This is a genomic window from Pseudarthrobacter sp. 902506025, from assembly GCF_040702325.1.
Lineage (GTDB): Bacteria > Actinomycetota > Actinomycetes > Actinomycetales > Micrococcaceae > Arthrobacter.
Map to the genome: position 1 here is coordinate 467,626 of NZ_JBFBKW010000003.1, position 55,499 is coordinate 523,124.

Genomic DNA, 55,499 nt, shown 5'->3' on the forward strand with positions numbered 1-55,499 from the left:
AGGCATACTCCCCCAGCACGACGGTCCGGGCAGCCAGCTGGGACAGGTTCACCACGAATTCGGCGTCCGTTCCGTCCAGCCGGGCCAGCGCGTTGGCCCCGCCCAGGGCTGCGATGCTGAAACCGTGCCGCCCCTGGTCCAGGGCATGCGGATAGGCGTGGCGGGACGCGCTTCCGTACAGGGCATCAGCATGCGCGGGACGCAGCCACTGCTCCTCCACGGCCTGAAAGCCGTCGACGGCGGTGCGCGCCAGCAGGGCCCGTACGTCACCGGCGGCGCGGGAATTGGCTTCGTCCACCGCGCCGGCCGGCAGCGGCCGGAGCAGCGCCTCCGCCTTCGCGGCCGAGCGCACCTGCTGGGTCAGGCCGACGCCGGCCGTCACCAGGTCCTCGAGGACCCGTACCACCCGGCCATCCTCCGCCCTGGCAACATACCTCGCCACTGCGGCCCCCTGCTCCGCCAGCCGGTTCCACTTCCGCGGGCCGGAGGCCGTTCCCACCTTGGTGGCGCCTCCCGCGAACGTGGCCACGTAGAGCCAGTGTTCCTGCATCAGGTAGTCCCGCAGGCCGGGGGTCACCCTGCCGCCACGGTGGAAGTCGTGCATCAGGCGGGACTCGTCAAGTACGAAGCACCGCTCGCACTGCTTGCCCCGAAGGGCCGGGGCGGCGGAGCCGCACAGGATGTGGCGGCGGGAGCCCGCTGACTGGACCTGGACGTGGCCCAGGCAGAACCGGCCGGGTTCCACCACCTTGAAGCCGAGCCGGCTGCCCGCCCTGAGGCTGAGCTCCCGGAAGTCCCCCTCGGGTGACTGGAGGCGCAGGACCGGGCCGCCGGCGTCGTCCGCTGGGGTTGAGGCAGGCGGGCCATCCCAAAAGACCCCGTGGACCAGATAGCGGGTATCGGTCACGGGGTCTCCTGAAGTGATGGGTGGCGCTACAGCGCGGGCTGCACCCCAAAGGCTACCGCGAGCTTCATGATCTTTTCGGCGCGGCCCAGGCGGGGCAGGTCGGAGCCGTCACGGATGACGCGCCCGTTGGCTTCGAAGTCGTTCATGAAGTCGGTGGCCCAGGCGACGTCCGACGGCGTGGGGCTGATGACCTCGTTGATCACCGGGGTCTGGTCGATGGCCAGGCAAAGCTTGCCGGTCATGCCCATCATCACGGTGATGCCGGTCTGCTCGCGCAGGATGGGGTGGTTGGTGCCGACGGTGGGGCCGTCGATGGGGCCCGGCAGGTTGCCGACGCGGCTGGCGACGACGAGCTTGGCGCGCGGGTAGGCCATGGCCTCCGGGGTGGCAGCCATGCCCGTGTCGCGGCGGAAGTCACCGGAGCCGAAGGCCAGGCGGAACGCGCCCTGGGCCTTGGCGATGTGGTTGGCTTCCTCGATGCCGAGCGCGGATTCCACCAGCGGGATCACGGGCGTCTTGCCGTCCATGCGGTGGTAGCTCTCGGTCACCTGGTCAGCGGATTCGGTCTTGGCGAGCATGACGCCCAGCAGGCCGGGCGTGCCGCGCAGGCCGGCCAAGTCATCGGCCCAGAACGGGCTGGTGGCGTCATTGATCCGGACCCAGGCCTTACCACCGGCGGTCAGCCAGTCGATGACGTTGTTGCGGGCCTGGTCCTTCTGCGACGGGTCCACCGCGTCTTCAATATCCAGGATGATCGAATCGGCCCGGGATACGGCCGACTGGTCGAAGAGCTCCGGCTTCATGGCATTGACCAGCAACCAGGAACGGGCGATCTCTGCAGGGATATTGCGTTCCGGCCTAACGGTTTCGGCGGCGATGGTAGACGTCATGCTTTCTACAGTATCCGGCCTGCAAGCGGCACGGCGAAGAAAACGGCCGGCTTGTGAGGATCAATACGAACTAAACGGGTTATGACCGGGCCCTAACGGGAAGCAGGTAGCAGTAAGTGTCGTTATGAGGTTCCATAACGACACTTACTGCTACCCAGTTGGGCGGCGTCAGGGGATATTGCTGCCCCGCGCGGTGACCCACAGCTTGTACCAGTCGGCACGGCTCAGCGCCCCGGCCACGCGGGCGGCGTCCGCGCAGGCCCGGATCCGGCCCGGATTGACCGTGCCAACGACCGGTGCGATCCCGGCCGGATGCTTCATCAGCCATCCCAGGAGGACGGCCTCGCCCGAGGTGCCGTATTGGTCCGCAAGCTGCGCCACGAGTTCTGCCGTGGCGGCCCCGGCTGACGTGGGGCTCCCGGGTTCGGCACCGGTGTAGGCGCCGCGGGCCAGCGAGCCGTACGCCTGCAGGGTGATGTTGTTGCGGGTGCAGTATTCCAGCGTGCCGTGCGGAAAACTGTAGTCCAGGTGTTCCGGGTGGTTGACCAGGACCTGGCTTTCCAGCCACGCCCGCTTGAGCAGGCTCATCTCCAGCTGGTTGGCCACCACAGGGGTCTCCAGCCGGTCCTGCAGCACGTCGATCTGGGCAGCGGACATGTTGGACACGCCCAGTTGCCGGACCTTGCCTTCGGCCATGAGCTGCCCGACGGCGGCTGCCACCTCCGCCGGGTCCGCCAGGGGGTCCGGGCGGTGCAGCAGGAGGATGTCCACGTAGTCGGTCCGCAGCCGGCCGAGGCTGCCGTTGACCCGTTCCAGGATGGCCTCCCGGCTCAGGTCGTAGTGGGTCTGCAGGCCACGCTCGTTCAGCCGGATGCCGCACTTGGTCTGCAGCCGGATGCGCTCCCGCAGGCCCAGGGCCGCGGCCAGCACCTCACCGAAAACGGCCTCGGACTTTCCGCTGCGGTAGATGTCGGCGTGGTCGAACAAGGTGATGCCCGCGTCCAGGGCGGCCTGGACGGCAGCAGCGGCCTGGTCCACATGGTCAGCCCCATGCGGCTCGTCAGACCAGCTGCCGCCCAGTCCCATGCATCCGTAGATGACTTCCTGCATCAGCCCCGGTCCCCCGTCCGGACTCCCTGCTTTGGCAGTCCCCGGGTGCCCGCGGGCTCCGGGATCAGCGCAGCCATGCGGTGGTGTTGGCCGGCAGCTTGCCGTCCTCCAGCGGGGCACTGCTGACCAGGACCGCACCGGCGGGAAGGTCGACGGCGGTGTTCCCGAAGTTGGTCACGGACTGCCACCCGTTGGGGCGCTTGAAGTGCAGGACGTCCGGGTTGCCGTTCTCCACCCATTCAAGGTCCTCGTCGGTCAGCAGTTCGCGGCGCAGTTTGAGTGCCTTGCGGTAAAGCTCCAGCGTGGAGCCCTCGGTCCCGTCCTGGGCCTCGACGGCATACTTGCTGAACCAGTCCGGCTGCGGCAGGTGGGAACCGCCATCGCCGAAGCCGAAGGATGTGCCTTCCTCCTTCCACGGCAGCGGCACGCGGCAGCCGTCACGGCCGATTTCCACGCCCTTGTTGCGGAAGAAGGACGGGTCCTGGCGTTCCGATTCGGGAATCTCGGCCACTTCCTGCAGGCCAAGTTCCTCACCCTGGTACAGGTAGGCGGATCCGGGGACAGCCAGCATCAGCAAGGTGGCGGCGCGGGCGCGGCGCTCACCCAGTTCAACGTCCAGCTGGTCCTTGGGGCCGCCGGCGAGCAGCCAGTCCTTGCCGTCCTGGCCCTTGGCACCGGCCTTCGCCTTGGCCACCTGCGGCAGGCCGTAGCGGGTTGCGTGGCGCACCACGTCGTGGTTGGAGAACACCCAGGTGGAGGAGGCACCGGTGGCCGCCGCCTCGGCAAGGTTCCGGGTGATGATTTCCTTGTACTCGGCGGCGTCGAAGTCGGCCTGCAGGAGGTCGAAGTTGAACGCCTGGCCCAGGCCCTGCGGGCTGGCGTAGCGGGCCCGGCGGGTGGCGTGGACCCAAGCTTCAGCTACGGCGGTGCGCGGCGGGTTGTACTCGTTGAACACCTCGCGCCATTCGGCGTAGATCTCGTGGACTTCGTCGCGGTCCCAGAACGGATGCGTTCCGTCGTCGAATCCGTCCACGCCGGTGTTGGCGGCGCTCAGTTCAAGCTTGGACAGCAGCGGCTCGGTGAGGTCCTTGGTGAGGGCGTGCGCCACGTCAACGCGGAAGCCGTCCACGCCACGGTCCGACCAGAAGCGCAGCGTCTTGAGGAAGTCATCCCGGATTTCCCGGTTGGACCAGTTCAGGTCCGGCTGCTCCTTGGCGAAGATGTGCATGTACCACTGGCCGGGGGTGCCGTCGGGTTCGGTGATGCGCTCCCAGGCCGGTCCACCGAACACAGAGTCCCAGTCCGACGGCGGAAACTCGCCGTTGGGGCCCTTGCCGTCCCGGAAGATGTAGCGGTCGCGGGCCGGGGAGCCCTTCGGGGACGCCAGCGCTTCCTGGAACCACTTGTGACGGTCGGAGGAATGGTTGGGGACGATGTCCGCGATCAGCTTGATCCCGGCGTCGTGCAGTGCCTTGGCCATCTCGTCGAAGTCAGCCAGCGTGCCCAATTTGGGGTCGACGTCGCGGTAATCATCGACGTCGTACCCGCCGTCGGCGAGCGCGGACGGATAGAACGGGCTGAGCCACACGGCGTCAATACCCAGCGTCTTCAGGTAGGGGACCTTGGCGGTGATGCCCTTCAGGTCGCCGATGCCGTCGCCGTTGGAGTCGGCGAAACTGCGGGGATAGATCTGGTAGACGGAGGCCTGGCGCCACCAGTTGGGGTCGGCCAGACGGTCAGAGTCGGACAGGGTTGCCAGAGTGGCGGTGGTGGACAAGGACTGACCCTTTTCTTCAGTGCGGCTATATTTATATTGAGTCTAAATTTACTTACTCAAGTATTATCTGGTGCTTTGGACAGGAAGGTCAACAGCATGCCTGAACCGGTTCCGGCTACTCCCCAACTGCTGCGGCGGGTCAGTGCCGGCGCGGTCCTGGAGTTCATGCGCGCCTCAGGGGCTGTCACCGTCACCGACGTCATGGCGGCGACGGGCCTGACCCGCGCCACCACCATCGCCGTCTGCGAGGACCTGGTCCGGCGGGGCTGGCTCCTGGAACTGGAAAACCAGCGCGAGTTCGGCGGGTACCGGAAGGGCCGCCCGGCCCGGCGCTTCGAGCTCAACGAGCGGGCCGGCGTGGTGCTGGGCATGGACATTGGATACTCAAAGGTCACCGTGGTGGTCTCCGATCTCCGGGGTACGACCATGGCCCGGTCCAGCCGCCCCTTCCAGGCCGGCGAGGTCGGCTCCCGGGAGCGGATCGCCTTCATTGACGGCGTCGCCATGGCCGCACTGCGCTCGGCCGGGACGGATCCCGGGCAGGTGCTGGCCGTGTGTGCCGGTGTGGCAGCACCAGTGGACCGGCACGGGGAGGTGGTGGCCACGCAGGAGTTCTGGGGACTGTTCGACCTGGGACTGGGGCCGGCACTCAAAGCCGCCCGTGGATGGACCGTCCTGCTGGAAAACGACGCCAACCTTGCTGCCCTGGGTGACCGGTGGCAGGGGGCCGCCGCCGGCATCGACGACGTCGTGGTGATTTTGGCCAGTGAACGGCTGGGCTCCGGCATCGTGGAAGGCGGCCGGCTGGTCCATGGAACCCGAGGCAGCGCCGGGGAGCTCGCCTACCTGAACCTGGTGGAAGGCGTAGGCGATACATACGGCATCGCCCATCAGGCCCGCACGTGGGCCGCCGAAGCGCTGGCCACCGCCGCACCGACTGCCCTACGGGCCTTCCTGCCCGGGCGCGTGGAGGCCGAACAGGTCTTCGCCGCCGCAGCCCAAGGCGATGCGGTGGCGTTGGGGATCCTGGACCGGCTGGCGGACAGGATGGCGCGCGTTATTGGCACCGTGGCCACCATGCTCAACCCGGAACTGGTGGTGATCGGCGGCGGTGTGGCGGATTCCGCGCACGTGCTCCTGGCCCCGATCAGCGAGCGCTTGGCCGGGTACACAGCCACCCCCGCCCGCGTGGCAGTATCCCCGCTGGGCGATTCCATCGTGACCGTAGGAGCGGTGCGCCGCGCCCTGGACTACGTGGAGGGGAATTCCCTGGACCTGGTGCTGGCTGCGGCCGCTACTCCGGCATGACCATGGTGCGCAGGTCCAGCTGACGGAGCACCCGGTCCGCCACCTCGGGGTCCATGTCCGGCTCGTTCCGCGCCGCCACCACTTCCTGCCGCGCCGCGTCCAGCGCGATGGTCTGGACGGCGATGGCCAGTTCGCGTCCCCGCTGGCGCTTTTCGGCCAGCGGTTCGTTCCGCAGGCTGCCGTCCGTCAGTTCCGCATGCAGGCGGCGCATCCGGTCCTTGACCAGAGTTACCTTTTCCGGCGGCAGGTCCGTCATCAGGTCGTGCTGCTTCAAGGCGGCGACGGCCGCGGCCTGGGCGCGTGCGGCCAGCAGCCGGACAGCGTCGCGTTCCGCCGTTCCATCCTCGGAGGCCTTGAGGACACGCATCAGCCACGGCAGGGTCAGGCCCGGGAGGACCAGCGTGGCCAGCAGCACCGCGCAGGCAATGACCAGCAGATAGTCCCGCCCCGGGAACGGCGTGCCATCCGCCAAGGTCAGAGGAAGCGCCAAGGCCAATGCCAGGGTGGCCAGGCCGCGCATGCCGCACCAGGTCAGGATGAGGACTTCCTTCAGGGACGTGGGCTGCAGGACGTTCTTCCGTTTCCGGGCACCCAGTGCCAGGACGGCCAGCCACAGGAACCGGACAGCGAACACCAGGACGCAGACCACCGCGGCCACCCCGATCATGCCGAAGATCTCCGCCCCCTCATCGCGGATGACATGCCTGATTTCCAGCCCCACCAGGCCGAATGCCAGCCCGGTAACCAGCAACTCCACCACATCCCAGAAGGCGTTCCGGGTGACACGCTCCGCCGCGTCCTGCGGGCGGGCATGGCGCTGCATTTCAAGGGCCGTGACCACCACGGCGATAACGCCGGAGGCGTGCACCTCCTCGGCGAGGATGTAGGCGGCAAAAGGCACCACCAGGGTCACCGCACTCCGGGCCACCATGGACGTGACCAGCCGGGTGACCAGCGCGATCAGCCAGCCCATGGCAATGCCCACCAGCACCGCGAGCGCCGCGCCCATCAGGAACTGCAGGACGACGTCGGGCCCAACCTTGGTGCCGCCCACGGCTGCTGCCACGGCTGCCTGGAAGATGACGATGGCCGCGGCGTCGTTGAACAACCCCTCGCTCTGGAGGACGGTGATGAGGCGGCGCGGCATGTGCACCCGGCCTGCAACGGATTCCACCGCCACAGGGTCCGGCGGCGCCACCATGGCACCAAGGGCGATGGCCGCGGGGACCCCGATGCCCGGAATCATCAGCCATGCCGCGCCGGCCACCACCGCCGTGCTGATCACCACCAGGGCCACGGCCAGCATGATCAGCGTCCGCCACCGGACACGGAACACCGCCCACGAACTCCGCTGGGCGGTGGCGAACAGGAGCGGCGGAAGGAAGATGGGCAGGATCAGGTCCGGTTCAATCTCCAGGTCCGGGAAGCCGGGAATGAACGTCAGCGCCGCCGCCAGGAGGAGCATCAGGACCGGGTATGGCAGCCGGAGCCTGTCCCCCAGGCCCACGGCCACCACCGTGGCCAGCAGCAGTCCAATGATGAGTGCGAGCTGGTCCATAAGCCTCTTCGCCGCCGGCTATGCGCGGGGTTCCAGGGCTGCCGCCACGGGAAGGGTGCCGTCGCGGAATTCGATGGTCCGGCCTGCAGTCTGGGGAAGGTCCAGCACGGCCGCTGCCACGATGGCCGTATTGGCACGGGAGGTGTCCCGGTCCCCTTCCGGTGAGGGGTCGACGTCGATCAGACCGGTTCCGGGCTTGTCCGTCAGCGCGCCGGGCCCAAGGATGGTCCACGCCAGGCCGGTGCCGCGCAGGTACTCGTCCGCTGCAGCCTTGGCTTCCGCGTAGGCAAAGAAGCTGTTGTCCTCCGGCACCCCGTGATCCTTGCCGGCACCGAAGTAGGAGACCATGATGTACCGGTCCACGCCGGCCTGGGCCGCGGCATCCATGGAGCGGATAGCGGCGTCCCGGTCCACCGCGTAGGTGCGTTCGGGATTGCCGCCGCCGGCCCCGGCCGACCAGACCACGGCGTCATGCCCGGCAAGGGCATCGGCGAGGGCGGCCGTCGTCGAATTTTCCACGTCCAGGACCAACGGCGTGGCCCCGGTGCCGGCGACGTCGTCTGTGTGCTCGGGATTCCGGATGAACGAGGTGACGGAATGGCCCTCGCCGGTGAGAAGGGCGGACAGGAGGAGGGCCACTTTGCCGTGGCCGCCGATGATGGCGATGCGTGTCATGCACCCATTCTGCCTGCACGCCGCCTTCATGCAGAGCCATTTGGCGCTGAACAGGGCCTTTATGCACTGTTGGGAATTTCCGCCTTTTCCTGTTTCGACTACTTCCCCAGGCAAGTGCGCTGTCTGGATAGCTGAAGCGTTCGTTCTGGTTGATGTGTTCACCCTCTTCGCGGTGCAGCCACGGGCCGGGACGGCAGCGGTTCAGCGGGCACGGTAACGCAGGTACACCACCCCGTTGCCGAACCGATGGTCCTCCAGTAACTCCAGCCGTGCCTGCAGCCCGTCCGGCAGGAAGCGCAGGCCGCCGCCGACGGCCACCGGATTAATGAACAGCCGGCATTCGTCCACCAGCCCGGCTTTGAGGGCGTGTGCCGCGAGGGTGGGGCCGCCGATGCTGATGTCCTGGCCGCTGTCCTTTTTGAGGTCCCGCACGGTTTCCGGGAGGAACTGCCGCTCGAGGCGGGTTTTCGAGGTACTGGGCGTGTCCAGCGTGGTCGAGTAGACCACCTTGTCCGCCCCCTGCCAGATGCGGGCGTAGTCCTGGATGACCGGCGGCTCATCCCGGGTGTCCATGGTTTCCCAGACCGACATCACCTCATACATCCGGCGGCCCAGGAGGTACGTGCCGACGTCCCGTTCCATGTCATTGATGAAGGCGTGGACTTCCTCATCCGGAGCGGACCAGTTGAAGTTGCCGTCCCTGTCTGCCGTGTAGCCGTCGATGGACATGATTGCGGAGTAGATCAGCTGCGCCATGGGCCCATTCTGCCGGTCCAACCCTTCGCGGAACAGCCATGCCGGGAGGTTTGCGGCCGGCAGGCGCCCTGGCCGGGTCAGAGCAGGTTCGCTGCCAGGGTCCTGGCGATGAACGTGCCGTAGCGGTCGGCGGACCATCCCCGCTTGATCACCAGGGTCTCGTAAAGTTCGGCGGCGGTGGAGGTGAACATGACGTCGGCAGCTTCGGCCGTGGTAAGTCCGGGCTTGAGGAGCCCCCTGCCCACCAGCTGCCGCGCATTGTGCAGCATCCGGCGGTAACGGGCCTCGTCCACATCCCGCAGCAGTGCGGCCATGGAAGCGTCCCCGCTGGCCGCCGCGTCCCTGATGAGGAGGTAGACCGGGGCGCCGATGGGACTGATCTCCGTGGTGAACCGGCCGAACCGCTCCATCAGCCGTGCCGGATCCGTTTCCGTCGCCTGGGCCAGATCAGACCTCTGCTCCGCCGGCGGACCGCCCGCACCGAGGAGGCTTTCCTCGTAGATGGCGCGGACCAGCCCCGCCTTGCTGCCGAAGTTCTTGTAGACCGACTCGGCGGATACGCCGGCAGCGCGCGCAATCTCCGCAATGGTGGTCGCACCAAATCCTTGCGCAAGGAACAGTTCCCGGGCGTGCGCACGGACGCTGTGCAGCGACTCCGCGGCCAGCTGCCGGCGCCGCCGGGCGTCATAACTCCGCTTGGCGGGGCGTTTGCCGGAGGCATTGACTGGGCTCTGCATGCGGTCTTAAACTCCAATCAATACAGTTCACTGTATTGAAATTAATCTAACAGGTCACAGCCTCGCCCCGCGAGGCACCAAGGAGCATTTCCATGGACACGCCAAACGGCGTGGACCGCCTCCCCGACGGCCCTGTTCGCCGAATGTTTTCCGCGACACAGCGGCGCGACCTCGATGCCATGGTGGCCGAGTTCGCCGACGACTACGTCAACATCACCCCCAACCACCCCGCCCGCAGCTTCACCGGAAGCTCACAGGTGCGGAAGAACTGGTCCGCACTGTTCGCGGGGATCCCGGACATGACCGTCACAGTGCTGGACTCGGCAACCGGTACCGGCGGAAACGTATGGGTCGAATGGGGGTCACATGGCAGCCGCCTGGACGGCACCGCCGTCGAGCAGGCCGGCGTCGCCATCTTCAGCCTCCGCAACGACCGGATAGCGGCCGTGAGGTTCTACCTGGAGCCTGTCGAAGGGGACACGGCGGACGTGAATGCCGCCGTCCAGGCCGTCACCGGAGCAGGAACGGAAGGAGCAAGGCCATGATCCTCCTGGTCGGAGCCACGGGTGACCTGGGCGGCCGGGTGGCACGGCTGCTGCGTGAATCAGGGCAGGATGTCCGCTGCCTGGTCCGGCGCACCACCGACGATTCGCCACTCCGGGCGATCGGCGCGGAAGTTGCGCGCGGAGACCTCACCGAGCCTGCCACGCTGCCGCCCGCGTGCGAGGGCGTCCAAACCGTGGTTGCCACGGCGACGGCGATAAGCCGCCGGCTCGCGGGGACCAGTTCCGCCACCATTCGGGACGTCGACGAGGTGGGCATGGGCCACCTCATCGGCGCTGCGGAGGCCGCCGGCGTGCAGCGCTTTGTCTACCTGTCCTTCCCCATCGGCAGCGCCAGCCTCCGGACCCCACTGGAACAGGCCAAGCTCGCCATTGAACGGCGGCTGGCGGGCTCCCCCATGCGGGCCGTGGTGGTCCGCTCCGACGGCTTGCAGGAAGTCCAGCTCAGCCGCGCCGCCCGGTTCGACCTCGCGGCGGGAAAGGCAGCCGTCATCGGCAAGGGCGACAACCGCCGCCGGCTGGTGTCCACCGGGGATATTGCCGCCCTCCTCGCCGCCGTGGCGCTGGAGCCCGATCCGCCGTTACAGATTGACGTGGGCGGACCTGAGCCGCTGAGCAAGAAAGAGATTATTGCACTGGCAGGGGAACTGGCCCACCACCCGATGAAGGTGCAGCGCATGCCACGCCCCGTGGCGCGGGTGGCCACGCTCATGCTGCGGCGCAGGAACGACGCCATGGCTTCCGCACTGGGCGCCGGGTTGTCCTCGGACATCGAGGTGGCCACCTGGGATGACACGCCCCTCCGCCGGCGCGGGATCGACCCGAAGTCCGTCAGCGACTTCCTCAAGGAGCAGGCGCAGGCGTTGTCCGGCCGCTGACGGCGCGCTCAGGGCCGGCGCGACACCAGGGATTGCTGGCCCAGGGTCCACAGGTTGGAGACCGTCCAGTAGACCAGGACGCCGATGGGGAAAAAGATCCCGCCCACGCCGAAGATCAAGGGCAGGACATACAGGAGGATCCGCTGCTGGCGCATCAGCGGGCTGTCAGGGTCCTGCCCGGCCATGGTCCGTGCCGTCACCAGCTTCTGGGTGAGGAACTGGCAGGCAATCATCACCAGGATCATGGCGACGGCGAGCACCGCAACGGCGGTGGGGTCACCGCCGCCGTGCAGCAGCGAGGCGGACAGCGGAGCTCCAAGAATGCTGGAGGAATCGAACTGGACCACCTGGTCCCTGCCCAGCGCGCCAATGCCCTGGTCCTGCCGCGCGGCACTGGTGATCCCGGACAGCACCTGGAAGAGGGCCAGGAAGAATGGCGCCTGGATCAGCAGCGGCAGGCATGCCGAGAACGGGTTGGTGCCATGCTTCCTGTACAGGGCCATCTGTTCCTGGGCCAGGGCCTGCCGCGAGGCCTGGTCCGTCCGGCCCTTGTACTTGTCCTGGAGCTCCTTCAGGTCCGGTTGCAGGAGCCGCATCCGGCGCTGGGCCCGGACCTGGGCCAGGAATACCGGAACCAGCGCGGCGCGGATCACCAGCACCAGCCCGACGATGGACAGCGTCCAGGTCCACCCGTCCCCCGGCGGCATTCCCGCCGCGCCGAGGCCGTCGTGGAAAGCCACCATGATGACGGACACCAGCCACCGGAACGGCTCCATCACCGCCGCCAGAAAGTCCACCGATTCCCCCGTCCGCAGTTGCTGCCAAGCTACTGCGGATCCCGGGTACAGGAAAGCCCCCGGGATCATTCGATCCAGGGGGCTTAGCCTGTAGCGGTGGGGAGGCTCGATCTCCCGACCTCACGATTATGAGTCGTGCGCTCTAACCAACTGAGCTACACCGCCACGAATGAGAAAAACCTGCGTCAAGCCGGTCAAACCGCCTTGACGCAGGCCCTCATTCAGAGCCCCCCACCGGAATCGATCCGGTGACCTCGTTCTTACCAAGAACGCGCTCTACCACTGAGCTAGGGGGGCAACGAGTAAATACTCTACCGGAAGATTTACGCACCAACAAATCGGCGTCCGGCCCCTCCCTGGACGGGGGATTGCACCTGTTGCCGGCACCGCCAAAGCGGCATTTTCCGCGTAATTCCGGGGCCGGAGGGGCATGGACAGCGGAGCGGCCGACGCCGGGAAGGGCCTTCCAGAGGCCCGTTGAGTACATTCCGCGGCGGGAATGTGTCCAGCCCCACATTCGGCTTCGGCTTAAATGCCGATGGGCCGGCTCGAAAGCCGGCCCATCGCCATCGTCAATCCCTCAACGCGCGGAAGTGTTTACCACTTGCCCTTGCGGTTGAACTCGCGGTGGCCGCTGTCGCCGCCGCTGCGGGGCTTGCGGGAGCCGTCGCCGTGGCCGGCGAAGCGGGAATCACCGCGGTCGCTGAAGGACCGCTCTGAACGCTCGCTGTACGAACGGCCGCCGCGGTCAGCGGAGGTCCGCTCGCCGTCGTTCTTGCGGAATTCCTTCTTGAACCCGCCGTTGCCCTTGAAGTTGCCGCCGCGGTTGCCCTGGTAGGCGCCACGGTCGCCGGAGGGCTTGCGGCCGTTGTCCAGTTCGAGGTGGATCAGCTCGCCGCCGATCCGGGTGCGGGACAGGGCGCGCAGCTGCTCGGGGCTCAAGTCCGCGGGCAGCTCCACCAGGGAGTGGTCCGAACGGATGTCGATGCCGCCGATCTGAGCGGAGGAGATGCCGCCCTCGTTGGCGATGGCGCCCACAATCGAGCCGGGCATGACCCGCTGGCGGCGGCCCACCGCGATGCGGTAGGTGGCGTTGCCCTCGGTCAGTGCACGGGTCGGCCCGCGCGAACCGAACCCGTCCTTGGAGCGTTCGCGCTTCTGGAACTCGGGTGCGGCGGGCAGTTCCTTGACCAGCAGCGGCTGCCCGCCCTGGGCCATGACGGCCAGTGCCGCAGCGATTTCTGCTGCCGGCACCTTGTGCTCCTCCTCGTAGGAGGCGATCAGGTCGCGGAACATCGAGACGTCCTCGGATTCGAGGGTCTCGGTGATGCGCTCGGCGAACTTGCCAAGGCGCAGCGTGTTCACGGTCTCGGCGGTCGGCAGGTGCATCTGCTCCACCGGCTGGCGGGTGGCCTTTTCGATGGCGCGCAGCAGGTACTTCTCCCGCGGCGTCATGAACAGGATCGCGTCACCGTTGCGGCCCGCGCGGCCGGTACGGCCGATCCGGTGCACGTAGGACTCGGTGTCGTGCGGGATGTCGTAGTTGACCACGTGGCTGATGCGCTCCACGTCCAGGCCGCGGGCAGCAACGTCGGTGGCCACCAGGATGTCGATGCGGCCTTCCTTCAGCGCGTCAACAGTGCGTTCACGCTGCTGCTGCGGGATGTCGCCGTTGATGGCGGCAGCCTGGAAGCCGCGGGACTTCAGCTTGTCAGCCAGGTCCTCGGTGGCCATCTTGGTGCGCACGAAGGCGATGACGCCGTCGAACTCCTCCACCTCAAGGATGCGGGTCAGCGCGTCCAGCTTGTGCGGGCCCATGACCTGCAGGTAGCGCTGGCGGATGTTGGTGCCCGTGGAGGTCTTGGTCTTGACCGAGATCTCGGCGGGATCGTTCAGGTACTGCTTGGACATCCGGCGGATCTGGCTGGGCATGGTGGCCGAGAACAGGGCAACCTGGCGGTCCTCGGGGGTCTGCTGGAAGATCTGCTCCACGTCTTCGGCGAAGCCCATGCGCAGCATCTCGTCGGCCTCGTCCAGCACCAGGTACTGCAGTTCGGACAGGTCCAGGGAACCCTTGGAGATGTGGTCGATCACGCGGCCGGGGGTACCCACGACCACCTGGGCGCCGCGGCGCAGGCCGGCCAGCTGGGGACCGTAGGCGGAGCCGCCGTAGACGGGCAGCACGGTGAAGTCATCGATGTGCTTGGCGTAGGAGGTGAAGGCCTCGGCAACCTGGAGGGCCAGCTCGCGGGTGGGGGCCAGGACCAGGGCCTGGGTCTTGCGGGAAGGGCCGTTGAGGTCGTGGAGCTCTGCCAGGCGGGACAGTGCCGGCACTGCGAATGCTGCAGTCTTGCCGGTACCGGTCTGCGCCAGGCCCACCACGTCGCGGCCTTCAAGCAGCAGCGGGATGGTGGCTGCCTGGATGGGGGACGGCTTTTCGTACCCGACATCCTGCAGGGCGGCCAGGACGCGGCCATCGATGCCGAGGTCGGCGAACTTGACGGTGTTTTCGTCAGCGTCGGCGGCGGGGACGGGGGCGTCCGTTGCGGGAGCCTCGGCGGCGGGAGCGGTTACGGGAGCCTCAGCGGCAGCCACGGGGGCGTCCTCGACAACAGCGGTGGTTTCGTTCTGATTTTCGGGCATAGAGAGATATTCCTCATCCATAGGGGGCCAGGCGGCACTACCCGAGGTGAGCGGAGCCGCAGTACACGTGCCGATGATGCCGGGCAAACGTTGACCGGCCGGTCACAGAAGTCCGGCGCTTTCGCAATCCCGTGGCAGGACTTCGCGCTGCATCTCTTGGCTGCTATCCCAGCAGTCTGTACAGCGTTTTCTTTAGCCGGCTCTCCCTATGAAAATGCCCGCATCGCTTGCGCGGGCCCCAACACTTGCCAGTCCTGCCTCAAGAATTGGGCAGGAAAAAGGGATTTCCGGAGTGGGGGATGTTTCAAGTGTAGGGCACGGACGCCGCGGACCGGAAATTGAACGGCCGACGACGGCGGGTGAGCTTGCGCACACAGCCCGCCGCATGGCCGTGGGGCCGGGGGCGCTACCGTCCCAGCCGCCGCAGGAGTACCTCGAACTTGGTGTGGTACTCGTCCTGGAGCCGGATCTCGCCGTCGGCCTCTGCTCCGCGGAGGGCTGCAATGATGCCCGCGTCCGGCTCACTGAACCACTGGCCAATGGTGACGCCGTGGCGCGGGACGAACGTGCGCTCGATGGTGTCGCCAGCCTGGATGCTGCCGGTGCGGAGGACGCGCAGGTACGTCCCCACCCGTCCTTCGTCGGTGAAGCGCTTCACCCACTGTGGTTCCTTCATGCGCCGCTGGAACGTGGCGCAGGGCGTGCGCGGGGAGGTGACTTCCAGTTCGACGCCGGAGCCCACCATCCAGCGCTCCCCGATGACCGCGTGGGTGGCCTCGATGCCGGACACCCGCAAATTCTCGCCGAAGAAGCCCGGGGGTACCTCCCGCCCCAGGGCCTCGGCCCAGTAGTCGGCGTCGGCCTGGGAATAGGCGTAGACGGCCTGGTCCTCCCCGCCGTGGTGGGCCCTGTTGGCCTGGATATCCCCGCGCAGGCCCAGCTTGTGCACCCTGACCGGACCATTCGCCGGGCGCTTGTCGATGGCCGTGACGCCCACGCTGCCCGCATCCCCCAGGAGTTGGTGGACGCGGCAGACGGCAAGGACAGAACCTGATTCCATGGCATCAGTCTAGGGTTTCCGCGGGACGCGCCTGCAGGTCCGAACCATGGGCACTTCTCCCCCGTTGCCGCAGTGCGTTCCTGCTCGCAGGCGGCACCGGCAGGGACTACGCTGATTCGAGACTTGCATTGGGGGTGCAGTGCTGTGCCCACATTGCGTGACGAATTTGAGGGGGACGCCGTGGACTCGAACCAGAAAGACCCAAAAGAGGAGCCGGAGACCGGGCCTGCACCTGACGGAAGCACGGGCGCCGGCAGCACCGCCAAGCCACCGCCCTGGCAGGTCCCCAAGCCGGACCTGCGTCCCGAACTGCTCAATGAGCCCGTCGCCCCTGTGGATCCGTTTGCACGCGAGCGGGAGAAGCAGCTCAACCAGGCCGCTGCCCGCAAGAAGCGCTCACAGCGGCGCACCGTGGTGGTGGGCCTCGGCGTGACCGCGCTCCTGGCCGGCACTATCACGGCGGTGGTGGCCAGCAATGAGGATGACCCCGAGTACGCACAGGTCTGTTTCAACGACGAAACCGGCGAGCGCGTGGCGGACACCAACTGCGACAGTTCCGCCGGCCGCGGTGGCGGCATCTACGCCTGGTACTTCTACTCCCGCGGGGCGAGCGTTCCGCCCATCGGCCAGAACAGGTCCACCGCACCCAACTTCACGCGCAGCATCCCCACTGGCGCCAAGGCATCCACGGGTTACAGCAGCAAGGGCGGCACGGTCAGCCGTGGCGGGTTCGGTTCAAGCGCCAAGAGCGGTTCAAGCGGCGGCGGCGGCAAGGTCTCGGGAGGCTGAGGGATGAAACGGTTGTTGTCTGAGCCCCGGCCGGGCTGGAAGCAGAAGATCGAAGAGCAGGGCCTGGTCTTTTCCACCACCACCATGGATGACGGGCGCAGGATCGAGTACTGGAACGAATCGGCGTACTACGAGTTCACCATGGACGAGGTGGAAACCCTCGAGCTCGCCGCCGAGGACATGCACCGGATGTGCCTGGAGGCGGCGAAGTTCCTGGCCACCGGCGCCATGGGCAGCATCGGCATCGGACCCCAGGCCCTGGAGCTGGCAGCGGAATCCCTGCAGGCCGGCGACGTGGACGTGTACGGCCGGTTCGACTTCATCTACGACGGCCAGGGCGGTCCCGCCAAGATGCTCGAATACAACGCGGACACCCCCACCGGGCTCATCGAGGCCGCTGTGGCCCAATGGTTCTGGCTGCAGGACGTCCACCCGGAAAAGGACCAGTGGAACGGCATCCACGAGGCCCTGATCCGGCAGTGGAGGAAGTTCCAGTACCGCACGGGAATGAGCACGCTGCACGTGGCCCATTCGGAGGTTGAGGAATCCGGGGAGGACTGGATGACCGCCGCCTACATGCGCGACGTCGCCAGCCAGGCCGGATGGACCACCATCGGCATCAACATGTCCGATATCGGGTGGGACCCCAACCTGAACCGCTTCGTGGACCTGGACAACTTCATGATCAGCACCATCTTCAAGCTCTACCCCTGGGAGCTGATGATGAAGGAGGAGTTCGGCCCCCGCCTCCTGGAACGGTCCCACAACCCCCGCTGGGTTGAACCGGCCTGGAAAATGCTGCTCTCCAACAAGGCCCTGCTCGCCGCACTGTGGCACCTCTACCCCAACCATCCCAACCTGCTGCCGGCGTACCTCACGGACCCGGGGCCGTTGAAGGAATGGGTGGCCAAGCCCCTGCATGGCCGTGAGGGCGACAACATCCGCATCCACGCGGACGGCCTCAAGCTGGAGCAGCCCGGCGGGTACGGCCGGGAGGGCTGGTGCTACCAGCAGTACCACCCGCTCCCGGACTTCGACGGCAACCGTCCGGTCCTGGGCCTGTGGGTGGTGGACGGCGAGTCCGTGGGCTGCGGCATCCGCGAATCGGACGGGCCGGTCACGGACTACTTCTGCCGCTTTGTGCCCAACACCATTGACGCGCCGGCGCCGCTTTCGGCGGTGGCCGACTCCACCAAGGCAGGAATCACCTTATGAGCACGGACATTTCGACGGCGGGAAGCCAGGGCGGCGGGGCCGGCACCCCGGTGCCGGCCAAGGGTCTGCGGGCCGGGATCCTGGACCTGGGCGACTCCGTGATGCTGGGGCTGGCCTCTACCGCCCCGGTGTACTCGCTCGCTGCCACCCTGGGCCTGATTGTTGCCGTCAACGGCAACTACACTCCCCTGATCCTGCTGCTGGGCTTCATCCCCGTCCTCTTCATCGCCTACGCCTTCCGCGAGCTCAACAGCGCCATTCCTGACTGCGGCACCACGTTCACCTGGTCCCGGCAGGCCTTCGGCCCCTGGGCCGGCTGGCTGGGCGGCTGGGGGGTGGCGCTGGCCGGGATCGTGGTCCTGGCCAACCTGGCGCAGGTGGCGGGCCAGTACCTGTGGCTGCTGATGGGCGACGGGTCACTGGCACAGAACAAGCTGCTGGTCACCGGAACCGGCCTGCTGTTCATCGTGCTGATGACCCTGGTGAACTACCGCGGGATCAGGCTGGGCGAGCACGTCCAGCGCGTCCTCACGTATGTCCAGTACATTGCGCTGGGCATCTTTGCGCTGGCCATCGTCATGCGGATCGTCGGCGGGGCGCCCGAGGGCCAGGCCTTCGACTTCGAATGGTTCAATCCGGTGGGCGCTTTTGCCGACCCCGGCGCCGTGGTGCACGGCGCCCTCCTTGCCCTGTTCATCTACTGGGGCTGGGACACCTGCCTGGCGGTCAATGAGGAAACCGAGGACCCGTCCAAGACGCCGGGCCGGGGCGCGGTCATCTCCGCTTTCGTGCTGGTGGCCATCTACGTTTCGGTGGCGCTGCTGGTGATGATGTACGCCACCGTGGGGTCCGAGGGCATCGGCCTGGGCAATGAGGCCAACCAGGACGACGTGTTCCTGGCCATGAAGGATGTGGTCCTGGGGCCGTGGGGCTGGCTGATCGTCGTCGCGGTCCTCGCCTCCGTCCTGTCCTCCACGCAGACCACCATCCTGCCGACCGCCCGCGGCACCCTGTCCATGGGCGTGCACGGCGCCCTGCCGGCGAAGTTCGGCGAGGTGCACCCGCGCAACCAGACCCCTGGTTTTTCCACCAAGGTGATGGGTGCCGCCGCGGCCGCCTACTACGTGGCCATGAGCTTCCTCAGTGAAAATCTGCTGGCGGACTCCATCAGCGCCATCAGCCTTTTTATCGCGTTCTACTACGCCCTGACCGGCTTCGCCTGCTTCTGGTACTTTCGCGGAACGCTCAGGGACTCGGCCCGCAACCTCTGGTTCCGCGGCATCCTCCCGCTCGCGGGCGCGCTGCTGCTGACCGCCGCGTTCTTCATCTCGGCCGTCCAGATGTGGGACGCGGCGTACGGCGATACCCGGATCTTCGGCGTCGGCGGTGCCTTCGTGAGCGGTGTGGTGCTCCTGGCCCTCGGTGTGGTGCTCGCCGCCGTCTGCCGGTTCCTGCCCGCCACCCGCGGCTACTTCCTGGTGAAGAAATGACGGGTAAAAATGACTGCTGAAGAGATGCCCCGTGAAGAGATGCGCGGTGAAGCCGTGACCGCGGGCCCGTCCGACATCCTGGACCTCGACTCCCTGCTGTCAGCGGAGGAACTGGAGCTCCGGCAGAAAGTCCGCGACTTCACCCACCAGCGGATCAAGCCGGAGATCGCCCGCTGGTACGAGGACGCCGTCTTCCCCCTGGAGCTGGCGGCGGAACTGGGTGAGCTGGGCGTCCTGGGGATGCACCTGGAGGGCTACGGCTGCCCGGGCCGGTCCGCCGTCGAGTACGGCCTGGCAGCCATGGAACTGGAAGCCGGGGACTCCGGCATCCGCACGTTCGTGTCCGTCCAGGGTTCGCTGGCCATGACCGCCATCCACACCTGGGGCTCCGAGGAGCAGAAGCAGGAGTGGCTGCCCCGGATGGCCGCCGGCGAGGTCATCGGGTGCTTCGCTTTGACCGAGCCCACGGCAGGCTCGGACCCCGCCTCCATGGCCACCTCCGCGGTCCGGGACGGCAGCGGGGAAGACGCCGGCTGGGTGCTCAACGGCACCAAGCGCTGGATCGGGCTGGCCTCCGTGGCCGGCGTCATGGTGGTGTGGGCCATGACGGACGACGGCGTGCACGGCTTCCTGGTGCCGGCCGGAACCCCCGGCGTGACGGCCACGCCCATCCGGCAGAAGCTGTCCATGCGCGCCTCCATCCAGTGCGACGTGGTGTTCGACGACGTCCGGCTGGGTCCCGAAGCAATGCTCCCGGCTGCGCGCGGGCTCCGCGGCCCGTTCACCTGCCTCAACGAGGCCCGGTACGGGATCGCATGGGGTGCCATGGGCGCCGCCCGTGATTCTTATGAGGCAGCGCTGGAATACTCGCTGGGGCGGCTGCAGTTCGGCAAGCCGCTGGCGGGCTACCAGCTCACGCAGCAGAAGCTGGTGGACATGCTGGTGGAGATCCAGAAGGGCACCCTGCTGGCGCTGCACCTGGGCCGGCTCAAGGACGCGGGGACTATCCGGCCCGAGCAGATCTCGCTGGGCAAGCTGAACAACGTCCGCGAGGCCATCAGGATCGCCCGCGAGGCCCGCTCCATCCTGGGCGGCAACGGCATCACCACCGACTACTCACCGCTGCGGCACGCCGCGAACCTGGAATCAGTGCGGACCTACGAGGGTACCGACGAGGTGCACACCCTGGTCCTGGGCCGGCACGTCACGGGCCTCGACGCCTTCCACTGACCCCTCCCCCAACTGGGTAGCGCGAAGTGCCGTTTTGACTCCTCAAAACGGCACTTCGCGCTACCCAGCTGGGGTGGTCAGGCGGAGAAGCCTCCGTCGGACTTGATCAGCTGCCCGGAGACCCAGCGTCCGGCTGGTGAGAGCAGGAAGGCCACGGTCCCGGCAACGTCCGCCGGGGTGCCCAGGCGGCCGCCCGGCTGCTGCGCCGTGAGCTCTTCACGCACCTCCGGGGTCATCCAGCCGGTGTCCACGGGACCGGGGTTCAGGACGTTCGCGGAGATGCCCTGTGGTCCCAGCTCGCGGGCTGCGGCAATCACGATCCTGTCCAGGGCGCCCTTGGAGGCGCCGTAGGGAAGGTTGAACGCTGTGTGGTCGCTGGTCAGCGCAACGATCGCGCCGCCGTCGTCCGTTGCCTGCCGCGCGAAGGCGGCTATCAGCTGCCAGCTGGCGCGGGTGTTGACGGCAAAGTGCCGGTCGAAGGATTCAATGGTGGTGTCCAACACTCCGGAGTCAACGGATTCCGCATGGCTGAGCACCAGGCCCTGCAGCGGACCGGCCAGCTGGGCGGCCTCCGCCACGAGCCGGTCCGGGACCCCGGGGTCCTGCAGGTCGGCCGACAGGACGTGGACCTGGGCGCCGATGGCTTCCAGCTCCGCGGTCAGGCGGACCACGTCTTCGGGTTCGCTCCCCCACGGCATGCGGGCGTCGTAGTCGGCCCAGTAGGACAGGACCAGGTCCCAGCCGTCCGCCGCGAGCTGGCGGGTAATTCCCGCGCCGATGCCGGCCAGCCGGCCCACACCGGTGACCAGAGCAACAGGGCGGGCTGGGGCGGCTGCGAGGGGTTCCATCCGACCAGCCTAGCGGCGCCGCGTTTCAGGCCGCTGCGGGCCCCGCTTCCCGCGCGGTGTGGTGCCGGCGGATGGTGGCGCTGATGACGGCGGCGATGGTGCACATCGCGGCCGCACCGAACCAGGCGTAGGTGTAGTGCCCGGTGGCGTCCCGGAGGGCCCCGGCGGCGATGGCGGCTGCTGCGGCGCCCAACTGGTGCGCTGCAAAGACCCATCCGAAGACCACGCTGCCGTCAGCTCCGAACGTTTCGCGGCAGATGGCTGCCGTGGGTGGAACGGTGGCCACCCAGTCCAGGCCGTAGATCACTACGAACACGATCATGCTCGGCTGGACCTCGGCGTTCAGCAGCAGCGGAAGCACCAGCAGGCCGATCCCGCGGAACTGGTAGTAGACGGCCAGCAGGACGCGGGGGTTGAACCGGTCCGTCAGCCAGCCCGAGGCGATGGTCCCGATGATGTCAAAGATCCCGACGACGGCCAGCAGGCCCGCGGCAGTGGTTTCAGGCATTCCGTGGTCGTGCGCGGAGGGGATGAAGTGGGTGCCGATCAGGCCGTTGGTGGTGGCGCCGCAGATGGCGAACCCCGCCGCGAGGGCCCAGAAGGTCCTGACCTTGCTGGCGCGCCGCAGCACCTGGAGGGCGCGGACGGCAGCGTTGGTGCGGGGTCCGCTGTCCTGGACCGGTGCAGCCTCTTGAGCCTCGCCGTCGACCGGCACAGCACCATATGGCAGCACCCCGACGTCGGCAGGCGAGTTCTTGAGGAACTTCAGCACCAGCGGGACCACGGCCAAGGCGCCGGCAGCGATGAGCAGCGAGGCCTGCCGCCAGCCGGGGTCCTGCGCGAGCATGGCGATGAAGGGCAGGAAGACCAGCTGGCCGGCCGCGCTGCCGGCAGTGAGGATGCCAATCACCAGTCCGCGGCTCTTGGTGAACCACGTGTTGGCGATAGTGGCGGCGAAGACGAGGGCCATGGAGCCGGTGCCAAGGCCGATGAGCAGGCCCCATGTCAGCAGGATCTGCCAGGACTGGTTCACCAGCACCGTCAGCGCGCTGCCCATGCCGATCAGGACCAGGGCCGTTGCCGTCACGGCCCGGATGCCGAACCGTTCCATCAGGGCTGCGGCGAACGGGGCGGTCAGGCCGAAGAGGACGAGGTTGATGCTGACTGCCGCCGACAGGACCGTGGTGGACCAGCCGAACTCCTGCTGGAGCGGGACCATCAGGACGCCGGGGGCAGCCCGGAAACCGGCGGCCCCCACCAGGGCAAGGAAGGCGACGGCGGCGACAATCCAGGCGGGGTGGAAGCGGCGGCGCGGTCCGCGCGGGGTCTGCAGCGTTGACGTGTCCGCCGTTTCCCCGGGCAGGGCGCTCACGCGGCCGTTCCTTTCCCGGAGGCGGTGGACAGCCGGATGGGCTGTTCGGACCGGGCGCGGCTGTGCCAGCTGGTGTTCGCCGCGGTGAGCCGTTCCCCGCATTCGGTGCAGGTGTCCGCCGAACTGGTGGCTTTTCCGCAGCCGGAATGGATGACGTAGAGATGCGCCTGGTCCGAGGGCGCCGGCAAGTGCTTCTCGGCCCAGATGGTCACCGCGTTCAGGACCGGGAGGGCGTCTTCACCTTTGGGCGTGAGGACGTACTCCTGGCGGGTGCGGCCGCCGTCGTCGTACGCCCTTTTCTCCAGCAGCCCGGACTCAACCAGGCCTGCCAGCCGCTTGGTGAGGACCGAGTCCGCCACTTCCAGCCGGCTCCTCATGGCGTCGAAGCGCCCGTTGCCGAAGAAGACCTCGCGCAGGACCAGGATGGACCAGGGGTCACCCAGGATGTCCAGGCCGCGGGCCATGCTGCAGGTGCGTTGGGACCAGTCGGATCGAAGAGGCATACCGGAACACTAGTTGACTTTCTTCAAGAAAGCCAGAGATTCGGCTGCCGTTACGGGATGTGGGAGAACGCCTGGTCGAGGTCTGCGATCAGGTCTTCCTTGTCCTCGATGCCGCAGGAGAGGCGCAGCAGGTTCACCGGGACGGCCAGCTCGGTGCCCTTGACGGACGCGTGGGTCATCTCGGACGGGTAGTTCATCAGTGACTCGATCCCGCCAAGCGACTCCGCCAGGGTGAACACGGAGGTGGACTCGGCCACCTTGCGGGCAGCGGCTTCACCGCCCTTGAACTGGACGGAGACCATGCCGCCGAACTTGCGCATCTGCTTTTTGGCGAGCTCGTGGCCCGGGTGGTCCGGCAGGCCCGGGTACAGGACGGCCTCAACCTCGGGGCGCTCCAGCAGCCACTCGGCCACGGCCTGGCCGTTCTCGCTGTGCCGGTCCATCCGGACGCCGAGCGTCTTCAGGCCGCGGGTGGTCAGGAAGGCGTCCATGGGGCCGGACACGGCCCCCACCGCGAACTGGACGAAGCCGATCTTCTCCGCCAGTTCCTCGTCCTTGACCACGACGGCGCCACCCACCACGTCGGAGTGGCCGCCAATGTACTTGGTGGTGGAATGGACCACCACGTCGGCACCCAGGGCGAGCGGGTTCTGCAGGTAGGGCGAGGCGAAGGTGTTGTCGACCACCAGGAGAGCCCCGGCGTCGTGCGCAATGTCGGCGAGCGCCACGATGTCGGTGATCTTCATCAGCGGGTTGGACGGCGTCTCCACCCAAACGAACCGGGTCTTGTGCGCAGCCACCGCGCGGCGGACCCTGTCCAGATTGGCCATGTCCACCGGGGTGTTGCCGATCCCCCAGTCACCCAGGACACGGCTGATGAGCCGGTAGGTGCCGCCGTAGGCGTCGTTGCCCAGCACGATGTGGTCCCCGGGGCGGGTCAGTGCGCGGATCAGGGCGTCCTCCGCGGCGAGCCCGGAGCTGAAGCTGTAGGCGTGCGTGCCAAGTTCCAGCGCCGCGAGCTGTTCCTGGAGCGCGTCCCGGGTCGGGTTGCCGCCGCGCCCGTACTCATAGCCGCTGCGCAGGCCGCCGATGCCGTCCTGCGCGTAGGTGGAGCTGAAGTGCAGCGGCGGGACCACGGCGCCCGTGCGGGGCTCGAAGGCCTGGCCGGCGTGGACGGCGCGGGTGTTGAAACCCTGGTTTTCAGAGGCAGTCATGATGCTCCTTTTGGGTGACGCAGATCAGTTGCTGAGGTAGGCCAGCAGGTCGTGCCGGGTGAGGATGCCCACCGGCGCGCCTACGAACGTGACCATCAGGGTGTCCGTGTCAGAGAGCAGTTCCCTGGCAGCGGAGATGGTTTCCAGTGAGCCGATCACGGGCAGCTTGGGGCCCATGTGTTCGGAGATCTTGTCCGTCAGCTTCGCTTCGCCGCGGAACAGTTTGGCGGTCAGGGTGCGTTCGTCCACGGCGCCGAGGACCTCGCCCATGACCACCGGCGGTTCCTGCGAGAGGACCGGGATGTGGCTGACGCCGAACTCGTTCATGATGTTGATGACGTCGCGGACCGATTCGTTGGGGTGGATGTGCACCAGGTCCGGCAGCTCGCCGTTCTTGGATTTGATGACTTCCCCCACGGAGGTTTCCTCGCCGCCGGAGAGGAACCCATAGGAGCGCATCCACTGGTCGTTGAAGATTTTGGCCAGGTAGCCGCGGCCGGAGTCGGGCAGGATGACCACGACGACGGCGCTCTCCGGCAGGTCCTTGGCCGCCTGGAGCGCGGCTACTACGGCCATGCCGGAGGAACCGCCCACCAGCAGGCCCTCCTCCCGCGCCAGGCGCCGGGTCATGGCAAACGAGTCAGCATCGGAGACGGCGATGACGTCGTCCGGGATGGTCTTGTCGTAATTCGCCGGCCACATGTCCTCCCCGACGCCCTCCACGAAGTACGGGCGCCCGGTGCCGCCTGAGTAGACCGAGCCTTCGGGGTCCGCGCCGATGATCCGGACCACGCCGCCGTCGGACTCGGGCCTGTCAGCCGAAACCTCCTTGAGGTACCGGCCTGTGCCGGTGATGGTGCCGCCCGTGCCGGCGCCGATGACGCAGTGGGTGACCTTGCCGTCGGTGTCCCGCCAGATCTCCGGACCGGTGGTCTTGTAGTGGCTGCCGGGCGCGGCAGGGTTGGAGAACTGGTCCGGCTTGAAGGCGCCCGGGGTCTCGCGGGTAATCCGGTCCGAGACGCCGTAGTAGCTCTGCGGGCTGTCCGGCGGCACGGAGGTGGGCGTGACCACCACTTCCGCGCCGTAGGCCTGGAGCACGGCACGCTTGTCCTCGCCCACCTTGTCCGGGACCACGAAGACGCACTTGTAGCCCTTCTGCTGCGCCACCAGGGCAAGGCCCACCCCGGTGTTGCCTGAGGTCGGCTCCACGATGGTGCCGCCGGGCTTCAGTTTGCCCTCGCGTTCGGCGTCCTCGATCATCTGCGCCGCGATGCGGTCCTTGATGGACCCGCCGGGGTTCAGGTACTCCAGTTTGACCAGGACGGTGGCCTTGATGCCCTCAGTCACGTGGTTGAGTTTGATGAGCGGGGTGTTGCCGATGAGGTCCAGGATGGACTGGGCGTACTTCATAGGTACAAAGCTACCGCTTCCTGCGCGCCGATCCCTGCGGCGGGTGCGAGGATAGGCCGGTGAAGCAGTTCGCATGGCTGAGAGCCACCCGCAGCTACCTGCTGCCCGGCGCAACCCTGGCAGCGGGCGTGGCCACCCTGGCATCCGGGGTGCTGCCCTTTCCCGCCTTCGGGGACCTGGCGTCCCGGACCATTCCCATCCTGGCCTTCGTGCTGGCCATGTCCCTGGTCACCGAACTGGTGGACGAGGCAGGGCTGTTCCGGGTGGTGACGGACCGCCTGGCCGCCCTGGGCCGGGGCCGCGTCTTCCTGCTGTGGCTCCTGGTGCTGGCTGTGGCTACGGTGTCCACGGTGTTCCTGTCCCTGGATACGACGGCGGTGCTGGTCACACCCGTGGTGGTCCTGCTTGCCGTCCACGCCCGGATCCCGCCGCTGCCGTTCGCGTTGACCAGCATCTGGCTGGCCAATACCGCGTCCCTGCTGCTGCCGGTGTCCAACCTGACCAACCTCCTGGCGCAGGACCGGCTGGGCCTGAGCCCCTTGCGCTTCGCCGGGCTGGTGTGGGCTCCGGCCCTGGTTGGCCTACTGGTCCCCCTTGCCCTGCTGTGGCTGGCGTTCCGGCGGGACCTGCGCGGAACGTACAGACCGCAACCTGCGCATCCTGTCCGCGACCGGACCCTGCTGAAAGCCGCGGGGATCACGCTGGTGGTCCTGCTGCCCGCGCTGGTATCCGGACTGCCGGTCCAGTACCCGGCACTGGCCGCCGCCGCCGTCCTGGTGGCGGTCTTCCTCCGGCGCCGGCCCTCTGCTCTGCGGTGGTCCATGGTGCCCTGGCGGCCGCTGATGCTGACGGTGGGGCTGTTCATGCTGATGGAGGCCCTGCACGCGCACGGCCTCACCACCCTGCTGGCGGGTGTGGCCGGGACCGGGGACAGCCTGCCTGCCCTCCTGCAGCTGGCCGGCCTCGGCGCCGGCGCGGCCAATGCTGCCAACAACCTCCCCGCCTACCTGGCGCTGGAGCCGGTGGCCGGTTCCCCGGCACGGCTCGCAGCACTCCTCATCGGGGTGAACCTCGGCCCGCTGGTGACCCCGTGGGCCTCGCTGGCCACGCTGCTGTGGCACGAACGGCTCCGGGTGCTGAACGTGCCCATCAGGTGGGGCGGGTTCGCAGCGGCGGGGCTGGTGGCGGCGGCCCTGACCGTGCCGCTGGCCGTCCTGGCTCTGTGGGCCGTGTCCGGAATGCCCTGAGCAACGGCACGCCTTACCCCACGAACATCAGCCAGAGGATTACGGCAGGGAGGAACGCCTGGCCAATGCCGCTGATCCACAGCCGGGGTTCACTGATGATCAGCACGACGCCGAGGATGGCGTGGGCAATGGACATCATGGCCACGATGGTCCGGCCCACCGTGACCTGGCCGGCATTGGCGAGGACCACCCCGGATATCCCGAACAAACCCCAGACGATGTTGTAGAACCCCACGTTGATGGTCCAAAGGCGCACCGCGGAAGTATCTTCCGGCCTGATCAGGAAGATGGGATGGAGGCGCTGGTCCGTGTACCGGAAAGCTTCCAGCAGGCCCACAGTGATAAGGGTTATCCCGGTGATGACTGCAAGCACCTGGATGACCGTACTCATGGGCGCGTCCTGCTGCCCCGGTGCAGGCGCATGCTATGCGCCGGCGGCCCCGGCGGGGAGGTTCTCCCAGAGGCCCATGACGTTGCCTTCGGAGTCCTTGAAGTAGGCCGTGTACCCCATGCCGGGAACTTCGTTTTTGGGTATGAGCACGGAACCGCCGGATTCCTCTACGGACTTCAGGGTTGAGTTGATATCCGGCACATCGATGGTGATGACCGGGCTGGTTATCTGTCCTTCGCGGGCCATCATCCCGCCGTTGATGGCCCCGGGAGTTGTTGATTGCCCGGCGTCGTCCATGTCCGTGGTGATGACCATGTTGTAGTCCATGCCGGGCACCGGTTCGATCCGCCAGCCCAGGGCGTCCCGGTAGAATTTCCTGGCCCGTTCCTGGTCGTCCGCCGGGATCTCGAAATGCACTACGCCGCCCATGGTTGCCCTCCGTGTTCCTGTGCTTGTCTGCTGGTTGGGTGCCTTGCCGCGCAGGCGCCCGGGTGCCACACGCGGCGATCCTAATCCGGGGCCGCAGTGCGCGTAAGGGCCGATGGTCCCGCCGCTGTCAGTGGTCCGTGGGACGATTGAAGGCATGACGATCGCAGAGGCACCTCCCCGGCTGGCAGCCGCGGCGGACGTGTCCCTGCGGTGGTATCCGGAGGCCCCCTACAGTCTTTCCCGGACCATTGGCCCGCTCCTGCGCGGCAACAGCGATCCCTCCTTCTGCGTGCAGGGGGACGTCGTCTGGAATGCCTTTACGACGCCGGACGGTGCGGCCACCATGCGGCTCGCCCCCTCGGGTGGCGGCGATGTGGGCGCGCCGTTGGTGGATATCCAGGCGTGGGGCCCCGGCGCCGCAGCTGCCGTGCAGTCGGCGCCCCGCCTGTTGGGAGCCGACGACGACTGGCAGGGTTTCGATGAACCGGCCTTCCATGCCACGCTGCCGCGCATGGTGCGGGAGGCCCGGCGCCGCAGCCTGGCGGTCCGGCTGCCTTCAAGCGGCCGCATGGTGGACCAGCTGGTGCCGATCATCCTGGAGCAGAAGGTGACGGTGATCGAGGCGCGGCGTGCCTACCGCTACCTGGTGCACCGCTACGGAACTCCGGCGCCCCTGGCAGGGACGTCCACGCCGGGCGGTTTGCTCGTGGCACCGACGGCCTCCCAGTGGCTGCAGGTTCCCAGCTGGGAGTGGCACAAGGCCGGAGTGGGACCCCAGCGCTCCGCCACCGTCATGCGCGCCCTGCGCTCCGCCGCCGCGCTTGAACGCCTCGCGGCGCTCCCCGCGCTGGAGGCAGCGGAGAAGATGCAGGCCATCCCGGGGATTGGGGTGTGGACCGCGGCCGAGGTGGTGCAGCGCACCCACGGCTGCCCGGACTCGATCTCGGTGGGCGACTACCACCTCGCGGCCTACGTGGGGGCCGCACTGACCGGACGCCGGACCGACGACGCCGGGATGCTCCGCCTGCTGGAGCCCTGGCGGGGGCACCGCCAGCGCGTGGTCAGGATGATCCAGGCCACCGGCTTCCGCAAACCCACCTTTGGCCCGCGGATGACCATCCAGGACCACCGGGGGCACTGACCTGCACGGCACTTCCGGCCGCCTGGAAACGCTTGATCTCCGTGCCAGAGGGTACGGAGCCGGTATGGGGTGGCCCCGCGGGGTGCCACACCCGTCCGGCTGGACGGCACCAGGCTGGCAGGCAACCTCGACCGAAAGGATCCCATGAGCTCCGAAACAGGCAGCACCAACCCAAACGCCGAGGCTGTGCCCGGGACGTCCCAGGATCCCGCGGTCCTGGATCCGGACGCCCAAGACCCGGACGCGGAGCAGAAGCTCAAGCTGCAGCTGGCCATCTTCGACGTGTCGCGCGACGCCGGAGGCAGGAGCCTCGAGGAAATCCGGGACATGCTGCATACAGCCTTTGCCGCGCGCGGCGTCGCCCCGCCTCCCGGCACCTGGGTGGAGTCCGTGGCGTCGTCGGCGTTTTACGGTGAGCCCTACATCATCGACTACCCCACGGCCATCGCCGCGGACAACCTGGAACCGGCCCCGAACCCGGAGGTCCGCGAGCGGCTCGCCGCCCGGCGGGAACTGCGCGAGGTGCAGCTCCCACCCGGAATCTTCCCCTCCCAGGAGGAGTGGAATATCCCGGCCAACGAAGTCACCAGCGCGGACCGGGGACGCGGCGGGCGAGGTGCCCTCCGAGCCCTGACGGCACCTGAAGGCCCCTCCCGGCAACTCTTGGCAGCGGTAGGGCTGGCAGGAGTCGTGCTGGCTGCCCTTGCGGTTATCCAGGTATCACGCCGCACCTCCAGGGGCTCCTTGGAGGGCTAGGGCAGTTCTCCCCATCCCGCCTTTGTCCGCCGTCCCATAGGCTGTGTTGGAGGCTGGGACTGATTTGGGGGAAAGACGTGGCAGTAATTCATAGGACCCGCGAGGCCTGCACTGCGGTGGTGCGGTGATGGCCGCTCCTGCCATCGCGACAAGTTCACGCCGACTGTGGGGCTGGCTGGCACGAAGGCCGCTGCCTCCCCTGCAACTGCCGACTTGTCCATGGCGGCAGATGCCCCTGATCCCACTCCGGCCTACTTCAATGGCCTGCAGCCCGGCTCCGAAGCTTCCCATAACGGCTGCACCATCAAGATCACCTCGATCTGCGACGGCGAAGTCCGCTTCGATCTGGTGCAGCAGCCCGATGGACAATCCTGAGGCCGGTCGGCTCATGGCGCGAAATTCGGAGGCGTGGGGCTGGCTCCTTGTCCTGGCAGCCCTGTCCTCGGCCCTGACCCTCGCCGGCTGTGCCCAGACCGAAACAACGGTTGATTCGAAGCCGCAGGCAGTAGCCACGAAAGGCCAAGGGCGCGCTTCCAGTCCAAGCTGCACCAGCACTGGAAACTACAAGGTGGTCCCATCAGCCAACGGCTCATTCCCGCGGCTTCCAGCAACCTCCACAGCGGAGCCACCCCTGGTCCGGCTTTCCAGTACGCACCTGAAGAATGACCCGGTGACCGCGGACTTGTCGGTTGCCCTCCTTTCCGGTGGCAGCCCCGCGTCAAGAGAGTTCCGCGGGCTCGCTCTCGGCCAGCAGGCATCCTTCGACGGCTACACGGTCCGGATCACCTCCATCTGCGAGGGCGAAGTCCGCTTCGACCTGGTGCAGCAGCCCGGGTAGTCAGAGGCCCAGCCGGGCCACGGCCTCCTCGCGCATCTGGACTTTGCGGATCTTGCCCGAGACCGTCATGGGGAAGCTCTCCCGAACTTCCACATAGCGGGGAATCTTGTAGTGGGCCAGCCGCCCGCGGCAGAACTCTGCGAGGGCCCCGGCGTCGAGGGGCCCGGCCCCCGGCTTGAGGATAATGCAGGCCATGAGTTCCTCGCCATACCGCTGATCCGGGACCCCGATGACCTGGACGTCCTGGATGTCCGGGTGGGTGTAGAGGAATTCCTCGATTTCGCGGGGGTAGATGTTTTCGCCGCCGCGGATCACCATGTCCTTGATGCGGCCCTCCACCACCACATAGCCGTCCTCGTCCATGCGGGCCAGGTCCCCGGTGTGCATCCAGCCCTCTGCGTCGATGGCCTCGGCGGTCTTGTCCGGCTGGTTCCAGTATCCGGCCATGACGGCGTAGCCGCGGGTGCAGAGTTCGCCGATCTGCCCGCGTTCCAGGTCCTCCCCGGTGGCAGGATCCACGATCTTGCTTTCCAGCTGCGGCATGGTGCGGCCCACGGTCTCGGTGCGCTGCTGCAGGGTGTCGCCCTTGCGGGTCATGGTGGACACCGGCGAGGTCTCGGTCATGCCGTAGCAGATGGCCACGTCCACCATGTTCATTTCCGAGATGACCCGGTTCATCACCTCGATGGGACACAGCGAACCCGCCATGACCCCTGTGCGGAGCGTGGACAGATCGTAGGAACCGAAGTCGGGCAGTGCGAGCTCGGCGATGAACATGGTGGGCACGCCGTACAGGGAGGTGCCGTGGAAGTCCTGGACGGCCTCGAGCGCGGCGGCGGGTGAGAAGCCCCGGCCCGGGATGATGGTGGCGGCGCCGTGGCTGAGGGCGTTGAGGTTGCCGATCACCATGCCGAAGCAGTGGTAGAACGGCACGGGGATCACCACGCGGTCATGCTCGGTGTAGCCCAGCAGCTCGCCGATCGCAAAACCGTTGTTCAGGATGTTGTGGTGCGTCAGCGTGGCCCCCTTGGGGAAGCCGGTGGTTCCGGAGGTGTACTGCAGGTTGATGGGATCGTGCGGGCTGAGTTCGGCCATACGGGCCACCAGGTGCGAATGCGCGACGGCGTCAGCGCGCTTGAGCAGCTCGGCGTACGTGAGTTCGGCGTCGCTTTGGGGGCTGCCGGCTTTCAGCGCGTCCAGGCCATGGTCCGGCAGGAAGACGAGTTCCCTCAGGTCCGGGCAGGTAAGGAGGGCCTGGCGGCCCATGGCCACGTAGTCGCTGTTGGCGTCCGACGGCGCCGTGACCAGCATGCGCATGCCGTTCTGCTTGACCACGAACTCCAGTTCGTGGCTGCGGTACGCGGGGTTGACGTTGACCAGGATGGCACCCATCTTGGCGGTGGCGTACTGCAGCAGCGTCCACTCGGCGCAGTTGGGGCTCCAGATGCCCACCCTCTCCCCCTTGGCGACGCCCAGGGCGAGGAGCGCGCGGGCCAGCCGGTCGACGTCGTCGTTCATCTTGGTGTAGCTCCAGCGGCGGGCGTCAGCGCCCGGCACGGGTGCGGCCTCGATGAGGGCGTCGTGGAGGGGAAACTGCGCGGCGACGCGCTCGAAGTTCGCGCCGATGGTTTCCTCCAGGAGCGGGACGTCAGTGTCCCCGGCTGTGTAAGCACGCATGATGGCACGCTACCAACAGGATCCCGGCAGGAGAAGCATGCCGGCACCGCAACACTGCCGGTTCGTTCCCGGGCGCCCGGTATTGTGAAATCCATGAGTGCACCCATTGACCTGATAGCAACGTTCATCCCCAACGACGGCGAGTTCCACCGCGTCAAGCTGGCCCTGGAAATCGCCATCGACGAGGTGGTGAAGGAGCCAGGCTGCATCCAGTACGAACTGACCGAAGCCACTGAAGAGAAGCTGGTCCTGACCGAGCAGTGGGCCTCCGAAGAGGACCTGGACAGGCACTCCAAGGGCATCGCCGTGCAGGACCTGAACGAATCGCTGAGCGCGCTGCTGGCCGAACCGGTCAAGGTGGAACGCGTCTAGCGCAGCCGTTAAACGCAGAATGCGGGACCTCCGGAGGGAGGTCCCGCATTCTGCGTTTAACCGGTTTTTAGAAGTCGGGAATCTGGGTGCCGTCCTGCGGGCCGCCCTGGCCGGCAGGCTTGGCCGCCGCGGCTGCCGCTTCTTCGCGCTGCTTGGCCACATGGGCGTGGACCTCGTCCATGTCCAGCGCCTTCACGGCGTCCACCACCTGTTCCAGCTGCTGGGCATTGAGGGCGCCGGGCTGGGAGAACACCAGCACCTTTTCACGGAAGGCCATCAGCGTGGGAATGGAGGTTATGCCTGCCTCCGCGGCGAGCTGCTGCTCCGCTTCGGTGTCCACCTTGGTGAAGAGGACGTCCGGGTGCTTCTCGGAGACTGACGAGTAAGTGGGGCCGAACTGCTTGCAGGGGCCGCACCATTCTGCCCAGAAATCGACCAGGACAATGTCGTTTCCTTCAATCGTCGATGCGAACTGTTCACCTGTGATGTCAAGGGTAGCCATGTGTCCACGGTACGCGTCCGGCCGGGGACTGTCGCGCTTGTTCGCTCCCCGCGTCATTGGGAATACCGGAGGGACGACGGCGGCCGGCCGGGTTCAGGCGGTGGCATCCCAGAGATGCGGTGCCGGGGTGCGGCTGCCGGGCAGGGCACTTGAGGCCCGCCATTCGTGGATCCATTCGGGAAGGACCAGGTCCGCCGGCGGGGCGCCGAACTCCTCAAGGATGTCTTCCTGGCTGACCGGGCCCGTCCTGGTGACCAGCCGGGTGGCGATATAGGCACGCGCGTAGATTTCGCCGTCGGACACCATGCGCTGCTCGAAGAAGATTGCCTTGGTGTCCAGCCCGATGATGCGGGTTTCGATGGCGTACTCCTGCCACAGCTGCAGGGATTTGCGGAAGGAAATGGTCTCCGCGGACACCACCGGGCTCCAGCCGCGGCGGCGCATCCGCTTCCAGACGCCGCTGCGCACCATCAGGTCGAACCGGCCCAGGTCCATCAGGGACAGGTACATGCCGTTGTTGACGTGCATGGCGATGTCGATGTCCGTGGGAAGGACGCGCAGGGGCAGGGACGACGGGTCCCACACCGCCAACGGTGGACGGCGGCCGGAGCGGAAGAGCATAAGGAGGGTTCTCAGGAGCAGGTGCATGCCTCAATGTTACCCGCCGGTAACATTTTGCGGGAGGGCGGCCCGTACCCCAGCCCCGTAGGATTTCCTGCATGACGCAGCAACGCTACCGGGCCCTGGCGGAGTGGCCTTTGATGGCTACCGGCCTGGTGTTCCTGGCCGCGTACGCCTGGCAGGTGATCGGCCGGATCGAAGGCACGGGAGCGGACTGGCTCGAGGGCGCCATGTGGGTCACCTGGTGCGTCTTTGTCCTGGACTACGCGGCAAACCTGTGGCTGGCGGAAAACCGCAGGCAGTGGTTCGTCCGGAACCTGCACGAGCTGGTGATCGTGGCGCTGCCGTTCTTCCGGCCCCTGCGGCTGCTGCGCCTGGTGACGCTGTTGTCCGTGCTGCACCGGACCGTGGGCGAAACGCTGCGCGGCCGGGTGGTCACTTACGTGGCAGCGTCCGCGGCGTTGCTGGTTTTCGTGGGGGCCCTGGCCGTGCTGGACGTGGAACAGTGGGCGCCCGACGCCAAGATCACCACGTTCGGTGACGCCCTGTGGTGGGCCACCGCCACCATCACCACCGTGGGCTACGGGGACATGTACCCCGTGACACCCATCGGCCGCCTGGTGGCCACAGCCCTCATGATGAGCGGGATCGCGGTCCTCGGTGTGGTGACGGCGTCCATCGCCTCCTGGCTGGTCCAAAGGGTGGAAGACACAGCCGAAACGGTGGCCGAGGCCGTGGAGGAACCGGTGCGGGCCGAGGTGGCCGAGCTGGTCAGCGAGATCGCCCTTCTGCGGCGGGAGATCGCGGAACTGCGGGAACGCCGGCCCTTTTAACGGCAAGTATCCAACGTTCCGGCGTCGAGTAGCGACCCCGTTCCGGGCGAGTAGCGGGCCGGCAAAATCGGGTAACTCCTACTGGTGCCCCTGCGTTGCCCCATTCCTAGACTCGGGATTCCTAGGACCAACACGCACTGGCAGGTCCCCCGGGTGGCTTCCGGGAGCTCCTGCCGTCACGCGGAGCCCCGCATTTTCTGGGTATGCGGATGCCTCCAACCTGCGCCGCTTCCGACTCCGGCCCCCGCCGGAGCCGGCGGCGCAATAACATCTCGCTTCGTCCAGCGTCCTGGTGTGCACGCAGCGCCCCGGCGGGACCGAACACTGATGGGCAACCCATGAACCAGCCTTCCTTCCCCTCCCCCGACGGCACCAGCAGAAGCTTCGCCACCGACGAACCCCGCACCGACCTCACCACCGGCCGGCCGGTCATCAGCAACAAACTATGGGCCGGCATGGCCACGGCAGCGGTGGTGGCGGCGGTGGGCGTCGGCGCCATGGCGGCCCCGCCCGCGTCCCTCAACGGGAGCACGACGGCGGCGGCGCAGGTAGCAGAGGCACCCGCGCCGCCGTCGGCAAGCAGCGCCGACCCAACACCTCCTGCAGCCGCTCCCGGCGCGGCGGAAGCAGTGGCAGCGCAGGCGGCCGCTCCGGCCGCAGAAGCGCCGGCCCCACCGGCCGACCCGGCTCCGGCTCCGCCGCCCGCAGCACCTGAGCCTACGGCCGCATCGGTCCCCGAACCTGCCGGCGACCCCAATCTGTACACGGTGGTCCCGGGCGACACCGTCGGGGCGATCGCGGCCAGCCATGGCGTGGACATGAATGCCATGCTCGCGGCCAACGGATTGAGTGCGTACAGCATCATCTACCCGGGCGAAACGCTCCTGTTGACCGGCCCGCCGATCGCAGTTGCCGAGCCTGCCCCTGTCCCGGCTGCCGCGCCCGCCCCCGCAGCGGCACCGGTTGCTGCGCAGGCATCCGCTCCGGCCGCCGTTGCGCCGGCGGCTCCTGCCGTCCGGACCATTTACGTGGCCGGTTCGGGTGGCCAGTCCATGGTGGACGCCTGCATCGGGCCCATCCACTACACCCCCAATGACGGCTACTCCCTGTTCATCACCGAACACGATTTCTGCGGTGGCTGGGCCCGGTTCTCAGGAATCGGCGTGGGTGAGACTGTGAGCATCCCGGGTTACGGAACGTACACGGTGACCGGGCGCGGCACAGTGCCAAATCCCGGAACCACCAATGACGTCATCTCGGTGTTCGGCGGCTTTCCCCGGGCGATCCTGTAGACCTGCATTCCCGGGACCAGCACCATGCTCCTGGTCGCGCTGAACTGAAATTCCGGGATTCATAAGCTTGTCCGCGGATCCGGGCCTTCAAGGGCCGGATCCGCGGACAAGCCAATGACGCGCCAGTGGCACGCTACACGCCGTGGCGTTCTGAAATGTGTTCCACCAGTTCGCCCACGCGCTGTTCGGAGTAGTTGCGGGCAATATCGCCCTGGCTGATGATGCCTACCAGTTTGTGGTCCGAGATCACCGGGAGCCTGCGGACCTGGTGCTGCTCCATCATGTCGATGGCTGCACCAACGTTGGCGTCGGCGTCGATGCAGAACGGCTTGCCGGCAGCGAGCTCGCGGGCCATCATCTGTCCGGGGTCGCGGCCGGCGGCAACGCACTTGAGCACGATGTCACGGTCAGTGATCATGCCCTTCAGCTTGCCGTCGTCACCGCAAATGGGAAGCGCTCCGCAGTCGAGGTCCATCATCATGCGGGCCGCGTCCGTCAGTGACTCTGTTTCCCTGACGCACCGCGCGTCAGTGGTCATGAATTCACGTACAGCACTCATTGAATCCTCCTTCATCGATGGATTATCGACGCAGGGCATCGGAGCACATGCGCCGATGCTGCCAGATTACGCCCGCACCAACATGGTGTCGACGGCGGATGGAGCGTTGCCGCCACTTCCCTTCCAACGCCCCATCACCTCCCGCCGCATTCGCGCCGATGCCCCATCAGATTTGGTGAAGCTCGCCGACATACTGCCGCGGCCACGTGCCCGGCGGACTGCGGGATACGCGGGAGGTGATCGCGCGTCCCCGGATCCGGGACGGGACGTGATCGCGCGTCCCCGGATCCAGGACCGGACGTGATCGCGCGTCCCCGGGATTGGGACGGGAGGTGATCGCGCGTCCCCGGATTTCCGGCGGGAAGTGATGGCGCGTTCGGGGCGGGAACGAAAAAGCCTCCGGAACCTGATAGTTCCGGAGGCTTCTCATTGGGTGGCAGATGAGGGATTCGAACCCCCGTAGGCGTTGCCAGCTGATTTACAGTCAGCCCCCTTTGGCCGCTCGGGTAATCTGCCGAACTTCAAAAGAAGTACCCGCCGATGCAGTGGGCGGAAGGGTCCGTTTCCGGTCCTTCCCGCTTCAGTAACCGCGGGCAAGACAACTTTACAGAACTTCCGGCGAAGAATCGAATCGGGCCTTCCGTGGCCGCAAAACCAGCAAAATGGCGGGGTATTTCGGCCCTTAGGCCTCCCCCAGGATCCGTCCCGCCAGCTTGGCTTCGAAGCTGAGCGCCTGCTCCTCGGTGATCTGGTTGAGCTGCACGGCCCGCTGGAGGTCGGCGCGGACCCCGTCCATCCGGGCAGAGGCATCCGCCACGGGACTGAAGACAATTGAGGCCGCCACTGCGGCCGCCGCCACCGAGGACGCTGCGGCAGCCACCGCCCCTGCTGCCGTACTGGTGCTCCGGGTAACGTAACGGGCGGCTTTGCGGTGCATGGTGTTCCCTTCAACTGCGGTCCAACTGCTCCAACTCTCGCCAGCCCTCCTTCGTTCCCCCGGTGCGTCCGCTGAGAGGGAACTGTGAATGCGCCGCCCCCATCGGCCCGGCCATCCGTATTAGGCTGGATGCCAGTGATCCAGGCCCTGTATCCGCACGGGGCTCCATCAACAAAGGAGAGTCATGGCAGGCGAGTCAACGTTCGACGTCGTAAGCAAAGTGGACAAGCAGGAAGTGGCCAACGCGCTCAACCAGTCCCAGAAGGAAATCGCCCAGCGCTATGACTTCAAGGGCGTTGGCGCCGAGATCGACTTCAGCGGCGAAAAGATCCTCATGAAGGCCAACTCGGAAGAGCGTGTCAAGGCCGTCCTGGATGTTTTCCAGTCCAAGCTGATCAAGCGCGGCATCTCGCTGAAGTCCCTGGACGAGGGGGAACCCTACGCCTCGGGCAAGGAGTACCGCCTGGAGGCCTCCATCAAGGAAGGCATTGCCCAGGACCTGGCCAAGAAGATCAACAAGCTCATCCGCGACGAAGCACCCAAGTCGGTCAAGTCGCAGATCCAGGGCGACGAACTGCGTGTTTCCTCCAAGTCGCGTGACGACCTGCAGGCCACCATGGCGCTGCTGAAGGACTTCGAGGAAGCAGACCTGCAGTTTGTGAACTTCCGCAGCTAGTCACCCGCCGCCGTCGTTTTCGACGCGGAGAAAGTTACACGCCACGCCTAGAGGCCGGTGCAGCCCGCATTCCGGGTGCGCCGGCCTTTTTGCTTGTCGCCCCCGTTTTACGCAGCGCGGAACCGGCAGGGCGCTTGGGGCCCGGGAGTTTGGGGCCCCGGGGGGGTAATCTGGGGACAATTACGGCACGTTTAGTTTGCGTAATCGACGGCGCCGGGTAATCTCTTCCTTAGGCCTGCCTAAGTAAGGGCAGCCTGAGCGAAAGAACACTTCATGACTGCCAATTTCCTGATCGGCCTGCGCGAAGGACTCGAAGCCACCCTGGTGGTGGTCCTCCTCATGGCCTACCTGGCCAAAACGGACCGCCGCCATCTCATTCCCCGGTTGTGGGTGGGCGTGGCAGCGGCCGTTGCAGTGTCCGTTGCCTTCGGCGCCCTGCTGACCTTCGGCCCCAAAGGCCTCACCTTCGAAGCGCAGGAGGCCATCGGCGGCACCCTGTCCATCGCCGCCGTCGGCCTGGTGACGTGGATGGTCTTCTGGATGGCACGCACCGCACGGACCCTGGGCAGCGACCTGAAATCCCGCGTGGACAGGTCCGCGGGCGGAGCAGGTTGGGGGCTGGCCGTCGTGGCCGCCATCGCGGTGGGACGCGAGGGCCTGGAAACAGCCCTCTTCCTCTGGGCAGCAGCCAAGGCGACGGGCGAATCCACCCAGCCGCTCATCGGCGCCCTCCTGGGCCTGGCCGCCGCGGCTGGCTTCGGCTACCTGCTGCACCGGGGTGTCCTGAAAGTGAACCTCTCGCGTTTCTTCTCCTGGACGGGCGCGGCCCTGATCATCATCGCCGGCGGCGTGCTGTCCTACGGGATCCATGACCTCCAGGAAGCCGGAATGCTCCCGGGCCTGCACTCCCTGGCCTTTGACATCAGCGGCGCCGTCCCGCCGTCGTCCTGGTACGGCACCCTGCTCAAGGGCACCCTCAACTTCTCCCCCGCCACCACCTGGCTGGAGGCCGGAGCCTGGCTGCTCTACGTGCTGCCCGTGCTGTTCCTGTACCTCCGGATCAACCGCAAAGCACCGCCCGGCCCTGCCGGCTCCCACAACACTGCCGTCAAGGCCGTAGCCGCCGCCTAAATCCCCCTCACCCGCACCAAAGGAATCCCCATGCCTGGCTTCACCCTGCCCAAAAACGCCCGCGTCCCCGGGACGAAAATCGCTTCCCTGGCCGCCGCGGTCGTCGCCGTGCCGTTGATCCTCACGGGCTGCACGGACAACACCAAGGCCCCGGACACTGCCGGGGGCGCCATTGACGTCGTCAGCTCGAACAGCGAATGCAAGGTCTCCGCCACCAGCGTGCCCAGCGGCAACCTCACGTTCTCGGTCAAGAATGAGGGTACCGAAGTCACGGAGTTCTACCTGCTGGCCGCGGACGGGCTGCGCATCCTTGGCGAGGTGGAGAACATCGGCCCGGGCCTGAGCCGCAACCTGGTGGTGACCGCACCCGCCGGCACGTACACCACCGCGTGCAAGCCCGGCATGGAAGGCGACGGGATCAGGGCTGCGCTGGAGGTCACCCCGTCCGGCAACCAGCGGCCGGCGGACGCGGATTTCCAGCACCTCCTCGACACCGCCACCACGCAGTACGCGTCCTACGTCAAGGACCAGGGCGAACAGCTGCTCACCGGGACCGAACAGTTCGCCGCGGCCTTCGCTGCCGGTGACGCGGCGACGGCGCGTGGGCTGTACGCCGCAACGCGCCAGCACTGGGAGCGGATTGAGCCCGTCGCCGAGTCCTTCGGGGACCTGGACCCGCAGCTTGACGCCCGCGAGGCCGATCTCGAGCCGGGCCAGGAGTGGACCGGGTGGCACCGCGCGGAGAAGGACCTGTTCCCGCCTGCCGGCTACACGGCGTTGACCGCCGCCGAGCGCTCAGCCATCGCCGACCGCATGGTGGCCGACACCAAGGACCTCGTTGAGCGCACCCGCACACTGGAGATCTCCGCGGACATGCTGGGCAACGGCGCCAAGGAGCTCCTGGATGAAGTTGCCACCGGAAAAGCGACAGGTGAAGAGGAAATCTGGTCGCACACGGACCTTTGGGACTTCCAGGCGAACGTGGACGGTGCCCGCATCGCGTTCGAAAACCTCAAGCCGGCCCTGCAGCAGAAGGATGCCGCACTGGCCGCATCGCTGGATGAGAAGTTCGCCGCGCTGCAGGCCGAACTCGCCACCCATGCCCAGGGTGCCGCCTTCACCTCCTACGACAAGCTGACGCCGGAACAGGTCCAGCGGCTGGCCTCCCTGGTGGACGCCCTTGGGGAGCCCCTGTCCCGGCTGACGGCGGCGGTGGTCCTGTGACCGGCTGCCCGTTCAGCGGCCGGGCGCCGGAGGCCTCGGAGCCGGCCACCGGCCCCGCTTCCACCCAGGCACCGTTGGACCCCGCCGGAGGGGAAGGGCCGACGGCGGGCGCACGCCTGAGCAGGCGCGGACTGTTTGGCATCGCCGGACTGGGTGGGGCTGCGGCGGGACTGGCGGCCGGCTTCCTTGGCCACGACGCGGTGGCGGCCTCCGCGGCACCTCCTGCCGCCGACAGTCCGGTGGTCCCCTTCCACGGGGACCACCAGGCCGGCATCACCACCCCCGCCCAGGACCGCCTGCACATGGCCGCGTTCGACGTCACCACCACCAAACGCGAAGAACTCATCCAGCTGCTCAAAGACTGGACACGCGCGGCCGAAGCCCTGACCGAAGGCCGCCCGGCCGGCGCAACCGGCGCGGTGGATGGCCCCTACGGCGCCCCGCCCGAGGACACCGGCGAGGCCCTGGACCTCAACGCGGGCAAGCTGACCCTGACCTTCGGCTTCGGCGCCGGCCTGTTCGAGAAGGACGGCGTGCCCCGGTTTGGCCTGGACGGCCGGCGGCCCGAGGCCCTGATCGACCTGCCGCACTTCCCCGGCGACGACCTGGACCCCGCCCGCAGCGGCGGCGACCTGGTGGTCCAGGCCTGTGCCGACGACCCCCAGGTTGCCGTCCACGCCATCCGGAACCTGGCCAGGATCGGGTTCGGCAAGGTCCGGGTGCGGTGGTCCCAGCTGGGATTCGGCCGGACCTCGTCCACTACCCGCGCCCAGCAGACCCCGCGGAACCTCTTCGGCTTCAAGGACGGCACCAACAACCTCAAGGTCGAGGACGACCAACTGCTGGACCAGCACGTGTGGGCCACGGCCGGCCGGCCTGAAGATGCCTGGCTGGCGGGCGGCAGCTACCTGGTGGCGCGGCGGATCCGGATGCACATCGAGACCTGGGACCGGACGTCGCTGGGCGAGCAGGAGGGCCTGATCGGCAGGACCAAGGGCACGGGCGCACCCCTGTCCGGCGGCGAGGAATTCACCGAGCCCGACTTCACCCGGCAAGGCAAAGGCGGCAAACCCCTGATTCCGCTCGATTCCCACATGCGGATGGCCCACCCCAGCCAGAACAGCGGCGTCCGGATGCTGCGCCGGGGCTACAACTACACGGACGGTTCCGACGGCGTAGGCCACCTCGATGCCGGCCTGTTCTTCATCGCCTTCGTCACCGATCCCCGGAGCCACTACGTCCCCATGCAGATGGCAATGGCCAAGGGCGACACCCTGGCCGTGGAGTACCTGAAGCACACGGGCTCGGGGCTGTTCGCCGTTCCCGGCGGGGTGAAGCCCGGCGGATTCATCGGGGACGGGCTGTTCGCATAGCCGCTCGGATGTCCGACGGCGGGTCCCGGCTACGGCTGCCGGCCCGCCATCCGCTCCAGCCGGGCGATCCGGTCCCGCATGGGCGGGTGGGTGGCGAACAGCTTGTTCATGCCGCCGCCGCGGAACGGGTTGGCGATCATCAGGTGCGAGGCGTTGACCAGCCGCTGGTCCTGCGGCAGCGGGGCAATACTGACGCCGCGCTCGATCTTGGCCAGGGCTGAGGCGAGCGCCAGCGGATCGCCGGTGAGCTGCGAACCGTCCTCGTCGGCGTCGTACTCCCTGGTGCGGGAGATGGCCATCTGGATCAGCGACGCCGCGAAAGGTGCCAGCAGGGCCATGGCGATCATGGCCAGCGGGTTGGCGTTGCGCCGGTCTCCGCCGCCGAAGAACAGCAGCATCTGCCCCACCGAGGTGATCACGCCGGCGACCGCTGCGGCCACGGACGAGGTGAGGATGTCGCGGTTGTAGACGTGCATGAGCTCGTGGCCCAGGACGCCGCGGAGTTCGCGCGGGTCCAGCAGCCGCAGGATGCCCTCGGTGCAGCAGACGGCGGCGTTTTGCGGGTTGCGGCCGGTGGCGAAGGCGTTGGGGTTCAGGGTGGGCGAGACGTAGATCCGCGGCATGGGCTGGTTGGCGCGCATGGAGAGCTCGCGGACAATCTGGTACAGCTGCGGCGCCTGGGCTTCGGTCACCGGGAAGGCCTGCATGGAGCGGATGGCGATCTTGTCGCTGTTCCAGTACCCGTAGAGCGTGGTGCCGACGCCGATCAGGGCCATGATCCAGATGGGCGCCGAACTGCGGGCGCCGACCCCGATGATCGCACCGAGGCCCAGCAGGACTGCCCACAGCACCCCGAAAAGCGCGGCGGTCTTCAGGCCGTTGTGATGGTTGTGCACGTTTCCTCCTTGCTTAAGGAACGGCTTGCTAGGGCACCGGGTTCCGGGCATCGTACTTCCGGAAGCCGGGCTGGAGTTTCGCCGCGAGCCATGCCCCCGCAATGCACAGCGCACCGCCGAGCAGCAGGACCCAGCCCTCATTCAAGAGCTTAGTCGCGCCGCCGGCCAGCAGGTCCCCGATCCGGGGGCCGCCGGCCACCACCACGATGAACACCCCCTGGAGGCGTCCGCGCAGGTGGTCCGGGGCCGCGGCCTGCAGGATGGTGTTCCGGAAGACGCTGCTGATGGAGTCGGCGATCCCGGCCAGCGCACAGCAGAAGGCGGCGGGCAGGAGCCACAGGGTGACGGCACCGTCCGGCGCGGGCCCGGCGAGCAGCACCACCAGGCCGAAGGCGCCAATGGACGCACCCCAGCCCATGACGGAAACCACGACGGCGGTCCCCTGGCGGCGCACGCTGCCCAGCGGACCGGAGAACAGGCCGGCCAGGAAGGCCCCGACGGCGGTGCAGGCCAGCAGGATGCCCACGGTCGCCTCGCCGCCTCCGATCATGAGGGCAGCGACGGCGGGGAGCAGCGCCCGCGGCTGGGCAAGGACCATGGCCACGAGGTCGATGATGAAGGTCATCCGGAGGTTGGGGCGCGTTCCCAGGAAGCGGAAACCCTCAACCACGGAACGAAGTCCCACTTTGCTGCGGGTTCCGGCGGGTGGCATGGGCGGAAGCCGGTAGACGGCCCATAGGACGAACGCGAAGCTGGCGAAGTCGATGGTGTATGTCCAGCCGAACCCCAGCCACGCCACCAGGACGCCGGCCAGCAGCGGCCCGGCGGTCATGGCCAGGCCCAGGGACAGCATGCTCAGGGCGTTGGCGGCGGGCAGGAGTTCCTTGCGCAGGAGCATAGGGATGATGGCACTGCGGGCCGGCTGGTTGATGGCCTGGGCCCCGCTTTGCAGCGCCACCAGCAGGTACAGCACCCACACGTTGCCCAGCTGCAGCCATGCCTGCAGCGCGATCAGGCCGGTGGTCAGCCAGAGGACCGTGGAGGCCAGCAGGGCGATGCGCCGGCGGTCGTGCGCGTCCGCAATGGAGCCGCCCATCAGGCCGCCCACCACCAGGGGAACCAGCGCGAAGATGCCCAGCAGGCCAACGTAGAAGCTGTCCTGGGTCAGCCGGTACACCTCAAGGCTCACGGCCACCAGGGTGAGTTGGCTGCCGACGGCGGACACTGCCGATCCCAGCCACAGCCGGCGGAATGCGGGGCTTTCCTTGAGCGGCGTGACATCGGCAAGAATTTTCCCCACCCCGCAACATTAGCGGGCGACACGGTAAGCCGAGCCTTATTGTGAGTTATTAATAATAAGTGCTTCAATGGAGCCATGACGGAGCACTTTGATGGCCAGGACGCATGGGCTGCAGCCCTGCGCGCCCATGGTCGCAGGGTGACCAAGCAGCGGCTCGCTGTACTCGCCGCCGTCGAACGCCACCCGCATTCCCCAGCCGAAAGCATCCTTGCCGCCGCCCGGACGGAACTGCCGGAACTCACGGCGCAGTCCGTCTATGTGGTCCTCGGCGACCTGACGGACCTGCACATGCTGCGCCGGTTCGAGCCGCCGCACTCCCCCGCCCTGTACGAGACACGGGTGGACGACAACCACCACCACGCCATCTGCATCAGTTGCGGCCGCGTGGAAGACGTGGACTGCGCCGTCGGCCACGCCCCCTGCCTTACACCGCACTGGAACCCGGACGCCAAGCCGATGACCATCCAGATTGCGGACGTCATGTACCAAGGCATCTGCCAGGAATGCCAGCAGGCCCAACAGCTACCTCCCCCCAGTCCCTCGCAAGAAAAAGAGAAATAGGAGAACAATGACTGCCGTTTCCACGACCCAGTCAGGTGCACCGGTTACGTCCGACGCACACTCGAAGTCAGTTGGTGCCGATGGTGCCATCATCCTGACTGACCACTACCTGGTGGAAAAGCTCGCCCAGTTCAACCGTGAGCGGGTTCCGGAGCGCGTAGTGCACGCCAAGGGCGGCGGCGCATTCGGTACGTTCAAGGCCACCGAGGACATCTCCAAGTACACCAAGGCAGCGTTCCTGCAGCCTGGCGTCGAGACCGAGATGCTGATCCGCTTCTCCTCCGTGGCCGGCGAGAACGGCTCCCCGGATACCTGGCGCGACCCCCGCGGTTTCGCCGTGAAGTTTTACACCTCCGAGGGCAACTACGACCTCGTGGGCAACAACACCCCCGTCTTCTTCATCCGCGACGGCATCAAGTTCCCGGACTTCATCCACTCCCAGAAGCGCCTGCCCGGCACGCACCTGCGCGACGCCGACATGCAGTGGGACTTCTGGACCCTGTCCCCCGAGTCCGCCCACCAGGTCACCTGGCTGATGGGCGACCGCGGCCTGCCCGCCTCCTGGCGCGAGATGCAGGGCTACGGCTCGCACACCTACCAGTGGATCAACGCCGAGGGCGAGCGTTTCTGGGTCAAGTACCACTTCAAGTCCAACCAGGGCGTGAACTCCATGACCTCCGAGCAGGCCGAACAGCTTGCCGGCTCCGACGCGGACTTCTACATCCGCGACCTGTCCGAGAACATCGAAGCCGGCAACTTCCCGTCCTGGGACCTGCACGTGCAGGTCATGCCGTACGAGGATGCCAAGACCTACCGCTTCAACCCGTTCGACCTCACCAAGGTGTGGCCGCACGCGGACTACCCGCTGATCAAGGTGGGCACCATGGAGCTGAACAAGAACCCGGAGAACTACTTCGCGCAGATCGAGCAGGCCACCTTCGCGCCGTCGAACTTCGTGCCCGGCATCGCCGCTTCCCCGGACAAGATGCTGCAGGCCCGCATCTTCTCCTACGCGGACGCACACCGCTACCGCGTGGGCACCAACCACGCCCAGATCCCGGTGAACCAGCCCAAGAACCAGGTCAACAACTACAGCCAGGACGGCCAGGGACGTTTCCTCTTCAACGCCCCCTCCGTTCCGGTCTACGCGCCGAATACCTTTGGCGGCCCGGCTGCCGTTGAGCCGCAGAACCCGGCCGGCGGCTGGGAGAACGACGGCGAGCTGACCCTCGCCGCGCACTCCCTCCACGCCGAGGATGGCGACTTCGTTCAGGCCGGCGCGCTGTACCGCGAGGTCTACAACGAAGGTGAAAAGGCCCGTTTCCTGGAGACCATCACCGGTGCTGTGGGCGGCGTGAAGCGCTCCGACATCAAGGAACGTGCCATCCAGTACTGGACCAACGTCGACGCCGAGCTGGGCGCCAAGCTCCGCGCCAACCTCGGCGCCGGTGCCGCCCCGTCGGCTCCGGCTTCGGACGCTGAGTCCGCCAACAAGATCGGCTAGTCAGGCCTCCTGCCGGCTGAATTAAAGAACACCCCGTCACGGTCTTCCGTGGCGGGGTGTTCTGCTGTCCGGCTCCGGTTGTGCACATACGGCGCCGGGGATCTGGCCGGTTGGGGACGGCGGCCCTAGGCTCCGTAGATGAACACTTTCGCAGGCATTCCCCCGGAAGCCTTCCGCTTCTACGCGCAGCTGGAGGACAACAACAACCGCGACTGGTGGCTGGAACACAAAGCCACGTACGACGAATCAGTCAAGGAGCCCCTCACCCTCCTGCTCTCCGAGCTGGAGCCCGAGTTCGGACCTGCCAAGCTCTTCCGCCCCAACCGGGACATCCGATTCTCGCTGGACAAATCACCGTACAAGACCGCCCAGGGAGCCTTCGCCGCACGCCAGGAAGGCGTGGGTTTCTACCTTCAAATTAACGCGGACGGGCTGTTGATCGGCGGCGGCTACCACTCCCACACGCCGGCGCAGCTGGCCCGGTTCCGCGCGGCCGCTGACGCTTCCGCCAGCGGCGCAGCCCTGCAGGACATTGTGGATGCCGTGGCCGGGGCCGGTTTTGCCATCGAGGGTGAGAAGCTGAAAACCGTCCCGCGGGGTTTCGACAAGGACCATCCCCGCGCCGAACTGCTCAAGCATAAATCGCTGTCCGCGGGTGTCGAGGTGGGCCAGCCGGAGTGGGTGTCCACACCGGCCGCGAAGGAGCAGATCGCGGAACGCTGGCGGCAGCTGCGGCCGCTCGTGGAATGGGTGGGACGGTACGCGGCGCCGTGACCGGCCGGGAGCGCTGAACCGGGCTGTGCGGCAGCCGGAAATGCGGACCGCCCGGAAACGCGGCTGCCCGCCCGGCGCAGGCCGGGCGGGCAGGTCAACAGCGGGAGTTGCGGGCCGTCAGGTCCGGCTCAGTTCGTCCTCGTCTTCAGGCTCCGCGGCTTTCCGGGGAGCCGCGCCGGGCGCGCCATTGACGCTCGCGTTGGCCTCGGCGAAACGCTCATTGAGCCGCGAGTGGCGCTGGCCGTAGGCGAAGTAGATGGCCAGGCCCAGCACCAGCCAGAAGGCGAAGAAGATCCAGGTCTCCACAGCGAGGTTGGTCATCAGGTAGAGGCACAGCACCGCAGAGACGATGGGCAGCACCTTGCCGAACGGAACCCGGAAGGCCGGCTTCAGGTCCGGGCGCTTCTTGCGGAGCACCAGGATGCCCAGGCTGACCACCACGAACGCGGACAGCGTACCGATGTTGATCATTTCCTCGAGCAGGTCCACGTTGGTGAGGCCTGCAACCAGCGCCACCGCGGCACCGCAGATGACCTGGAGGCGCACGGGAGTGGACCGCTTGTCGCTGGTCTTGGACAGCGCCCGGGGCAGCAGGCCGTCGCGGCTCATGGCCAGCCCCACGCGGGACAGGCCCATGAGGAGCACCATGATCACGGTGGTCAGGCCCACCAGGGAACCGAAGGCGATGACCTTGGCCGCGGAGGTGTCTCCCACTGCCTCGAAGGCCGTGGTGAGGGTGGGGCTCTTGGCTTCGGCAAGCTGGGTGTAGGACACCATGCCGGTCAGGGCCAGGGACACGAGGATGTAGAGCAGCGTGACCAGGGCCAGGCCGCCGAAGATGCCGCGGGGCAGCGTCTTCTGTGGGTTCTTCACTTCCTCTGCGGAGGTGGCCACCACGTCGAAGCCGATGAAGGCGAAGAACACCAGGGCGGCACCGGCGAAGATGCCCATGGTGCCGTACTGGGCAGGGGCAGCTCCGGTCAGGAAGCCAAAGAAGGACTGCTTGAGGACGTCCGCAGCGCCGGTGCCGCCCGTGGGCTCAGCTGCCGGAACGAAGGGGGTGTAGTTCTCGAACTTCACGTAGGTGAAGCCCACCACGATCACGAACAGCACCACCGCGATCTTGATCAGGGTGAAGACGTTGCCTACACGGGCGGAGAGCTTGGTGCCCAGCACCAGCAGGACGGTAAAGATGGCCACGATCAGGAATGCGCCCCAGTAGAGGTCCACGCCCCCCAGCGAGATGGCCGGCGGGATGTCCAGGCCGGTGAGGGCGAACACCTTGCTGAGGTAGATGCCCCAGTACTTGGCGATCACGGCGGCGGCGGTGAACAGTTCCAGGATCAGGTTCCAGCCGATGATCCAGGCAAGGAGCTCACCCATGGTGGCGTACGTGAAGACGTAGGCGGATCCCGCTACGGGAATGGCCGTGGCGAACTCGGCGTAGCACATGATGGCCAGCGCGCACGTGACGGCGGCAATCGCGAAGGACAGCGTAACGGCGGGACCTGCAAAGTTGGCGGCGGCCTTTGCGCCGACCGAGAAGATGCCGGCGCCGACAGCAACGGCGACGCCCATAATCATGAGGTCCCAGGTGCTGAGGGAACGCTTGAGCTTGCGTCCGGGCTCATCGGCGTCGGCAATCGACTGCTCGATGGATTTTGTCCGCAGAAGGTTCATTGGGGGTCACAATCCTGGTTTGTGAGGGAAACAGACCTATCAACGATACTGTCCATCCACTGGACGGTCCCAATCGTCCCGAATAGTGAGACGGCCCTGATGCCGAATATTCTTCCGCCAATGCACTCGGGGCCCTCCGAATGGAGAGCCCCGAGTGGCAGTTGGTCGAACTTCCTAGGACGGCCAGTCCATCAGGGTTGACCGGATCAGGAAGCGTTTACCTTCAGGCGCTTCAACGGAAAAGCCGCTCCCTCTTCCCGGTACGACGTCGATGGTCAGATGGGTGTGGCTCCAGTAGTTGAACTGCTCCCGGGACATCCAAAACTCCAGCGGCAGGGGCTGCAGACCGTCTGAAAGGTCGAACAGCCCCAGCAGGACATCCGCGTCCCCCGTGATGAAGTCCCCGGCCGGATAGCACATGGGCGAGGACCCGTCGCAGCAGCCGCCGGACTGGTGGAACATGAGCGGGCCATGCTTGTCCCAAAGCATCCGGAGCAGATCCACGGCAGCCGGCGTGAGCGCCACCCGGGAGAAATCTTCCCCGGGCAGCGTCACGGCGGCAGCGAGCCCTTCAGCCGGCATCAGAACCTCAGCACCACGCGGCCGTCGATCTTGGCGTGCTTCATCTCATCGAGCACGGCATTGACCTCCGACAGCTCCCGCACGGACACAGTGGGGTGGATCTTCCCGCGGGCATAGAAGTCCAGGGCTTCCTCCATGTCCTGCCGGGTGCCGACAATCGAGCCGCGGACAGTCAGTCCCTTGAGCACAATCTCGAAGATCGGCGCCGGGAAATCCCCCGGCGGCAGTCCGTTGAACACGATGGTGCCGCCGCGGCGGGCCATCCCAATGGCCTGTCCGAACGCTGACGGGTGCACCGCAGTGACCAGGACTCCATGGCAGCCTCCTGTCTCCCGCTGGATTACCTCCACCGGGTCCTCATGCAGGGCGTTGACCGTGAGTTCAGCGCCGTGGGCCTTGGCCAGGGCCAGCTTGTCGTCGGCGATGTCCACGGCCGCAACCCGGAGTCCCAAGGCCACGGCGTACTGGACCGCGATATGCCCCAGGCCGCCAATGCCGGAAATGGTGACCCACTGGCCCGGCCGGGTTTCGGTCATCTTCAGCCCCTTGTAGACGGTGACGCCGGCGCAAAGCACCGGCGCCACCTCGACGGGGTCGGATCCCGCCGGTATGCGCGCCGCGAACCGGGAGTCCACCAGCATGTACTCCCCGAAGGAGCCGTCCACGCTGTACCCGCCATTCTGCTGCGCCTCGCACAGTGTTTCCCACCCCGTGCGGCAGTACTGGCAGTCGCCGCAGGCTGACCACAGCCACGCGTTGCCCACCAGGTCACCGACGGCGAGGTCGGAAACTCCGTCGCCGAGGGCAACCACCTCGCCCACGCCCTCATGGCCGGGAACGAACGGAGGCGAGGGCTTGACCGGCCAGTCGCCTTCCGCTGCATGGAGGTCGGTGTGGCAGACGCCCGTGGTCAGGACCTTGACCAGGGCCTGCCCCGGCCCCGGCGTGGGAATGGCGATGTCCTTGACCGACAGGTCGGCGCCGAATTCGGTTACTACTGCTGCTTGCATTGTCGTCGTCATTGGCGAAATCCTTGCGTCGTTGTAGTGGTGCGGGCCGGGGCTTAGAAGAAGCCCAGCTTGTTTTCGTCGTAGCTGACCAGGAGGTTCTTGGTCTGCTGGTAGTGGTCCAGCATCATGGCGTGGTTCTCGCGCCCGATGCCTGAGGACTTGTAGCCGCCGAAGGCGGCGCCTGCCGGGTAGGCGTGGTAGTTGTTCACCCAGACGCGTCCGGCCTGGATCTCGCGGCCGGCGCGGTAGGCCACATTGCCGTTGCGGGACCAGACGCCGGCGCCCAGGCCGTACAGGGTGTCGTTGGCGATGCCCATGGCGTCGTTGTAGTCACTGAACCGGGTCACCGCCACCACGGGGCCGAAGATCTCCTCCTGGAAGATCCGCATCCGGTTGTGGCCCTCGAACACGGTGGGCTGGACGTAGAAGCCGCCGGCGAGGTCGCCCGGGAGTTCGGCACGGGCGCCGCCGGTGAGCACCTTGGCGCCTTCCTGCTTTCCGATGTCGATGTAGGACAGGATCTTCTCCAGCTGGTCGTTGGAGGCCTGCGCGCCAACCTGCGTTTCGGTGTCCAGCGGGTTGCCCTGGATCATCTTCTCCACCCGGGCCACGGCGTCGGACATGAAGGACTCGTAGATGTCTTCCTGCACGAGGGCCCGCGAGGGGCAGGTGCAGACTTCGCCCTGGTTGAAGGCGAACAGGGCAAAGCCCTCCTGGGCCTTGTCGTAGAAGGCGTCGTTTTCCTGGGCAACGTCGTTGAAGAAGATGTTGGGGCTCTTGCCGCCCAGTTCCAGGGTGACCGGGATGAGGTTCTGGCTGGCGTACTGGCTGATGAGCCGGCCGGTGGTGGTTTCACCGGTAAAGGCGATCTTCCGGATCCGGGAGCTGGAGGCCAGCGGCTTGCCGGCCTCGACGCCGAAGCCGTTGACCACGTTGATCACGCCGGCGGGCAGCAGGTCCCCGATGAGTTCCATCAGCACCAGGATTGATGACGGCGTCTGCTCGGCGGGCTTGAGCACCACGGTGTTGCCGGCGGCGAGCGCGGGAGCAAGCTTCCAGACGGCCATCAGGATGGGGAAGTTCCAGGGGATGATCTGGCCCACCACGCCGAGCGGTTCGTGGAAGTGGTAAGCGGTGGTGTTGTCATCGAGCTGGGACAGGCTGCCTTCCTGGGCGCGGACCGCGGAAGCGAAGTAGCGGAAGTGGTCCGAGGCCAGCGGCAGGTCGGCGTTGAGGGTTTCCCGGACGGGCTTGCCGTTGTCCCAGGTTTCGGCCACGGCGAGCATCTCGAGGTTCTCATCGATGCGGTCGGCGATCTTGTTCAGGATGGCGGCGCGTTCCGCCACGGAGGTCTTGCCCCAGGAGGGTGCGGCCTTGTGTGCCGCGTCCAGGGCGAGCTCGATGTCCTCGGCGGTGCCGCGGGCCACCTGGCAGAAGGCCTTGCCCGTCACCGGGGTGATGTTCTCGAAGTACTGGCCCTTCACCGGGGCCACCCATTCGCCGCCAATCCAGTTCTCGTAGCGGTCCTTGAAGGTGACCTTCGAACCGTCGGTTCCCGGCTGTGCGTAAACGGTCATGTGCTTAGCTCCTTTGCTGTGCAGAAGGCTGGCCCGTAGGGGCGCTCGCCGATGAAGCCAGCGTAGGAGCGGGGAGGTTGCAGCAAGGTTGCAACGATGCGACGCAGGTCACAACGGGTGCCGGCGGGGCCGGGTTTCAGGCGCGGAGTTCGGCTTCCAGCCGTTCCAGGTCGGCGACGACGGCAGCCCGCTTGGGTGAGCGCGGCGGCAGGAGGCGGAGCGCGGCGCGGCGGATGACGACGTCGTCCCTTGCCTCCGGGAGCGCAGCGTACTTGAGCAGGGACTCAGCGCTGCCGTCCGTGAGGACCGCTTCCCGGAGGAGGGAGGACACCCTGCTCCTGAGGTCGAGGATGCCTGGCGCTTCCGAGCGCGGAAGCACCTCGCCGCGGTAGATCTCCAGGGCGATGCGGTGCGCACCGCGCTGCAGGCAGCTGAGCACCTGGCCGGTATCCGGCACCAGGTCCAGCGGGAGCCGGTACGGGCGGGAGCCGGGGACAGCGTCGGGACTCAGCTGCTGGATGACCTTGCGCAGCCGGACCATCTCGGCCCGGAGCGTGATGGTGGAGCCCTCCCCCGGGTACAACAGCAAGCCCAGTTCCTCGGCGCTGAGCCCTTCCGGATGCGCGCTCAGCAGGGCCAGGATCTCGCTGTGCCGCGCGGACAGGGAAACGGTCCTGCCACCCAGGCTGAGCAGTGCCTGGTCGCGGCCCAGCAGCTGCAGGCTGTTCCGGTAGAGGCTGCCTTCGCTGGCACCCGGGCCTTGCCTGGCGGCGGCGGCCGGGGACCGTCGTCGTACAGGTTTCCTGGCGAGCTCCGCCGCGAGCTGCAGGCGCTCCACCCGCAGCTGCGCCTGGGCGGCAGCGACGGTGGCCTCCACCAGGGACAGCGTGTGAGGCGCCACCGCGGTGGCCGTCCCGGTGATGTCCACGACGCCGAGCACGGCACCGGAGTCGGGGTCGTGGAAGGGGACCGCGGTGCAGCTCCAGGGGTGGACTGCCCGCTGGTAGTGCTCGGCGCCGGCGATCTGGATGCCCCTGCCCAGGGCAAGGGCGGTGCCCGGAGCGCTGGTGCCGACGCTGGCCTCGGACCAGTCGGCACCGGGGACGAACATCATGCCTTCGGCCCGGCGTTGGAGGGTGGGGTCGCCATCCACCCACAGCAGCCTGCCCACCTCGTCACCCACCGCAACCAAGAGCCCGCTGTCATGGCTGGGCTGGACCAGGAGTTTGTTGATGACCGGCATGATCGCGGCCAGGGGATGCTGCCGCCGGTAGTCCTCCAGCTGCTCCCAGTCGAAAGCCAGCGGCGCGGCCGCGTTGTCCGGGTTGGCCTTGAAGCTTGCCGACCGCTGCCAGGACTCCTTGATGAGGTTGCGCAGCCCGGGGATCTCGGGGGTGAGGTTGCCGGGGTCCGAGCCCAGGCGCTCGTGGCCGGCCAGCGCGGCACGCTGGCGCGGTTCAGGGTGGAGCAGGTTCGTCATCGAACTCCCGTTCCGGAGTCTTGTCCGGCTGTGCAGGGCTGGAGGGTGGCCAAGTCAGCATAGCTGGACAACAACCCTCTGTCACCGGCCTGCCCGGACCAGCTCTTCCAGGGCGTCCGCCCCCGGTGAAGGCCGGACTGACCTGCCCTGCTCCGGATCAGATGCCGCGACCAAACCGACGGGCGGTGGCTTGGACCCGGTCTGCGCTCGCCAGCCCGCTTGCCACTACGAGTGCGGCATAGCTCTGTCGCGCGCGCCGCGATTTTCGAAGCGAGCGGACCGCCCATTTAGCCGCCGAGCTGCGGTTGCCGGATGCCGCGTGGGAAAATGCGATCTGGCCCTCGATCCGGGCCAGCCCGGCCGGATCTTGTTGGAACTCTGGTACGCGATCGAGCAAGTACAGCAAGGCGTCATTGATGGTCTGCCAGCGACTGGCAAAGAAGGACGAATCATGAAGGTGGACCCGCGACTGAGGCTCCTGCACGCACACGATCGGACCGACCCTAGCGGCCCGCAGCAGCAGTTCGTAGTCCTCGGCGTAGCCTCCCGGAAGCTGCTCATCAACTAAACCTATTGTGTTGATTAGTTCTTCCCGTGGAATGAGGTAAGTAGAAGCATTGGCCTCGAGGTGACGGTCGTGGAGCATGTCAGAGAACGTTAGTGCGGGCAGTTCTGCCCGGCGTGGAATATCTTTGCCCCGGTAGTGATACAGAAATCCCGAGGCCGCTGCACTGGCCTCAGGATGCTTCCGCAACAGCTCGACCTGCGCCCGCAACTTGCCAGGCAGCCATTCGTCATCATCGTCACAAGAACCCACCAACTCGCCCGTGGCGGCAAGGTACCCAGTGTTCCTGTTTCCAGCCAAACCCGGTCTACGGTTATTCACCAAAACTTGGAGCCGGCGACCGGGCCGTAGCCGGACATCCGGTGAAACAGGCTCGGTGCCGTCAAAGACCACCAGACATTCGATCTCGCCCGGGTAATCCTGATCGACCACGGACTGTACAGCCCGGGCCAATAATTGCGGGCGGTTCATCGTCGGAATCACGGCCGTAACCAGCGGCCACGTGTCGCTATCAGCGCGCCAATTTGAGTTAGGCATCATGACCACCCTATGACCGCCTTCCCAGATGAGAGTCCATCGGCAACGAAGTTGAATAACCTCTTCCGGTCATCGACACAGCAACATTGAACCTGGTCGATCGAGCCGGGTACCCGAGCCCTGTCGTCAAAGCTGCCTCCGCCGGGCGCTGGCATATCTGGCCCGCAATCAGCTGCCGCATGGCATCCCCGCCTCCCCGGCGGGGCGAGGCCCGCTCATTAGCAACATGGTTAGCGCGGGCAGAGATCCCGGCCGTAATTGTGTTAAGTAACTTAGACGGCCCGGAGCCCAAGGGTAAGAGCCTTGTGCAAATATTGCGTTTAGCCGCGGGAAATGCGGATCATCTCCTCGCGCGGCACCACCTTGATGCGCTCGCGGACCACGTGGTCCAGGCCCTCAGGTCCGGTCCAGGCGGCACCCAGTCCCGCCTCGTGGGCGTCGAGCTTGTTCCACCCTTCCCAGGTGGTGTATTCGATGCCGCGCTCTTCCAGCAGGTCGATTATGGCCTGGGGATCCGGGTTCCTGGCCGCCGGGAGGGTGAGCCGGTCCTCCAGCAGGAAGCCGATGGTCTCCAGCGCATCGCCCTTGGTGTGGCCGATCAGGCCCACAGGTCCGCGCTTGATCCAGCCCGTGGTGTAGATGCCCGGAACGGGGTTGCCGTCGGCGTCGAGGACCCGGCCGCCTTCGTTCGGGATGACGCCCCGCTTGGCGTCGTACTCCAGTTCGTCCAGCGCGGAGCCGTGGTAGCCGATGGCCCGGTAGACAGCCCGGACAGGGTATTCAACGTACTCCCCGGTGCCCTTGGCGTTGCCGGTCCCGTCCAACTGCATGCGCTCGAACTTGATGCCGCCCACCTTGCCCGTGCCGTCGTCGAGCACTTCAACGGGGCTGTGCAGGAAGTGCAGGTGCAGCCTGCGGGACGAGGGGTTCTCCGACTCCGCATGCTCCTCCACCAGCCAGTTGGTGAGGGTGTTCACCATGGTCTTGACCTGGTTGTTGGTGCGGATGGCCTCGTCCGAGGCGTCGTCGAATTCAAAATCCTCGGGGTAGAGGACGATGTCGACGTCGTCCATGTGGCTCAGTTCCCGCAGTTCCAGCGGGGTGAACTTGACCTGGGCGGGGCCGCGGCGGCCAAAGACGTGGACATCCGTCACCGGGGACGCCTTCAGGCCGGCGTAGACGTTGTCCGGGATCTCGGTGGTGAGCAGTTCCTCGGGGTGCTTGACCAGCATGCGGGCCACGTCCAGGGCCACGTTTCCGTTGCCAATGACCGCGATTTCCTTCGCCTCCAGCGGCCAATCGCG

Annotated in this window: 54 protein-coding genes and 3 tRNA genes (2 of these 57 only partly in view); 22 read left to right on the forward strand and 35 right to left on the reverse strand. The window is 67.1% G+C overall.

Features of this window, described 5'->3' with window-relative positions:
- The 4 genes from AB0280_RS09420 to AB0280_RS09435 form a co-directional block, all read right to left on the reverse strand.
- On the reverse strand, positions 1-907 hold the 5' portion of the coding sequence (locus AB0280_RS09420) for a DUF2797 domain-containing protein (protein ID WP_224026694.1). Its footprint begins 35 nt before the window's first position; the window shows 907 of its 942 coding nt (coding positions 1-907); it begins with the start codon at positions 905-907; its stop codon lies beyond the left edge, outside the window.
- A gap of 26 nt (positions 908-933) precedes the next feature.
- Positions 934-1,797, reverse strand: a complete 864-nt coding sequence (locus tag AB0280_RS09425; RefSeq protein WP_141942759.1) for an HpcH/HpaI aldolase/citrate lyase family protein — start codon at positions 1,795-1,797, stop codon at positions 934-936.
- Between the two features lie 168 nt (positions 1,798-1,965).
- A complete protein-coding gene (locus tag AB0280_RS09430) occupies positions 1,966-2,907 on the reverse strand; it encodes an aldo/keto reductase (RefSeq protein WP_366367009.1) in 942 nt (313 codons plus the stop codon).
- Between the two features lie 64 nt (positions 2,908-2,971).
- Positions 2,972-4,684 (reverse strand): glycoside hydrolase family 13 protein, encoded by a 1,713-nt coding sequence (locus AB0280_RS09435; protein WP_307492995.1) that lies wholly within the window; start codon positions 4,682-4,684, stop codon positions 2,972-2,974.
- 96 nt (positions 4,685-4,780) lie between these two features.
- Here AB0280_RS09435 and AB0280_RS09440 point away from each other — a divergent pair, with 96 nt between their 5' ends.
- Positions 4,781-5,992, forward strand: coding sequence for an ROK family transcriptional regulator (locus tag AB0280_RS09440; RefSeq protein WP_366367011.1), 1,212 nt, complete (start codon positions 4,781-4,783; stop codon positions 5,990-5,992).
- Here the strand turns inward: AB0280_RS09440 and AB0280_RS09445 are convergent.
- From AB0280_RS09445 to AB0280_RS09460, 4 genes are all read right to left on the reverse strand, one after another.
- Complete coding sequence (locus AB0280_RS09445; RefSeq protein ID WP_224026698.1) at positions 5,979-7,550, reverse strand: Na+/H+ antiporter; 1,572 nt, start codon at positions 7,548-7,550, stop codon at positions 5,979-5,981. The two genes, AB0280_RS09440 and AB0280_RS09445, sit on opposite strands and share 14 nt — an antisense overlap.
- A gap of 18 nt (positions 7,551-7,568) precedes the next feature.
- On the reverse strand, positions 7,569-8,225 hold the full coding sequence (locus AB0280_RS09450; protein WP_275179666.1) for an NAD(P)H-binding protein: 657 nt from the start codon (positions 8,223-8,225) through the stop codon (positions 7,569-7,571).
- A gap of 201 nt (positions 8,226-8,426) precedes the next feature.
- On the reverse strand, positions 8,427-8,981 hold the full coding sequence (locus AB0280_RS09455; RefSeq protein ID WP_366367013.1) for a dihydrofolate reductase family protein: 555 nt from the start codon (positions 8,979-8,981) through the stop codon (positions 8,427-8,429).
- A gap of 77 nt (positions 8,982-9,058) precedes the next feature.
- Positions 9,059-9,718, reverse strand: coding sequence for a TetR/AcrR family transcriptional regulator (locus AB0280_RS09460; RefSeq protein WP_159631292.1), 660 nt, complete (start codon positions 9,716-9,718; stop codon positions 9,059-9,061).
- Positions 9,719-9,810: 92 nt separating this feature from the next.
- Here AB0280_RS09460 and AB0280_RS09465 point away from each other — a divergent pair, with 92 nt between their 5' ends.
- Both AB0280_RS09465 and AB0280_RS09470 read left to right on the forward strand, forming a co-directional pair.
- Complete coding sequence (locus AB0280_RS09465) at positions 9,811-10,263, forward strand: nuclear transport factor 2 family protein (RefSeq protein ID WP_366367015.1); 453 nt, start codon at positions 9,811-9,813, stop codon at positions 10,261-10,263.
- Positions 10,260-11,159, forward strand: coding sequence for an SDR family oxidoreductase (locus AB0280_RS09470; RefSeq protein WP_366367017.1), 900 nt, complete (start codon positions 10,260-10,262; stop codon positions 11,157-11,159). The genes AB0280_RS09465 and AB0280_RS09470 overlap by 4 nt, the downstream gene beginning before the upstream one ends.
- An 8-nt stretch (positions 11,160-11,167) precedes the next feature.
- On the opposite strand, the gene yidC is transcribed toward AB0280_RS09470, so the two are convergent.
- From yidC to AB0280_RS09495, 5 genes are all read right to left on the reverse strand, one after another.
- Positions 11,168-11,956: a membrane protein insertase YidC gene (yidC, locus tag AB0280_RS09475; RefSeq protein ID WP_366367018.1), complete on the reverse strand. Its 789-nt coding sequence runs from the start codon at positions 11,954-11,956 to the stop codon at positions 11,168-11,170.
- Between the two features lie 91 nt (positions 11,957-12,047).
- A tRNA-Met gene (locus AB0280_RS09480) sits at positions 12,048-12,121 on the reverse strand.
- Positions 12,122-12,181: 60 nt separating this feature from the next.
- Positions 12,182-12,253 (reverse strand) — tRNA-Thr (locus AB0280_RS09485).
- Between the two features lie 300 nt (positions 12,254-12,553).
- Positions 12,554-14,599, reverse strand: coding sequence for a DEAD/DEAH box helicase (locus AB0280_RS09490; protein WP_224026703.1), 2,046 nt, complete (start codon positions 14,597-14,599; stop codon positions 12,554-12,556).
- A 406-nt stretch (positions 14,600-15,005) separates the two neighbouring features.
- A complete protein-coding gene (locus tag AB0280_RS09495; RefSeq protein WP_307492978.1) occupies positions 15,006-15,659 on the reverse strand; it encodes an MOSC domain-containing protein in 654 nt (217 codons plus the stop codon).
- A 180-nt stretch (positions 15,660-15,839) separates the two neighbouring features.
- Between AB0280_RS09495 and AB0280_RS09500 the strand changes: the two genes are divergently transcribed.
- Genes AB0280_RS09500 through AB0280_RS09515 form a run of 4 tightly spaced genes read left to right on the forward strand, consistent with a single transcriptional unit; the run spans position 15,840 to position 20,383 of the window.
- A complete protein-coding gene (locus AB0280_RS09500) occupies positions 15,840-16,448 on the forward strand; it encodes a Tat pathway signal protein (RefSeq protein ID WP_307492976.1) in 609 nt (202 codons plus the stop codon).
- A 3-nt stretch (positions 16,449-16,451) separates the two neighbouring features.
- On the forward strand, positions 16,452-17,663 hold the full coding sequence (locus tag AB0280_RS09505; protein WP_224026706.1) for a glutathionylspermidine synthase family protein: 1,212 nt from the start codon (positions 16,452-16,454) through the stop codon (positions 17,661-17,663).
- Entirely contained in the window at positions 17,660-19,153 is a 1,494-nt protein-coding gene (locus AB0280_RS09510; protein WP_224026707.1) for an APC family permease, read from the forward strand. The genes AB0280_RS09505 and AB0280_RS09510 overlap by 4 nt, the downstream gene beginning before the upstream one ends.
- Before the next feature lie 9 nt (positions 19,154-19,162).
- A complete protein-coding gene (locus tag AB0280_RS09515; protein ID WP_425328592.1) occupies positions 19,163-20,383 on the forward strand; it encodes an acyl-CoA dehydrogenase family protein in 1,221 nt (406 codons plus the stop codon).
- Positions 20,384-20,460: 77 nt separating this feature from the next.
- Here the strand turns inward: AB0280_RS09515 and AB0280_RS09520 are convergent, their stop codons facing one another.
- The 5 genes from AB0280_RS09520 to AB0280_RS09540 are packed head-to-tail and all read right to left on the reverse strand — an operon-like array spanning position 20,461 to position 25,730.
- Complete coding sequence (locus AB0280_RS09520) at positions 20,461-21,231, reverse strand: SDR family oxidoreductase (protein ID WP_366367022.1); 771 nt, start codon at positions 21,229-21,231, stop codon at positions 20,461-20,463.
- A 25-nt stretch (positions 21,232-21,256) separates the two neighbouring features.
- Positions 21,257-22,603: an MFS transporter gene (locus AB0280_RS09525; RefSeq protein WP_425328593.1), complete on the reverse strand. Its 1,347-nt coding sequence runs from the start codon at positions 22,601-22,603 to the stop codon at positions 21,257-21,259.
- A complete protein-coding gene (locus AB0280_RS09530; protein WP_159631269.1) occupies positions 22,600-23,106 on the reverse strand; it encodes a winged helix-turn-helix transcriptional regulator in 507 nt (168 codons plus the stop codon). The genes AB0280_RS09525 and AB0280_RS09530 overlap by 4 nt, the downstream gene beginning before the upstream one ends.
- Positions 23,107-23,156: 50 nt before the next feature.
- Positions 23,157-24,320, reverse strand: coding sequence for a cystathionine gamma-synthase (locus AB0280_RS09535; RefSeq protein WP_366367024.1), 1,164 nt, complete (start codon positions 24,318-24,320; stop codon positions 23,157-23,159).
- Positions 24,321-24,344: 24 nt separating this feature from the next.
- On the reverse strand, positions 24,345-25,730 hold the full coding sequence (locus AB0280_RS09540; protein ID WP_159631265.1) for a cystathionine beta-synthase: 1,386 nt from the start codon (positions 25,728-25,730) through the stop codon (positions 24,345-24,347).
- 59 nt (positions 25,731-25,789) lie between these two features.
- Here AB0280_RS09540 and AB0280_RS09545 point away from each other — a divergent pair, with 59 nt between their 5' ends.
- Entirely contained in the window at positions 25,790-26,977 is a 1,188-nt protein-coding gene (locus tag AB0280_RS09545; RefSeq protein WP_366367026.1) for an SLC13 family permease, read from the forward strand.
- Positions 26,978-26,990: 13 nt separating this feature from the next.
- Here AB0280_RS09545 and AB0280_RS09550 read toward each other — a convergent pair whose 3' ends face one another.
- Together AB0280_RS09550 and AB0280_RS09555 are read right to left on the reverse strand one after the other, a co-directional pair.
- Positions 26,991-27,368: a DUF1304 family protein gene (locus AB0280_RS09550; protein WP_141159697.1), complete on the reverse strand. Its 378-nt coding sequence runs from the start codon at positions 27,366-27,368 to the stop codon at positions 26,991-26,993.
- 33 nt (positions 27,369-27,401) lie between these two features.
- Entirely contained in the window at positions 27,402-27,797 is a 396-nt protein-coding gene (locus AB0280_RS09555; RefSeq protein WP_307492610.1) for a VOC family protein, read from the reverse strand.
- Positions 27,798-27,951: 154 nt separating this feature from the next.
- Between AB0280_RS09555 and AB0280_RS09560 the strand changes: the two genes are divergently transcribed.
- The 4 genes from AB0280_RS09560 to AB0280_RS09575 all read left to right on the forward strand — a co-directional run bounded on the left by AB0280_RS09560 (position 27,952) and on the right by AB0280_RS09575 (position 30,532).
- Entirely contained in the window at positions 27,952-28,938 is a 987-nt protein-coding gene (locus AB0280_RS09560) for a DNA-3-methyladenine glycosylase family protein (RefSeq protein WP_159631261.1), read from the forward strand.
- Between the two features lie 144 nt (positions 28,939-29,082).
- Positions 29,083-29,694: a hypothetical protein gene (locus AB0280_RS09565; protein WP_159631259.1), complete on the forward strand. Its 612-nt coding sequence runs from the start codon at positions 29,083-29,085 to the stop codon at positions 29,692-29,694.
- Positions 29,695-29,913: 219 nt separating this feature from the next.
- On the forward strand, positions 29,914-30,069 hold the full coding sequence (locus AB0280_RS09570; protein ID WP_159631257.1) for a hypothetical protein: 156 nt from the start codon (positions 29,914-29,916) through the stop codon (positions 30,067-30,069).
- A 13-nt stretch (positions 30,070-30,082) separates the two neighbouring features.
- Entirely contained in the window at positions 30,083-30,532 is a 450-nt protein-coding gene (locus AB0280_RS09575) for a hypothetical protein (RefSeq protein ID WP_307492590.1), read from the forward strand.
- Here the strand turns inward: AB0280_RS09575 and AB0280_RS09580 are convergent, their stop codons facing one another.
- Entirely contained in the window at positions 30,533-32,209 is a 1,677-nt protein-coding gene (locus AB0280_RS09580) for an AMP-binding protein (protein WP_366367029.1), read from the reverse strand.
- Between the two features lie 93 nt (positions 32,210-32,302).
- On the opposite strand from AB0280_RS09580, the gene AB0280_RS09585 reads away from it, so the two are divergent.
- On the forward strand, positions 32,303-32,581 hold the full coding sequence (locus AB0280_RS09585) for a putative quinol monooxygenase (RefSeq protein WP_159631253.1): 279 nt from the start codon (positions 32,303-32,305) through the stop codon (positions 32,579-32,581).
- Positions 32,582-32,648: 67 nt separating this feature from the next.
- On the opposite strand, the gene AB0280_RS09590 is transcribed toward AB0280_RS09585, so the two are convergent.
- Complete coding sequence (locus tag AB0280_RS09590) at positions 32,649-33,083, reverse strand: thioredoxin family protein (protein WP_366367032.1); 435 nt, start codon at positions 33,081-33,083, stop codon at positions 32,649-32,651.
- A gap of 93 nt (positions 33,084-33,176) precedes the next feature.
- Positions 33,177-33,731, reverse strand: coding sequence for an acyl-CoA thioesterase (locus AB0280_RS09595; RefSeq protein WP_275179680.1), 555 nt, complete (start codon positions 33,729-33,731; stop codon positions 33,177-33,179).
- Between the two features lie 71 nt (positions 33,732-33,802).
- On the opposite strand from AB0280_RS09595, the gene AB0280_RS09600 reads away from it, so the two are divergent.
- Both AB0280_RS09600 and AB0280_RS09605 read left to right on the forward strand, forming a co-directional pair.
- Positions 33,803-34,537 carry a potassium channel family protein gene (locus AB0280_RS09600; RefSeq protein WP_366367034.1) on the forward strand — a complete coding sequence of 245 codons (735 nt, stop codon included), beginning with the start codon at positions 33,803-33,805 and terminating at the stop codon, positions 34,535-34,537.
- Positions 34,538-34,875: 338 nt separating this feature from the next.
- Positions 34,876-35,829, forward strand: coding sequence for a LysM peptidoglycan-binding domain-containing protein (locus AB0280_RS09605; protein WP_366367037.1), 954 nt, complete (start codon positions 34,876-34,878; stop codon positions 35,827-35,829).
- Positions 35,830-35,962: 133 nt separating this feature from the next.
- On the opposite strand, the gene AB0280_RS09610 is transcribed toward AB0280_RS09605, so the two are convergent.
- The 3 genes from AB0280_RS09610 to AB0280_RS09620 form a co-directional block, all read right to left on the reverse strand.
- Positions 35,963-36,388, reverse strand: coding sequence for a CBS domain-containing protein (locus AB0280_RS09610; protein ID WP_366367039.1), 426 nt, complete (start codon positions 36,386-36,388; stop codon positions 35,963-35,965).
- Positions 36,389-36,822: 434 nt separating this feature from the next.
- A tRNA-Tyr gene (locus AB0280_RS09615) sits at positions 36,823-36,904 on the reverse strand.
- Between the two features lie 166 nt (positions 36,905-37,070).
- Positions 37,071-37,325, reverse strand: a complete 255-nt coding sequence (locus AB0280_RS09620) for a hypothetical protein (RefSeq protein WP_224026718.1) — start codon at positions 37,323-37,325, stop codon at positions 37,071-37,073.
- Between the two features lie 184 nt (positions 37,326-37,509).
- Here AB0280_RS09620 and AB0280_RS09625 point away from each other — a divergent pair, with 184 nt between their 5' ends.
- The 4 genes from AB0280_RS09625 to efeB all read left to right on the forward strand — a co-directional run bounded on the left by AB0280_RS09625 (position 37,510) and on the right by efeB (position 41,729).
- Entirely contained in the window at positions 37,510-38,001 is a 492-nt protein-coding gene (locus AB0280_RS09625) for a YajQ family cyclic di-GMP-binding protein (protein WP_159631240.1), read from the forward strand.
- Between the two features lie 273 nt (positions 38,002-38,274).
- A complete protein-coding gene (gene efeU, locus AB0280_RS09630; RefSeq protein ID WP_366367041.1) occupies positions 38,275-39,132 on the forward strand; it encodes an iron uptake transporter permease EfeU in 858 nt (285 codons plus the stop codon).
- 30 nt (positions 39,133-39,162) lie between these two features.
- A complete protein-coding gene (efeO, locus tag AB0280_RS09635) occupies positions 39,163-40,356 on the forward strand; it encodes an iron uptake system protein EfeO (protein WP_307492577.1) in 1,194 nt (397 codons plus the stop codon).
- Positions 40,353-41,729, forward strand: coding sequence for an iron uptake transporter deferrochelatase/peroxidase subunit (efeB, locus tag AB0280_RS09640; RefSeq protein WP_425328594.1), 1,377 nt, complete (start codon positions 40,353-40,355; stop codon positions 41,727-41,729). The genes efeO and efeB overlap by 4 nt, the downstream gene beginning before the upstream one ends.
- 29 nt (positions 41,730-41,758) lie before the next feature.
- Here the strand turns inward: efeB and htpX are convergent, their stop codons facing one another.
- Together htpX and AB0280_RS09650 are read right to left on the reverse strand one after the other, a co-directional pair.
- Entirely contained in the window at positions 41,759-42,625 is an 867-nt protein-coding gene (htpX, locus tag AB0280_RS09645; protein ID WP_366367043.1) for a zinc metalloprotease HtpX, read from the reverse strand.
- Positions 42,626-42,653: 28 nt separating this feature from the next.
- The gene (locus AB0280_RS09650; protein WP_366367044.1) at positions 42,654-43,925 is read right to left on the reverse strand and encodes an MFS transporter; all 1,272 of its coding nucleotides are present in this window, start codon (positions 43,923-43,925) and stop codon (positions 42,654-42,656) included.
- A 75-nt stretch (positions 43,926-44,000) separates the two neighbouring features.
- Between AB0280_RS09650 and AB0280_RS09655 the strand changes: the two genes are divergently transcribed.
- The 3 genes from AB0280_RS09655 (at position 44,001) to AB0280_RS09665 (ending at position 46,764) form a co-directional block, all read left to right on the forward strand.
- Positions 44,001-44,486 carry a Fur family transcriptional regulator gene (locus tag AB0280_RS09655; RefSeq protein WP_307492571.1) on the forward strand — a complete coding sequence of 162 codons (486 nt, stop codon included), beginning with the start codon at positions 44,001-44,003 and terminating at the stop codon, positions 44,484-44,486.
- 7 nt (positions 44,487-44,493) lie between these two features.
- Positions 44,494-45,990 (forward strand): catalase, encoded by a 1,497-nt coding sequence (locus tag AB0280_RS09660; RefSeq protein WP_366367045.1) that lies wholly within the window; start codon positions 44,494-44,496, stop codon positions 45,988-45,990.
- Between the two features lie 138 nt (positions 45,991-46,128).
- Entirely contained in the window at positions 46,129-46,764 is a 636-nt protein-coding gene (locus AB0280_RS09665; protein WP_224026724.1) for a DUF2461 domain-containing protein, read from the forward strand.
- Positions 46,765-46,881: 117 nt separating this feature from the next.
- On the opposite strand, the gene AB0280_RS09670 is transcribed toward AB0280_RS09665, so the two are convergent.
- The 7 genes from AB0280_RS09670 to AB0280_RS09700 all read right to left on the reverse strand — a co-directional run.
- Positions 46,882-48,444 (reverse strand): APC family permease, encoded by a 1,563-nt coding sequence (locus AB0280_RS09670; protein ID WP_366367047.1) that lies wholly within the window; start codon positions 48,442-48,444, stop codon positions 46,882-46,884.
- 174 nt (positions 48,445-48,618) lie between these two features.
- Positions 48,619-49,026 (reverse strand): DUF779 domain-containing protein, encoded by a 408-nt coding sequence (locus AB0280_RS09675; protein ID WP_159631220.1) that lies wholly within the window; start codon positions 49,024-49,026, stop codon positions 48,619-48,621.
- Entirely contained in the window at positions 49,026-50,048 is a 1,023-nt protein-coding gene (gene adhP, locus AB0280_RS09680; protein WP_366367049.1) for an alcohol dehydrogenase AdhP, read from the reverse strand. Before adhP ends, AB0280_RS09675 begins: the two co-directional genes overlap by 1 nt.
- A gap of 41 nt (positions 50,049-50,089) precedes the next feature.
- Positions 50,090-51,613: an acetaldehyde dehydrogenase ExaC gene (gene exaC / locus AB0280_RS09685; protein WP_366367051.1), complete on the reverse strand. Its 1,524-nt coding sequence runs from the start codon at positions 51,611-51,613 to the stop codon at positions 50,090-50,092.
- Between the two features lie 136 nt (positions 51,614-51,749).
- Complete coding sequence (locus AB0280_RS09690; protein WP_366367052.1) at positions 51,750-53,093, reverse strand: GAF domain-containing protein; 1,344 nt, start codon at positions 53,091-53,093, stop codon at positions 51,750-51,752.
- Between the two features lie 157 nt (positions 53,094-53,250).
- Positions 53,251-54,195, reverse strand: coding sequence for a glycosyltransferase family 2 protein (locus tag AB0280_RS09695; RefSeq protein WP_366367053.1), 945 nt, complete (start codon positions 54,193-54,195; stop codon positions 53,251-53,253).
- A 320-nt stretch (positions 54,196-54,515) separates the two neighbouring features.
- Positions 54,516-55,499 carry the 3' portion of an FAD-dependent oxidoreductase gene (locus AB0280_RS09700; protein WP_425328595.1) on the reverse strand. It continues 477 nt past the right edge of the window, so the window shows 984 of its 1,461 coding nt (coding positions 478-1,461); its start codon lies beyond the right edge, outside the window — the gene reads right to left on this strand; it ends in the stop codon at positions 54,516-54,518.

What these genes read in the sequence shown, in the direction of transcription:
- AB0280_RS09425 (WP_141942759.1), bottom strand. Translation starts at nt 1,797, where the DNA reads ATGACGTCTACCATCGCCGCCGAAACCGTTAGGCCGGAACGCAATATC.
- AB0280_RS09430 (WP_366367009.1), bottom strand. Translation starts at nt 2,907, where the DNA reads ATGCAGGAAGTCATCTACGGATGCATGGGACTGGGCGGCAGCTGGTCT.
- AB0280_RS09440 (WP_366367011.1), top strand. Translation starts at nt 4,781, where the DNA reads ATGCCTGAACCGGTTCCGGCTACTCCCCAACTGCTGCGGCGGGTCAGT.
- AB0280_RS09445 (WP_224026698.1), bottom strand. Translation starts at nt 7,550, where the DNA reads ATGGACCAGCTCGCACTCATCATTGGACTGCTGCTGGCCACGGTGGTG.
- AB0280_RS09450 (WP_275179666.1), bottom strand. Translation starts at nt 8,225, where the DNA reads ATGACACGCATCGCCATCATCGGCGGCCACGGCAAAGTGGCCCTCCTC.
- AB0280_RS09455 (WP_366367013.1), bottom strand. Translation starts at nt 8,981, where the DNA reads ATGGCGCAGCTGATCTACTCCGCAATCATGTCCATCGACGGCTACACG.
- AB0280_RS09460 (WP_159631292.1), bottom strand. Translation starts at nt 9,718, where the DNA reads ATGCAGAGCCCAGTCAATGCCTCCGGCAAACGCCCCGCCAAGCGGAGT.
- AB0280_RS09465 (WP_366367015.1), top strand. Translation starts at nt 9,811, where the DNA reads ATGGACACGCCAAACGGCGTGGACCGCCTCCCCGACGGCCCTGTTCGC.
- AB0280_RS09470 (WP_366367017.1), top strand. Translation starts at nt 10,260, where the DNA reads ATGATCCTCCTGGTCGGAGCCACGGGTGACCTGGGCGGCCGGGTGGCA.
- AB0280_RS09490 (WP_224026703.1), bottom strand. Translation starts at nt 14,599, where the DNA reads ATGCCCGAAAATCAGAACGAAACCACCGCTGTTGTCGAGGACGCCCCC.
- AB0280_RS09495 (WP_307492978.1), bottom strand. Translation starts at nt 15,659, where the DNA reads ATGGAATCAGGTTCTGTCCTTGCCGTCTGCCGCGTCCACCAACTCCTG.
- AB0280_RS09505 (WP_224026706.1), top strand. Translation starts at nt 16,452, where the DNA reads ATGAAACGGTTGTTGTCTGAGCCCCGGCCGGGCTGGAAGCAGAAGATC.
- AB0280_RS09510 (WP_224026707.1), top strand. Translation starts at nt 17,660, where the DNA reads ATGAGCACGGACATTTCGACGGCGGGAAGCCAGGGCGGCGGGGCCGGC.
- AB0280_RS09515 (WP_425328592.1), top strand. Translation starts at nt 19,163, where the DNA reads ATGACTGCTGAAGAGATGCCCCGTGAAGAGATGCGCGGTGAAGCCGTG.
- AB0280_RS09520 (WP_366367022.1), bottom strand. Translation starts at nt 21,231, where the DNA reads ATGGAACCCCTCGCAGCCGCCCCAGCCCGCCCTGTTGCTCTGGTCACC.
- AB0280_RS09530 (WP_159631269.1), bottom strand. Translation starts at nt 23,106, where the DNA reads ATGCCTCTTCGATCCGACTGGTCCCAACGCACCTGCAGCATGGCCCGC.
- AB0280_RS09535 (WP_366367024.1), bottom strand. Translation starts at nt 24,320, where the DNA reads ATGACTGCCTCTGAAAACCAGGGTTTCAACACCCGCGCCGTCCACGCC.
- AB0280_RS09540 (WP_159631265.1), bottom strand. Translation starts at nt 25,730, where the DNA reads ATGAAGTACGCCCAGTCCATCCTGGACCTCATCGGCAACACCCCGCTC.
- AB0280_RS09550 (WP_141159697.1), bottom strand. Translation starts at nt 27,368, where the DNA reads ATGAGTACGGTCATCCAGGTGCTTGCAGTCATCACCGGGATAACCCTT.
- AB0280_RS09555 (WP_307492610.1), bottom strand. Translation starts at nt 27,797, where the DNA reads ATGGGCGGCGTAGTGCATTTCGAGATCCCGGCGGACGACCAGGAACGG.
- AB0280_RS09560 (WP_159631261.1), top strand. Translation starts at nt 27,952, where the DNA reads ATGACGATCGCAGAGGCACCTCCCCGGCTGGCAGCCGCGGCGGACGTG.
- AB0280_RS09565 (WP_159631259.1), top strand. Translation starts at nt 29,083, where the DNA reads ATGAGCTCCGAAACAGGCAGCACCAACCCAAACGCCGAGGCTGTGCCC.
- AB0280_RS09570 (WP_159631257.1), top strand. Translation starts at nt 29,914, where the DNA reads ATGGCGGCAGATGCCCCTGATCCCACTCCGGCCTACTTCAATGGCCTG.
- AB0280_RS09575 (WP_307492590.1), top strand. Translation starts at nt 30,083, where the DNA reads ATGGCGCGAAATTCGGAGGCGTGGGGCTGGCTCCTTGTCCTGGCAGCC.
- AB0280_RS09580 (WP_366367029.1), bottom strand. Translation starts at nt 32,209, where the DNA reads ATGCGTGCTTACACAGCCGGGGACACTGACGTCCCGCTCCTGGAGGAA.
- AB0280_RS09585 (WP_159631253.1), top strand. Translation starts at nt 32,303, where the DNA reads ATGAGTGCACCCATTGACCTGATAGCAACGTTCATCCCCAACGACGGC.
- AB0280_RS09590 (WP_366367032.1), bottom strand. Translation starts at nt 33,083, where the DNA reads ATGGCTACCCTTGACATCACAGGTGAACAGTTCGCATCGACGATTGAA.
- AB0280_RS09595 (WP_275179680.1), bottom strand. Translation starts at nt 33,731, where the DNA reads ATGCACCTGCTCCTGAGAACCCTCCTTATGCTCTTCCGCTCCGGCCGC.
- AB0280_RS09600 (WP_366367034.1), top strand. Translation starts at nt 33,803, where the DNA reads ATGACGCAGCAACGCTACCGGGCCCTGGCGGAGTGGCCTTTGATGGCT.
- AB0280_RS09605 (WP_366367037.1), top strand. Translation starts at nt 34,876, where the DNA reads ATGAACCAGCCTTCCTTCCCCTCCCCCGACGGCACCAGCAGAAGCTTC.
- AB0280_RS09610 (WP_366367039.1), bottom strand. Translation starts at nt 36,388, where the DNA reads ATGAGTGCTGTACGTGAATTCATGACCACTGACGCGCGGTGCGTCAGG.
- AB0280_RS09620 (WP_224026718.1), bottom strand. Translation starts at nt 37,325, where the DNA reads ATGCACCGCAAAGCCGCCCGTTACGTTACCCGGAGCACCAGTACGGCA.
- AB0280_RS09625 (WP_159631240.1), top strand. Translation starts at nt 37,510, where the DNA reads ATGGCAGGCGAGTCAACGTTCGACGTCGTAAGCAAAGTGGACAAGCAG.
- efeU (WP_366367041.1), top strand. Translation starts at nt 38,275, where the DNA reads ATGACTGCCAATTTCCTGATCGGCCTGCGCGAAGGACTCGAAGCCACC.
- efeO (WP_307492577.1), top strand. Translation starts at nt 39,163, where the DNA reads ATGCCTGGCTTCACCCTGCCCAAAAACGCCCGCGTCCCCGGGACGAAA.
- AB0280_RS09655 (WP_307492571.1), top strand. Translation starts at nt 44,001, where the DNA reads ATGACGGAGCACTTTGATGGCCAGGACGCATGGGCTGCAGCCCTGCGC.
- AB0280_RS09660 (WP_366367045.1), top strand. Translation starts at nt 44,494, where the DNA reads ATGACTGCCGTTTCCACGACCCAGTCAGGTGCACCGGTTACGTCCGAC.
- AB0280_RS09665 (WP_224026724.1), top strand. Translation starts at nt 46,129, where the DNA reads ATGAACACTTTCGCAGGCATTCCCCCGGAAGCCTTCCGCTTCTACGCG.
- AB0280_RS09670 (WP_366367047.1), bottom strand. Translation starts at nt 48,444, where the DNA reads ATGAACCTTCTGCGGACAAAATCCATCGAGCAGTCGATTGCCGACGCC.
- AB0280_RS09675 (WP_159631220.1), bottom strand. Translation starts at nt 49,026, where the DNA reads ATGCCGGCTGAAGGGCTCGCTGCCGCCGTGACGCTGCCCGGGGAAGAT.
- adhP (WP_366367049.1), bottom strand. Translation starts at nt 50,048, where the DNA reads ATGACGACGACAATGCAAGCAGCAGTAGTAACCGAATTCGGCGCCGAC.
- exaC (WP_366367051.1), bottom strand. Translation starts at nt 51,613, where the DNA reads ATGACCGTTTACGCACAGCCGGGAACCGACGGTTCGAAGGTCACCTTC.
- AB0280_RS09690 (WP_366367052.1), bottom strand. Translation starts at nt 53,093, where the DNA reads ATGACGAACCTGCTCCACCCTGAACCGCGCCAGCGTGCCGCGCTGGCC.
- AB0280_RS09695 (WP_366367053.1), bottom strand. Translation starts at nt 54,195, where the DNA reads ATGCCTAACTCAAATTGGCGCGCTGATAGCGACACGTGGCCGCTGGTT.